The sequence below is a fragment of the Paenibacillus sp. JNU01 genome (genome assembly GCF_059130585.1).
Genome location: NZ_CP169723.1, coordinates 6,113,173 through 6,170,843 on the forward strand (window position 1 = coordinate 6,113,173; position 57,671 = coordinate 6,170,843).

At 46.6% G+C, this 57,671-nt stretch carries 56 protein-coding genes (2 of these 56 only partly in view); 39 read left to right on the plus strand and 17 right to left on the minus strand.

All coding sequences use genetic code 11. The annotated features are described in order from the left end of the window. From NLBNIHML_RS26880 to NLBNIHML_RS26910, 7 genes are all read left to right on the plus strand, one after another. Nucleotides 1-865 carry the 3' portion of an HD-GYP domain-containing protein gene (locus tag NLBNIHML_RS26880; RefSeq protein WP_339240959.1) on the plus strand. The gene continues 257 nt to the left of window position 1, outside the view, so 865 of the gene's 1,122 nt are visible here — the last part of the coding sequence; the start codon falls outside the window, past its left edge; its stop codon occupies nt 863-865. A gap of 220 nt (nt 866-1,085) precedes the next feature. Further along, nucleotides 1,086-2,222 carry a radical SAM/CxCxxxxC motif protein YfkAB gene (gene yfkAB / locus NLBNIHML_RS26885; RefSeq protein ID WP_091014610.1) on the plus strand — a complete coding sequence of 379 codons (1,137 nt, stop codon included), beginning with the start codon at nt 1,086-1,088 and terminating at the stop codon, nt 2,220-2,222. Between the two features lie 46 nt (nt 2,223-2,268). Beyond that, nucleotides 2,269-3,624 carry a hemolysin family protein gene (locus NLBNIHML_RS26890; RefSeq protein WP_339240960.1) on the plus strand — a complete coding sequence of 452 codons (1,356 nt, stop codon included), beginning with the start codon at nt 2,269-2,271 and terminating at the stop codon, nt 3,622-3,624. Between the two features lie 167 nt (nt 3,625-3,791). Beyond that, nucleotides 3,792-4,031, plus strand: coding sequence for a spore coat associated protein CotJA (locus NLBNIHML_RS26895; RefSeq protein WP_091014608.1), 240 nt, complete (start codon nt 3,792-3,794; stop codon nt 4,029-4,031). Next, entirely contained in the window at nt 4,021-4,296 is a 276-nt protein-coding gene (locus tag NLBNIHML_RS26900) for a spore coat protein CotJB (protein WP_091014607.1), read from the plus strand. Before NLBNIHML_RS26895 ends, NLBNIHML_RS26900 begins: the two co-directional genes overlap by 11 nt. A gap of 94 nt (nt 4,297-4,390) precedes the next feature. Beyond that, complete coding sequence (locus NLBNIHML_RS26905) at nt 4,391-4,960, plus strand: manganese catalase family protein (protein WP_091014606.1); 570 nt, start codon at nt 4,391-4,393, stop codon at nt 4,958-4,960. 194 nt (nt 4,961-5,154) lie between these two features. Beyond that, nucleotides 5,155-5,463 (plus strand): hypothetical protein, encoded by a 309-nt coding sequence (locus NLBNIHML_RS26910; RefSeq protein ID WP_339240964.1) that lies wholly within the window; start codon nt 5,155-5,157, stop codon nt 5,461-5,463. A 139-nt stretch (nt 5,464-5,602) separates the two neighbouring features. Here the strand turns inward: NLBNIHML_RS26910 and NLBNIHML_RS26915 are convergent, their stop codons facing one another. From NLBNIHML_RS26915 to NLBNIHML_RS26935, 5 genes are all read right to left on the minus strand, one after another. Further along, entirely contained in the window at nt 5,603-6,664 is a 1,062-nt protein-coding gene (locus NLBNIHML_RS26915; RefSeq protein ID WP_494353211.1) for a hypothetical protein, read from the minus strand. A gap of 303 nt (nt 6,665-6,967) precedes the next feature. Beyond that, complete coding sequence (locus NLBNIHML_RS26920) at nt 6,968-7,960, minus strand: 3-oxoacyl-[acyl-carrier-protein] synthase III C-terminal domain-containing protein (protein ID WP_339240968.1); 993 nt, start codon at nt 7,958-7,960, stop codon at nt 6,968-6,970. A gap of 54 nt (nt 7,961-8,014) precedes the next feature. After that, nucleotides 8,015-8,365, minus strand: a complete 351-nt coding sequence (locus NLBNIHML_RS26925) for a hypothetical protein (RefSeq protein ID WP_494353212.1) — start codon at nt 8,363-8,365, stop codon at nt 8,015-8,017. 187 nt (nt 8,366-8,552) lie between these two features. After that, complete coding sequence (locus tag NLBNIHML_RS26930) at nt 8,553-8,921, minus strand: carboxymuconolactone decarboxylase family protein (protein ID WP_278295971.1); 369 nt, start codon at nt 8,919-8,921, stop codon at nt 8,553-8,555. 12 nt (nt 8,922-8,933) lie between these two features. Continuing rightward, a complete protein-coding gene (locus NLBNIHML_RS26935; RefSeq protein WP_494354767.1) occupies nt 8,934-9,347 on the minus strand; it encodes a thiamine pyrophosphate-dependent enzyme in 414 nt (137 codons plus the stop codon). Nucleotides 9,348-9,693: 346 nt separating this feature from the next. On the opposite strand from NLBNIHML_RS26935, the gene NLBNIHML_RS26940 reads away from it, so the two are divergent. The 3 genes from NLBNIHML_RS26940 (at nt 9,694) to NLBNIHML_RS26950 (ending at nt 12,129) form a co-directional block, all read left to right on the plus strand. Continuing rightward, on the plus strand, nt 9,694-10,662 hold the full coding sequence (locus NLBNIHML_RS26940) for a Gfo/Idh/MocA family protein (RefSeq protein ID WP_494353213.1): 969 nt from the start codon (nt 9,694-9,696) through the stop codon (nt 10,660-10,662). Between the two features lie 93 nt (nt 10,663-10,755). Further along, entirely contained in the window at nt 10,756-11,655 is a 900-nt protein-coding gene (locus NLBNIHML_RS26945; protein WP_494353214.1) for a hypothetical protein, read from the plus strand. A 24-nt stretch (nt 11,656-11,679) separates the two neighbouring features. Next, nucleotides 11,680-12,129: a hypothetical protein gene (locus NLBNIHML_RS26950; protein ID WP_494353215.1), complete on the plus strand. Its 450-nt coding sequence runs from the start codon at nt 11,680-11,682 to the stop codon at nt 12,127-12,129. Between the two features lie 153 nt (nt 12,130-12,282). On the opposite strand, the gene NLBNIHML_RS26955 is transcribed toward NLBNIHML_RS26950, so the two are convergent. Beyond that, nucleotides 12,283-14,001 carry a methyl-accepting chemotaxis protein gene (locus NLBNIHML_RS26955; RefSeq protein WP_494353216.1) on the minus strand — a complete coding sequence of 573 codons (1,719 nt, stop codon included), beginning with the start codon at nt 13,999-14,001 and terminating at the stop codon, nt 12,283-12,285. A gap of 294 nt (nt 14,002-14,295) precedes the next feature. On the opposite strand from NLBNIHML_RS26955, the gene NLBNIHML_RS26960 reads away from it, so the two are divergent. Then, on the plus strand, nt 14,296-14,982 hold the full coding sequence (locus NLBNIHML_RS26960) for an HAD family hydrolase (protein WP_339240979.1): 687 nt from the start codon (nt 14,296-14,298) through the stop codon (nt 14,980-14,982). 92 nt (nt 14,983-15,074) lie between these two features. Here NLBNIHML_RS26960 and NLBNIHML_RS26965 read toward each other — a convergent pair whose 3' ends face one another. From NLBNIHML_RS26965 to NLBNIHML_RS26985, 5 genes are read right to left on the minus strand one after another with little or no spacing between them, the layout of a single operon-like run. Beyond that, nucleotides 15,075-16,253 carry a YheC/YheD family endospore coat-associated protein gene (locus NLBNIHML_RS26965; protein ID WP_339240980.1) on the minus strand — a complete coding sequence of 393 codons (1,179 nt, stop codon included), beginning with the start codon at nt 16,251-16,253 and terminating at the stop codon, nt 15,075-15,077. Between the two features lie 35 nt (nt 16,254-16,288). Beyond that, nucleotides 16,289-17,395 carry a YheC/YheD family endospore coat-associated protein gene (locus NLBNIHML_RS26970; protein WP_339240982.1) on the minus strand — a complete coding sequence of 369 codons (1,107 nt, stop codon included), beginning with the start codon at nt 17,393-17,395 and terminating at the stop codon, nt 16,289-16,291. Beyond that, the gene (locus NLBNIHML_RS26975) at nt 17,395-18,768 is read right to left on the minus strand and encodes a YheC/YheD family endospore coat-associated protein (protein ID WP_339240983.1); all 1,374 of its coding nucleotides are present in this window, start codon (nt 18,766-18,768) and stop codon (nt 17,395-17,397) included. The genes NLBNIHML_RS26970 and NLBNIHML_RS26975 overlap by 1 nt, the downstream gene beginning before the upstream one ends. A 60-nt stretch (nt 18,769-18,828) precedes the next feature. Further along, entirely contained in the window at nt 18,829-20,019 is a 1,191-nt protein-coding gene (locus NLBNIHML_RS26980; RefSeq protein ID WP_494353217.1) for a YheC/YheD family endospore coat-associated protein, read from the minus strand. 32 nt (nt 20,020-20,051) lie between these two features. Then, nucleotides 20,052-21,419, minus strand: coding sequence for a YheC/YheD family endospore coat-associated protein (locus NLBNIHML_RS26985; RefSeq protein WP_339240986.1), 1,368 nt, complete (start codon nt 21,417-21,419; stop codon nt 20,052-20,054). Between the two features lie 237 nt (nt 21,420-21,656). On the opposite strand from NLBNIHML_RS26985, the gene NLBNIHML_RS26990 reads away from it, so the two are divergent. The 3 genes from NLBNIHML_RS26990 to NLBNIHML_RS27000 all read left to right on the plus strand — a co-directional run bounded on the left by NLBNIHML_RS26990 (nt 21,657) and on the right by NLBNIHML_RS27000 (nt 23,986). Continuing rightward, entirely contained in the window at nt 21,657-22,004 is a 348-nt protein-coding gene (locus NLBNIHML_RS26990) for a YlbF/YmcA family competence regulator (RefSeq protein ID WP_036609862.1), read from the plus strand. A gap of 150 nt (nt 22,005-22,154) precedes the next feature. After that, a complete protein-coding gene (locus NLBNIHML_RS26995; protein WP_085981456.1) occupies nt 22,155-22,439 on the plus strand; it encodes a hypothetical protein in 285 nt (94 codons plus the stop codon). Between the two features lie 212 nt (nt 22,440-22,651). After that, on the plus strand, nt 22,652-23,986 hold the full coding sequence (locus NLBNIHML_RS27000) for a DRTGG domain-containing protein (protein ID WP_253433039.1): 1,335 nt from the start codon (nt 22,652-22,654) through the stop codon (nt 23,984-23,986). A 144-nt stretch (nt 23,987-24,130) separates the two neighbouring features. Here the strand turns inward: NLBNIHML_RS27000 and NLBNIHML_RS27005 are convergent, their stop codons facing one another. The 3 genes from NLBNIHML_RS27005 to NLBNIHML_RS27015 all read right to left on the minus strand — a co-directional run bounded on the left by NLBNIHML_RS27005 (nt 24,131) and on the right by NLBNIHML_RS27015 (nt 25,394). Next, nucleotides 24,131-24,472: a YtpI family protein gene (locus NLBNIHML_RS27005; protein ID WP_339260124.1), complete on the minus strand. Its 342-nt coding sequence runs from the start codon at nt 24,470-24,472 to the stop codon at nt 24,131-24,133. Between the two features lie 82 nt (nt 24,473-24,554). Continuing rightward, the gene (locus NLBNIHML_RS27010; protein WP_036609856.1) at nt 24,555-25,043 is read right to left on the minus strand and encodes a sporulation membrane protein YtrI; all 489 of its coding nucleotides are present in this window, start codon (nt 25,041-25,043) and stop codon (nt 24,555-24,557) included. A gap of 21 nt (nt 25,044-25,064) precedes the next feature. Then, on the minus strand, nt 25,065-25,394 hold the full coding sequence (locus NLBNIHML_RS27015; protein WP_026081169.1) for a YtrH family sporulation protein: 330 nt from the start codon (nt 25,392-25,394) through the stop codon (nt 25,065-25,067). A gap of 266 nt (nt 25,395-25,660) precedes the next feature. Between NLBNIHML_RS27015 and NLBNIHML_RS27020 the strand changes: the two genes are divergently transcribed. The 8 genes from NLBNIHML_RS27020 to NLBNIHML_RS27055 all read left to right on the plus strand — a co-directional run bounded on the left by NLBNIHML_RS27020 (nt 25,661) and on the right by NLBNIHML_RS27055 (nt 35,759). Continuing rightward, on the plus strand, nt 25,661-29,680 hold the full coding sequence (locus NLBNIHML_RS27020) for a DNA polymerase III subunit alpha (protein WP_494353218.1): 4,020 nt from the start codon (nt 25,661-25,663) through the stop codon (nt 29,678-29,680). A gap of 205 nt (nt 29,681-29,885) precedes the next feature. Continuing rightward, nucleotides 29,886-30,377: a phosphatidylglycerophosphatase A family protein gene (locus NLBNIHML_RS27025; protein WP_339240994.1), complete on the plus strand. Its 492-nt coding sequence runs from the start codon at nt 29,886-29,888 to the stop codon at nt 30,375-30,377. A gap of 284 nt (nt 30,378-30,661) precedes the next feature. Further along, the gene (locus NLBNIHML_RS27030) at nt 30,662-30,850 is read left to right on the plus strand and encodes a glutamate decarboxylase (protein WP_339240996.1); all 189 of its coding nucleotides are present in this window, start codon (nt 30,662-30,664) and stop codon (nt 30,848-30,850) included. Nucleotides 30,851-31,256: 406 nt separating this feature from the next. Next, a complete protein-coding gene (gene accD, locus NLBNIHML_RS27035; protein ID WP_339240998.1) occupies nt 31,257-32,150 on the plus strand; it encodes an acetyl-CoA carboxylase, carboxyltransferase subunit beta in 894 nt (297 codons plus the stop codon). Continuing rightward, the gene (locus tag NLBNIHML_RS27040) at nt 32,151-33,182 is read left to right on the plus strand and encodes an acetyl-CoA carboxylase carboxyltransferase subunit alpha (protein WP_339241000.1); all 1,032 of its coding nucleotides are present in this window, start codon (nt 32,151-32,153) and stop codon (nt 33,180-33,182) included. A gap of 105 nt (nt 33,183-33,287) precedes the next feature. Then, on the plus strand, nt 33,288-34,715 hold the full coding sequence (gene pyk / locus NLBNIHML_RS27045; protein WP_062833547.1) for a pyruvate kinase: 1,428 nt from the start codon (nt 33,288-33,290) through the stop codon (nt 34,713-34,715). A gap of 131 nt (nt 34,716-34,846) precedes the next feature. After that, complete coding sequence (locus tag NLBNIHML_RS27050) at nt 34,847-35,353, plus strand: acyl-CoA thioesterase (protein WP_494353219.1); 507 nt, start codon at nt 34,847-34,849, stop codon at nt 35,351-35,353. 7 nt (nt 35,354-35,360) lie between these two features. Next, the gene (locus NLBNIHML_RS27055; protein WP_076209101.1) at nt 35,361-35,759 is read left to right on the plus strand and encodes an FxsA family protein; all 399 of its coding nucleotides are present in this window, start codon (nt 35,361-35,363) and stop codon (nt 35,757-35,759) included. A gap of 102 nt (nt 35,760-35,861) precedes the next feature. Here the strand turns inward: NLBNIHML_RS27055 and ytvI are convergent, their stop codons facing one another. Further along, nucleotides 35,862-36,980, minus strand: a complete 1,119-nt coding sequence (gene ytvI / locus NLBNIHML_RS27060) for a sporulation integral membrane protein YtvI (RefSeq protein ID WP_339241006.1) — start codon at nt 36,978-36,980, stop codon at nt 35,862-35,864. A gap of 531 nt (nt 36,981-37,511) precedes the next feature. Here ytvI and citZ point away from each other — a divergent pair. The 4 genes from citZ to NLBNIHML_RS27080 all read left to right on the plus strand — a co-directional run bounded on the left by citZ (nt 37,512) and on the right by NLBNIHML_RS27080 (nt 41,581). Then, a complete protein-coding gene (gene citZ / locus NLBNIHML_RS27065) occupies nt 37,512-38,624 on the plus strand; it encodes a citrate synthase (RefSeq protein WP_339241009.1) in 1,113 nt (370 codons plus the stop codon). A gap of 147 nt (nt 38,625-38,771) precedes the next feature. Further along, nucleotides 38,772-40,064, plus strand: coding sequence for an NADP-dependent isocitrate dehydrogenase (gene icd, locus NLBNIHML_RS27070; RefSeq protein WP_076330335.1), 1,293 nt, complete (start codon nt 38,772-38,774; stop codon nt 40,062-40,064). A gap of 15 nt (nt 40,065-40,079) precedes the next feature. Then, entirely contained in the window at nt 40,080-41,021 is a 942-nt protein-coding gene (gene mdh, locus NLBNIHML_RS27075) for a malate dehydrogenase (protein WP_150365727.1), read from the plus strand. Between the two features lie 134 nt (nt 41,022-41,155). Beyond that, the gene (locus NLBNIHML_RS27080) at nt 41,156-41,581 is read left to right on the plus strand and encodes a hypothetical protein (RefSeq protein ID WP_124113831.1); all 426 of its coding nucleotides are present in this window, start codon (nt 41,156-41,158) and stop codon (nt 41,579-41,581) included. Nucleotides 41,582-41,842: 261 nt separating this feature from the next. On the opposite strand, the gene NLBNIHML_RS27085 is transcribed toward NLBNIHML_RS27080, so the two are convergent. After that, entirely contained in the window at nt 41,843-43,402 is a 1,560-nt protein-coding gene (locus NLBNIHML_RS27085) for a histidine kinase N-terminal 7TM domain-containing diguanylate cyclase (protein ID WP_494353220.1), read from the minus strand. A 407-nt stretch (nt 43,403-43,809) separates the two neighbouring features. Here NLBNIHML_RS27085 and NLBNIHML_RS27090 point away from each other — a divergent pair, with 407 nt between their 5' ends. From NLBNIHML_RS27090 to NLBNIHML_RS27145, 12 genes are all read left to right on the plus strand, one after another. Then, nucleotides 43,810-44,679 carry an SDR family oxidoreductase gene (locus tag NLBNIHML_RS27090; protein WP_339241014.1) on the plus strand — a complete coding sequence of 290 codons (870 nt, stop codon included), beginning with the start codon at nt 43,810-43,812 and terminating at the stop codon, nt 44,677-44,679. A gap of 254 nt (nt 44,680-44,933) precedes the next feature. After that, the gene (locus tag NLBNIHML_RS27095) at nt 44,934-45,281 is read left to right on the plus strand and encodes a cupin domain-containing protein (RefSeq protein WP_339241017.1); all 348 of its coding nucleotides are present in this window, start codon (nt 44,934-44,936) and stop codon (nt 45,279-45,281) included. A 43-nt stretch (nt 45,282-45,324) separates the two neighbouring features. After that, entirely contained in the window at nt 45,325-47,145 is a 1,821-nt protein-coding gene (gene pnpS / locus NLBNIHML_RS27100; RefSeq protein WP_494353221.1) for a two-component system histidine kinase PnpS, read from the plus strand. Between the two features lie 116 nt (nt 47,146-47,261). Then, the gene (locus tag NLBNIHML_RS27105) at nt 47,262-47,990 is read left to right on the plus strand and encodes a response regulator transcription factor (protein ID WP_339241021.1); all 729 of its coding nucleotides are present in this window, start codon (nt 47,262-47,264) and stop codon (nt 47,988-47,990) included. A gap of 152 nt (nt 47,991-48,142) precedes the next feature. Beyond that, nucleotides 48,143-49,324 (plus strand): methyl-accepting chemotaxis protein, encoded by a 1,182-nt coding sequence (locus NLBNIHML_RS27110; protein ID WP_494353222.1) that lies wholly within the window; start codon nt 48,143-48,145, stop codon nt 49,322-49,324. A gap of 234 nt (nt 49,325-49,558) precedes the next feature. After that, complete coding sequence (gene pstB, locus NLBNIHML_RS27115; RefSeq protein WP_339260134.1) at nt 49,559-50,314, plus strand: phosphate ABC transporter ATP-binding protein PstB; 756 nt, start codon at nt 49,559-49,561, stop codon at nt 50,312-50,314. 63 nt (nt 50,315-50,377) lie between these two features. Further along, a complete protein-coding gene (gene phoU / locus NLBNIHML_RS27120) occupies nt 50,378-51,037 on the plus strand; it encodes a phosphate signaling complex protein PhoU (RefSeq protein WP_017689478.1) in 660 nt (219 codons plus the stop codon). A 238-nt stretch (nt 51,038-51,275) separates the two neighbouring features. Continuing rightward, nucleotides 51,276-53,930 carry a DNA polymerase I gene (gene polA / locus NLBNIHML_RS27125; RefSeq protein ID WP_494353223.1) on the plus strand — a complete coding sequence of 885 codons (2,655 nt, stop codon included), beginning with the start codon at nt 51,276-51,278 and terminating at the stop codon, nt 53,928-53,930. 117 nt (nt 53,931-54,047) lie between these two features. Continuing rightward, nucleotides 54,048-54,884 carry a DNA-formamidopyrimidine glycosylase gene (mutM, locus tag NLBNIHML_RS27130; protein WP_494353224.1) on the plus strand — a complete coding sequence of 279 codons (837 nt, stop codon included), beginning with the start codon at nt 54,048-54,050 and terminating at the stop codon, nt 54,882-54,884. A 132-nt stretch (nt 54,885-55,016) separates the two neighbouring features. Continuing rightward, nucleotides 55,017-55,793 carry a manganese efflux pump gene (locus NLBNIHML_RS27135; protein WP_445252782.1) on the plus strand — a complete coding sequence of 259 codons (777 nt, stop codon included), beginning with the start codon at nt 55,017-55,019 and terminating at the stop codon, nt 55,791-55,793. Nucleotides 55,794-55,802: 9 nt separating this feature from the next. After that, complete coding sequence (gene coaE, locus NLBNIHML_RS27140) at nt 55,803-56,399, plus strand: dephospho-CoA kinase (protein ID WP_472478926.1); 597 nt, start codon at nt 55,803-55,805, stop codon at nt 56,397-56,399. Beyond that, complete coding sequence (locus NLBNIHML_RS27145) at nt 56,396-56,959, plus strand: lytic transglycosylase domain-containing protein (RefSeq protein ID WP_315936545.1); 564 nt, start codon at nt 56,396-56,398, stop codon at nt 56,957-56,959. Before coaE ends, NLBNIHML_RS27145 begins: the two co-directional genes overlap by 4 nt. Before the next feature lie 82 nt (nt 56,960-57,041). Here the strand turns inward: NLBNIHML_RS27145 and NLBNIHML_RS27150 are convergent, their stop codons facing one another. After that, nucleotides 57,042-57,263, minus strand: a complete 222-nt coding sequence (locus NLBNIHML_RS27150; RefSeq protein WP_017689472.1) for an alpha/beta-type small acid-soluble spore protein — start codon at nt 57,261-57,263, stop codon at nt 57,042-57,044. A gap of 116 nt (nt 57,264-57,379) precedes the next feature. Here NLBNIHML_RS27150 and nrdR point away from each other — a divergent pair, with 116 nt between their 5' ends. Further along, nucleotides 57,380-57,671 carry the 5' portion of a transcriptional regulator NrdR gene (gene nrdR, locus NLBNIHML_RS27155; RefSeq protein ID WP_036609807.1) on the plus strand. 176 nt of this gene lie beyond the right edge of the window, so 292 of the gene's 468 nt are visible here — the first part of the coding sequence; its start codon is at nt 57,380-57,382; its stop codon lies off the right edge, out of view.

The following is a 57,671-nucleotide window of genomic DNA, read 5'->3' on the forward strand; positions in this document are numbered from 1 at the left end:
AGGACTAAAAACCAAAAATCAGATTCCTCATTTCGGTAAAGCGCTTAGTGGTGTGATGAATGCCATTCTGGAAGACATCGGCAGTCAGAAGGAAGCCATGATTATGCTGATGGACATGAATTCCAGTGATTTTGACCTGTATAACCATTCTCTGAATGTATGTGTGTACACATTGGTTCTTGGTGTCGCTTCGGGTTACACACGCCAGCAATTAATGGAGATTGGTCTGGGCGCCTTGTTGCATGATATCGGCAAGACACAGATTGCACCTGAGATCCTGCACAAACCCTCCAGATTGAGTGACGAGGAATTTAAAATCATTCAGCAGCACACTACATATGGACACCGTATTCTCAAAGATGAACCAGGCATACCGCTTCTATCTGCGCATTGTGCATTGCAGCACCATGAACGAATTGATGGTAGCGGATATCCATTTGGGTTGAAAGACAAAGAAATTCACGAATATGCCAAGTGGATTGCGCTTGCTGATTCCTATGATGCCATGACGACGAATCGGGTGTACAAGCAAGCCTTATTGCCGCATCAGGCTGTCGAGGTTCTGTACACTGGTTCAGGGACCCTGTACGAACAACGGATGCTGGAGAAGTTCAGGGATTGTGTAGCCATATACCCAGTAGGTCTTTCAGTTAAGCTCAGTACGGGAGAGGTTGGGGTAGTTGCATCCATTCATTCACGTGTTCCCCAACGTCCGCTGATCCGTGTTCTAAAAGATGCGGACGGCCAGACTTTATCTTCGCCTTACGAAATTAACCTGCTGACAGCTCTGTCTGTGATGATTACAGGTGTAGAGGGTGTGGAGGATATACCATCTGCGGCCCAAAGTGAACAGGTGCAAAGCTGAACAACTAGAAAGATGATTAGCGCTCATGTCGTAATATCGGGGCCGTTTCGTGATTCGGTCCAGAGTTGCCTGAGCGTTTTTTGTCATGTAATGGACAGGGTCTACGTATGCCGGAGCATTCAAAATTGTGCTATGATAAAAGATAACTCCAAAAAGAGAAACACAAGGTATGATGTAAATAAAACTTTTTAGGTTAATAAAAGGAATAAGGTGAAGAACAATGACCATGCTAAACTCAGGATCGGTACAACCGATGCCTTTATCGCCGACCAATGATCCGTGGGATCCGATCGGCTCTCTGCGTACATATGGACGCCATGTGCTGACCAGTGTAGAAATGACTGTGACACATCTGTGCAATATGAGGTGTGAGCATTGTGCCGTGGGAGATATGCTTACGATGCGCGAAGCACCGGCTCTACCACTTCCTCTGATGCTGAAACGATTGGATGAAGTGGAGCATCTGCAGACGATTAGTCTGACGGGTGGCGAGCCAAGCTTTAGCCAGAAAACAGTGGATGAAATGATCATCCCACTGCTCAAATATGCCAAGGAACGTGGAATTCGTTCCCAGATTAATTCGAATTTGACATTGGATATCAGTCGGTATGAGCAGCTTTTACCGTATCTGGACGTTATGCATATCTCATTCAACTATCTGAATGCTGACGATTTCCATCAAGTCGGATTTGCAAATAGTGGCAGACCTGTAAAACGTGAAGTAGCGGTGAAGATGTATGAGAAAATGATTGAGAATTCCCGCAAACTGAGTGAAGCAGGCATGTTTATCTCTGCGGAGTCAATGATTAACTTCCGTACGCATGACAAGCTGGATGGTATTCATCAATTGATTCGTGAGATGGGCTGTGTTCGCCATGAAGTGCATCCGATGTATAACTCGAACTTTGCTTCGTCGCTGCCCGTGTTATCACTGGATCATATGAGAGCGGCGATTCATCGTTTGCTTGATGTGCGTGACAAGGATATGTGGATGCTCTTCGGGACATTGCCATTCTTCGCATGCAGTGCAGCTGAGCAGGATCGGGAATTGATTAACCGACTGTACAGCGAGCCAAATGTGACGGTACGTAACGATCCGGACGGACGCAACCGTGTGAACGTCAACATGTTTACAGGCAATGTGTATGTGACGGATTTTGCGGATATCCCGGCGTTTGGCAACATTCGTGATCGTAAGCTGGATGAGGTGTTCCATGAGTGGTCAGCGGAACATCCGCTCAATCAGACGGTTAACTGCCATTGTGATATCGCATCCTGTTGCGGGCCAAACCTGCTCGTAGCGGATATGTATTACAAAGGTGTGGATTTCAAATCCAGAAAGGCCATCACACGTTGATATTCCAGGTGTATTCCTGAAATAGATAGAAAAGGGGAGTTTCAACTTGGATATTCATACCGAGTTTCATCTTGGGCAGCTAGTATTTAATCTGGTCTGTGTCTTTTTGCTCGTATTTTTGAATGGCGTATTTGTTGCAGCAGAATTTTCGCTTGTGAAAGTAAGGCAGACACGCTTAACTCAATTACAGAGTGAAGGAAACCGTATGGCTGGTTACGCATTAAAGGTGAATAGTAAACTGGATTCCTATCTATCGGCGACTCAGTTCGGGATTACGCTGACATCGCTCGGACTTGGGTGGCTGGGAGAACCGGCCATTTCGGAATTGCTCGTTGAGCCACTCATGTTTAAACTTGGTGTAGGAGATGCAGGACTTATTTCGACCGTGTCGGTCATTATTGGTTTTTGTATCATTACATTTCTGCATATTGTTCTGGGTGAGCTCGCCCCTAAATCACTTGCGATTCAAAAAACAGACGGTGTGGCATTGTTCTTATCTGCACCTTTGCTGTTGTTCTACAAAATTTTCTTTCCGTTCATCTGGGTACTGAATGTATCGGCCAATGCATTGCTGCGTCTGGCAGGTATCGAACCTGCCAGTGAAGGAGAAGCTCACTCAGAAGATGAGCTTCGTATACTGATGAAGCAGAGTGCCAAAAGTGGGGTCATTGATAAGGATGAGATCAAACTGATGGATAACATCTTTGACTTCTCCGATATGCTGGCACGTGAAGTCATGCTGCCTCGTACGGATATGGATTGTTTGTATACCCACATGTCTTTGGAGGAAAATCTGGAGATTATTAATGCAACCAAACATTCCCGGTATCCTGTGGCAGTAGAAGACAAGGATGAGATTATAGGGTTTATCCATATCACAGACCTGCTGCTGGCTGACCCGGAGCAGCAACGTGATCTGGCTTCGCTTGTCCGTCCCATCTTGAACGTTCCCGAATCCATGGAGATTAGCCAGGTATTGCGGATGATGCAGAAGAAACATTCTCAGATGACCCTGGTCGTGGATGAGTATGGGGGCACAGCTGGATTGCTGACTGCGGAAGAGATTCTGGAAGAGATCGTTGGAGACTTGTATGACGAGTTTGAGGATGAGCGTCCGCATATGGAACGCACCGGCGATTCATTTTCCATTGATGGTCGATCGCTTATTGAAGAAGTTCATAAGTGGACTGGGGCCATTATTGAGGATGAGGAAGTAGATACGATTGGTGGATGGCTGTTTAAAGAGCTTGGAGGCAGTCCGGCCAAGGGGAAAATGCAGGAGCTTAATGGGTACGTTTTTGAAGTGGAAGAAGCCACTCGCTTACGAATCACCCGGGTTCGAGTGTATAAGCAATCTGTCCCACAAGACATGAATACGGAAGAAGATCAGTCAACACACTAAATTGACCTCTGAAGGAACGCCTTATGGTGGACTTTCAGAGGTTTTTTTGATGTGTCAGTTAAAAGGGGATTAACTTGCCGACCTGAAACATATGGATATAGAGACGGAAGCAATTGTTTTAAAGGTACGTTGAGTGCATATAAACATGCAGAAAGGAGAGTTATTCTGTGAAAGATCCACAGCTTCGAGCCTATGTCCCATTTGTGGGACCGTTTGATCCTTGTCCACCCGTAAAGATTCGAACGTATCTGGTTCCTCCGCAATTATTCATTCCGTTTCAACCTATGGGCTGGCCTCAGTACAGCCCGGCAGAAGCCTTAAGAATCGGAACGTTGTGGCCTGCATTATACAGCCCTTATACACCAGCGAGATCGAAAGGGAGGAAGGTGGAGTCGGATGGAGCCTGAAGTACCCAAAGCCTGTGATGCAAGGTACTACGAGCTGTTAGAGGAGCTCCAGGCACTGGACTTTGTATTAGTTGAGCTGAATCTGTATCTGGACACCCATCCGGGTGATTTTCAGAGTATTGAACAGTACAACAAATTCAGTCAGGAGCGCATGAGAGTTGCACATGAATTTCAACAATTGTATGGACCGCTGATGAACTTTGGTCATGCATTCTCCAAATATCCTTGGGAGTGGTCTCAGACACCGTGGCCATGGCAGGTGTGAAATAATCCCCTCGGGTTTCCGTGCAAATTTGTAAAGCCGGGGACTCGGGGAACATGCCAGCAATTTCGATTTTATTCAAAAAGGAGGGCTCTGCATGTGGGTGTATGAGAAAAAATTGCAGTATCCTGTTCGGGTTAGCAAATGTGATCCTCATATGGCAAAATTGCTGGCTGAACAATATGGAGGAGCGGACGGTGAGCTGGCAGCAGCTCTGCGGTACTTGAACCAGCGGTATACCATTCCGGACAAAATAATCGGGCTGCTGAACGACATAGGCACAGAGGAATTTGCTCACCTTGAGATGATTGCCACCATGATCTACAAGTTAACAAAGGACGCGTCAGTGGAGCAACTAGAGGAAGCAGGACTCGGTCCTAATTATGCTCAGCGCGATTCTGCTTTATTTTACACGAATTCCTCAGGTGTACCTTTTACTGCAGCATACATTGCTTCAAAGGGAGATCCAATCGCGGATTTGTACGAGGATATTGCAGCAGAAGAGAAAGCCCGGGCTACATATCAATGGTTAATCGATCTGACCGATGACGTGGATCTGCAGGATAGTCTGAAGTTTCTGCGGGAGCGGGAAATCGTGCATTCGTTAAGGTTCCGGGAAGCCGTGGAGATTTTGAAAGACGATCGGGACACAAAGAAAATTTTCTGAATATTTAATATCGAGGCAGAAGTCTGGCAGTCCAGTAGGGCTGCTTTTTTGTATGAAAAGATAATAAAATTAAATAAAAAATTTTTAAGATTAAATTACATATAATAATATAATTTACAAATATTGTTGTTAAACACACTGACATATTATACAATGAAATTGTAGTTAAAAACTCTATTAAGGAGATGATCATTTTGAGACTTAGTAAAGTTCTTATGTTGACTGCATGTTCCTTTATTCTGACCACTTCCATTTCAAGTGGAGGCGTGTCTGCGGCAAATGTTCAACCGATTACCAGTACAAGTGTATCAGACGTAGTATCTCCTATGCTTGAAAGTAAAACTTTTTCTGTAGTGCATTATTATCCTGTAGGTTTTGGAGTACCAAAATATCTTACGGACTATAAAACGCCAGACGGTTATGTAGGCACCTTGGTGTTGGTTAGTTATCATACGGTGGATGGAATTGTTGCTGCAAGATTCGAAGGGACCGTTTACAGATAATCAGAAATGGTAGATTAAACATAGTTCACAGGTTCTTATAACAACGCCTTTATAAAATTTTAAAAGCAGCAGTTCTCAAGATTGAATAATCTTGGAACTGCTACTTTCATTTAGAGCATCTTTTTCAGTTTAATAGATACTACAGTTGTATGCTGACGGTTTCTTCACCAGGGCTTACATAATTGACACTTACTTTATCGGATGGCACAGAGTGATATCCTCCGGTTTGTCCACTGCCCCAACTGTTATATATCAGATTGCTACCAGAATAGTAGCCTACAGTTATATCATGCCAGCGCACATTTTTAATCGATGAACCAGTGTTCATGTTCTCGGGTTTTTGACCGATGGTGGTCATTCGTTTTACTCTCATCCCTATACCGCTTTTATCCCAGCCACTTACCCCACTTCTTACAATTGTTGTTGTCAATTGTTCGCCAGTCGTTGTGATTCCTGATACTGCCAACGTACATTCATTGGGATTGGTCACATAAAATTTCATATAAATGTCTTGATTTGAACGATAGCGAGTAGTACTGGGAACCATCGCTCCATTTGCTAGCGTCGTGGGGGACCAATTATCAAAGGCTGTGCTGTATTGTAAACCTGCATCGATCCCATTTCCGTTAGATCCCCAACCTCCCAGATATACATAAGGAACATCCGTTGAAACATTTCCTTTTACGTATGGGGCACCTGGGATGGTAACATAAGTACTTAACCAGTTGTATCCATTATTTGAGAAAACTCTTCGATAAGGACCGGAACCTGCGCTTGGATTAGGTACTTCGGCAGCGGGCGAAATTTGGGTATCATCTTTAATAGCAGATGCTGAAAAATCATTCGTGGACACTCCGGGACCAACAAGTTCTTTTCCGGATGCACTTTGATAGACATTGTTCTCAACCAGATCATATACTTCTGTCGTTTCTTTGAGTTCCATCTTGTTAGAGTAAATAGCACCGTCTTCTGCGACATAGATGACATTTTCTCGATCTTCTTCGTCGAGCCGGGCCATCACGTCAGCAATCACTTCTCGCTCATTTCCTGTGATTGATGAATCGATGTTGACTTCGATCCTTTTTTTAAGCTCGTTGTTCATGGTGATCGTGTCCATATTACCATCTGCGAATACAAGATTGAATGGAGTTAATAACAAAGCTAAGGATAATAATGAAGTTAGCGATTTTCTTATCTTCAAACTCAAAACTCCCTCTCTCAAATGGAATGTGTGTAGAATAATTACCAATGAATTTTGACTACGTTTAATGCAGCAACTCAGGATAATGGTAGATATAGATCGTGCTTGAACATAAACATCTCCTTTTATGGATTTTAATTACTTCTATATGATAGTTTTTATGTAATAATATGTAAGTGACTATTTTCACAGTAAAAGGTAATAAATCTCAAATGAACGTTATAGGTAAGAAAATGGAGAAACAAAAAAACCATCTCTAGTAGTGGTACCAGAGATGGTTTTATTAAATTTTGAAGTGTATACCTAGTATTCAACCACCATGGCAACATTTTGCCACCCGGCTCCAACGGTCCAGAACAACACTTTGTCACCACGCTGAATCTGCCCGGTTGTAACCGCTCGATGCAATGCAATGAACGGACTGCTGGTTGATGTATATCCGAACTCATCTCCGATATAGACAGCAATATCATCACCGATGCCAACGTTCTCGGATACAGCGCGAATGTTGCTAATGGATAGCTGGGAGAAGCAGGCGGCTCTGATCTCGTCAGGTCCAATCTCGTTGCGTGCCAGCAAGGTACGAATGGACTCTGAAGCAGCATCCACACAGATGGAATCATCAAAAGGGATAAATTTCACATGAAAGGCACCCGCATCTACACCTGTTTTGCCCAGCTTCGCCAAGCCCTCTGCAGGAAAAAGAGAATTGCCATACACACAGGTATCCGTCTGATAGATGGAATCAATGAAACCGACAGCATGTTCATCCCGCTCTATAATTACCGCCGCTGCTGCATCACCGAAATTGGCAAAGTACACGGGATCATCGGGACTGGCGTGAGGAGCTACGTAATCCGAGCCAATGATTAAAGCCCGGCGAATCCGAGGATTGCCCAGCATCTGCCGGCTAACCTGTTCGAAAGCAGCAGTCATGCCTGCACAGTTCGCGTTACTGTCGATACAGATCGTGTGAGAAGCTCCGTTAATCAGGCGATGAATCATCAGGGAATTCGTAGGAAAGATGTATTCTGGCGTTTGGCTTGCATAAGCAATCAGATCAATATCTGCACCGGTGAGTCCGGTTTTTTCCAGTAGATTACTGGCTGCCTCGAAGGCCATGCTTAGCGAATTTTCGTCATCGTTGTCAATTTTATAACGTGTATCACGACCAAGTGCCTTTAACAATCCACGAATATCTACACCTCTTGCATCAAAATGTTCAATATAAAAATCATTGTGCACCTTGGTTGTTGGGTGATAGATATCGATATCTACAATACGAATTCCGGCCATCTTCATTCTCCTCTTGAGCGGAAGGGTGAATTCACAGCTTGTCCGCCTGGTTTATTAAGTGGTAACGGTAGATATGATTTCGAGATTGTCCAGGCCAACAGACCGACCAAGTCGGGACAATTGCATTTTTAGAATCGCGTTGTTCTCGAGGGTCAACACGATTTTTTTATATTCATCTTTTTTGAACATTTGAAGGCAGCCTTCCAAAAGAGGAACAATCTCCGGAGCAGTAACATTCAACTTTTTGCAATCGATGTTCAGGTCGAACTCCTTGGTGTTAATAGGAGCGATCGTATCCTGATAGGCCGAGATGGAACGCAAACCGTCTTCTTGAGAGAAAGAACCCTCCAGTTCAATGTTTAACACCTTGTTCGGAACGTCAGTCTTAAGAATGAAATTTCCCATGCTTGATCTCTCTCCTTTAAATGAGTTAAGGCTATCCTGCTAATGGATATACAGCTCCAATTGGACCCTGCTGAAAGCTTCTAAGATGAGAGCTGATTTGAAGGATAATTTAACCATATTATAAAGGTAGGAATGTAAAAAGATCAATAAAAAAGTCGAATCATGTATAAAAATGTAGAAAAGTGAATTACTGTATTTCGTCCAAGGTAGCAAGCAAAATATTAAATGCGCTAATAATGCGCGGGGCTCCCACACATGGTGCCAGATGTAGCAATATTCCCTTGATCTGATCCACCGTCACTCCCACACTAAGAGCCATTGTGTAGTGTACTCCCAATTGTTCATACTGCCCTTGGGTAATCAATGAAGAGATAATAGCAACTTCCTTCCATTGATCCGTAATCGTGGTGCGCTGAAAAATATCTCCGTATGCCGTCCCCATAATAAATTCAGATAACTCGGGAAAATGTTCTTTGATGGGGGCAAGGGCTTTTGCACCGTACTCCCCAGAAAGTTTAGCAAAACGGTCGAGTCCCTGAGCCACATGTTCACTCATGATATGCTCCTCCTAATTCAAAGTTACGGTGCGGTGAGCCGTGGGTGGAATTTCATCCCGATCGGTCAAAAGTTCTATAACAGTTACCCGATTCAACGTCTGGGCTGTGTTTAATGCAGATGAGAACTCAGCAAGGGTCTCTGCTCGAAACGCAACCGCACCTAGAGATTCGGCAAATTTGGCTGCATCCATAGGAACTTCATATACTGTGCCATCAATTCTGCCCGTTGTTTTTTCCATTCCTTTGAGTGCCATGTCCAGTTGTTTGTTATTAACAACAATGAAAATGACATTCAGATTGTTGCATACCGCGGTATTGATCTCTGTCCCTAGCATCATGAAACATCCATCTCCGGTGATACATACGATAGTCTCTTCAGGGGAGGCGGCCTTTGCGCCTATCGCCATACCAATCGCGTTACCCATGCATGCAAAGTATGCGTCAAACACAAAGCTGCCTGGTTATTAGGAAGAGTATCTTTTTTTGTGGTTTTTTGTCAACTTGTTTTTATGAGTCTGAATTCCTGATTCTTAAGTTGGTAACGCTCTAAGTGTTGCTGGATAAAGTAAAATTAACTGGTTATATATCCCTGCAACGAATTACCCAATCTATGTTTAGTTACAAATAATGTAAAAAGATGACTAACCATGATGAATTTCAGGTACAACCAGCGACTTGTAAGCTAGCGTTTTATTTCTTTTTCGTATCAACGCATCGCATTCGCAATTCTTTGCTTTCTGCTATACTTGAAAGGAATTTGGAGGGGATAAAATGGCAGTCATCAAGATGGCTCTGATTGGTCTGGGTAAAATGGGATTACATATGGTTCATCTAATCGAGAATACGAAGATGGATACCACGATTGAAATTGTTGCGGTATGTGATGCGAATGAGGAAGGTCTGGCGTCTTTTGCAGCTTCTCATCCCGAGGTTCGAACGTATACGGATTACAAGCAATTGATAAATGAACATCAGATTGACCTGTTGTATATTGCAGTTCCACCGAAATTTCATTATCCGGTTGTCATGGAAGCACTGGAGCGAAAAATTCATGTGTTCTGTGAGAAACCGCTTGCCAATAGTGTGGAAGAAGCCAAAGTGATGTTAGATGCAGCGGAGCTAGCAGGCGTTATTCATGCCATCCATTTCTCAATGCCGCATGAACCTTCCGTGCTGAAGTTGCAAGAGATGATCGAGCAGCGTACGGTAGGGGCGATTCGCAAAATAGATCTCATTCTGCAATTCCCGCAGTGGCCACGATCATGGCAACAGAATGCATGGATTACGAGCCGGGAACAGGGTGGATTTATTCTTGAAGTGGGGATTCACTGGATTCATATGATTCAAAAGGTGTTCGGAGCCATCCGGGTAGTGAGTACTCAGGTTCAATATCCTGAGAATGGAGAATGTGAACTTGAAGTGCAGGCTGCACTGGAACTGGAAGACGGGACTCGAATTCAGCTAAACGGCATGTCTCAATTTGCGGGAGAAGAACGAGTATCCATGGTGGTGTATGGTACGAAGGGCACGATTGCCTTGGAAAATTGGGAAGATTTGAAGACGGGCATAGTGGGCCAGCCACTTTCTCCAGTGGAAGTGCTTGAATCCGCGAGTGAATTGCCTGTACTTAAACATGTCATTGCCCGTATACAAGGACAACCAGCCAAGATATATGATTTTAACGATGGGTATCAGGCGCAGTTGGTACTTGAGGCGTTACGGAACACGGAAATAAAGTGACAAAATTTAATATTATTTGGAATAAAGTCTAATTCAAATGTTTAATTTTTCTTCGTTTGTGGTAATCAAGATATACTACAAAGGAGGTATATTATGGTAAAAGGTAAAAAACTAATAATATCTTTATGTTTATTTTTATGTGCCCCCACTCAGATTTTTGCAGATCAAGACTATCGGAGTGAAAAGGAAAAACATATTGTGCAAAGTTACGGGATTTCAACTGAATTTGCTAGTGATTTAACTGACAATGATTTGGAAAAACTTCTGGCAAAGGAACCAAGAATGAAATCTAATAAAGACGAATATTTTAAACTAGTACACCTGATAAATGAAGATAATCAAATGATGAGGTCTTTTAGCGAGGAAAATACTAATACAGTAGTCACCAAAGTGACTAGAGAAGAAGCTTTAAATGAAATAGCTAAAGAAATGCAAAATGAAATTTCAATACAGAGTGTTGGGGACAGTAAAACTACAACAACATCGTGGCTAAGACTTGAAACAAATATGACTTATTACAATACTAATGGTCAGGTTTCGGTTAGATTCCAATGGCTTAAAAATGCTTATTACAATAAAGAGGATATTTTGGCCATTGGCCTTAGTAACAATGTAGCACCTCTAAATAATACAGCTAGTTTCGTTCATAAAACCGATACTTATAATCCACTGAATATGGATTGGCGTGAGTATACAGAGAATAATGCAACATTACGTTACCATCCTGGCGGCGTCACTGCTCAGTTTAATTTGTTTTCACCTGCAATGAATTACAGGGATGAAAGAGGGTATCTTAGTTTTACTGTAAAACCTAGGGAAAGTGGTAAATGGACCTTAAACTCATTTTATGATACTTTAGGATACTATAGGCACCAAGAGAAAGTTTTCTCAATTTCGCCTAGTGTCTCTATTCCAATAGGAGGTTCTTTGTCTTTAAATCAACAAGATAAGTTTTCAGAAGTGGATAGTTTCGCTCAACTACAATATAAATAATATACTTTCAAGGGAGTGAAGCAGATGGGGGCAAAAAAATGGCCTTTCTATATCATCATCCTACTCATTCTCTCAAATTTGGCTGTAGCCTATATGCTCTGGAATTCGAACACTCAGTATGATCGACTTCAGGACAAAATGAATCAATCTTTCACAACGTATGCGGAGAATATTCAGGATCAATTGCGAAAAAATGCTGAACGGGGTTTGGAGGAGGCGATCTACCAGTATCAAGCGGCAGCTTCCAAATTAAATGCAGTAGCTACAGGAACAACTTATTACCATGAGCAGCCATTAATAAGTAATGTTTCTATGAATCTTGAACGATTTTTTAGAGATTACCCACGCTACCAACATAAGTTGACCGTGTCAGAGGTAGAAACTTTACAGGCATTGTTGGCGGAGTGGATTACGAAGCCGGCAGATACAGGCACGAATAACAAGCTTAATGATTTTCTTGTTCTGCAAAAATAAAAAATAACCAGTAGTCTCGTACAAATACACCCTTAGAGTTGAGTAACGTTCACTCTGAGGGTGTTTCTATGTACATCTGAGATAGAATGGAAAAGATGATTTCTGTAAATACAGAAATCATCTTTTCTTTCGACTTAACCTTACTAGAAGAGCTTACGCAAGCTTGAATCGCTTAACCAGCTGATCAAGTGCATCAGACATTTCATTCAACTGCTTGGACGTGTCAGACATCTCCTGCAGAGAAGCAAGTTGTTCCTCCGTCATTGCAGATACTTCTTCCGTGGCTGAAGCCGTGTCTTCCACAACGGCCGATACTTCATTAATGGACTTCATCACGTCCTCACTTCCGGAAGTTAACTCCTCGACAACCGCAGATACCTCCAGAACTTCACCACTGAGGTTGTGAATATGCTGAGTAATCGTTGAAAAGGCATTACCTGCATCCTCAATGGTTCGCAACCCTTCATTCACATGTAGAGTACTCTCATCAACGACCTGAGCCGTACTTTGAACACCTGCTACCACGGTTTCCAATATACTTGTAATCTCTTTCGCGGATGTTGCACTTTGATCTGCAAGATTACGGATTTCCGAGGCAACGACAGCGAAGCCACGTCCATTTTCCCCAGCGCGGGCTGCTTCGATTCCGGCGTTAAGTGCAAGCAGATTCGTTTGTCTCGCAATACCCGACATGGAGTCTGCAATGTTGATCACCTGATCAGACATCATCGAAATTTCATTAATGGCTTCCTGTACAGAGAGGAAGGATTGTTCAATGGAACTCATTTTGCCTACTGCATTATCAATGCGCTGTTGCCCATCCATGGCAATGGATTCGGTACGCACAGCACGTTCTGCAACGTCACTTGCCGAGGAGGCGACACGATTAAGCCCGGTGAGGGATTGCTGCATCGCGGCTACCATGGTTTGCGTAAGAGCAACCTGTTCATCAGCCCCTTCCGCGACACGTTCCATCGCAGTGGCAACCTCTTTTCCAGCAAGATGGCTATCGGCAACCCCTTTATCCAATCGATCCGAAGCTGTACTCAGAATCATGGCATTGCTCTGAACATCCAACATCATTTGCTGCAAACCAGCGAGCATTGTATTAGCTGCCTCTGCAAGTTCACGAGTTTCGTCTTTCATTGGCGTAGCGATTCTCAGTGTGAGGTCACCATTGGAAGAACCGATGTCATTCAATGCCTGCTTCACCGTACGGATGTTCTTAACAATGGCGCGTGAGAGGACCAATGCAGTGATGAACGAGATGATGGCCACAATGACAAGTGCCCCATATAGTTCCAGGTTCAGGAGTGCATTTTTTTGCTTCAGCGCTTCTGTACGGTTTTCGGTTAACGTATGTTCATTGGTTCGAAACGTATCGAGGGCAGTGCGAATCTGGTCCATGTCTCTTTTACCTGGATCATCTGCGAAGAAATCTCGAATGGCTTGCGTATTATTGGCTTGGCGAAGGGCAATCACGGGTTCTCCAGCGACTTGGACCCAGTTCTTCATATTGGTATGTATGTCTTCCAAAAGTGCTAGTTGATCCGGATTGTCCGAAATCAAAGCAGCAAGTTCGTCTCGGAGTGTAATGAGCTGCTCTTTTCCTCGGAGGTAGGGATCGAGGTAATTGTCCTGACCGGTGATGATGTAACCGCGTTGACCTGTTTCCATATCCACCATGTTTCTTTCGAGCTCATAGGTTAGCGCGTGTACTCTCATATCGTGATCGACCAGAAAATCCAGTTCCCGTTGAAGCTGACTTGTGCTGTTCTGAATCAGCAGGATGCAACCAGCCAGTACAGCAAGCACGAGTAAATATCCTAATCCAATCTTATAAAAAATCTTGAAGGTCTTACGCTTTTTCATGTTTGTTATTCCTCTCTATGGGGTATATGTAGTTGTCGAAAAAACTGGAAATGTGATGATTATGGGTCTTTAGATTAGGTGTCTAAAGAACTATTTTTTAGTATTATACGTAAAGAAAATACTTTTGTATATAGTTTGTTTAACTATAATATAAGGTTTGGTTATTTGCGTATAAGGTTTGAGGGTGACGATGTTTTACAATCGTTGGTTTACACGTGCAAACGTTATGTTTATCATGGGAAGGGAACGATTCCAATTACATATACATATCCCAATCCGAAAGGAACATTGGACATGACTAAAGAGAAGGTATTGCTCAAACCGGAAGCGATGATTTTTGACATGGATGGTACGCTATTCCAGACGGAGACCCTGTTGTTGCCGGCTTACCAGCAACTATTTGATACATTGCGTGCCGAAGGGCATTTTGAAGGAGAAACTCCACCCGAGGAACGCATGCTGGGAAGCTTGGGCATGTTGCTCGAAGATATATGGAAAGTGGTTATGCCTGATGCATCGGAAGCGGCACATCGCCGTGCAGACGAACTGCTGCTCCAACTGGAAATTGAGGGGCTTGATCAAGGAAGTTCCCAATTGTATCCGGGTGTAAAAGAAACGCTGCAAGCACTGAAACAACAAGGTGTGCGTCTTTTTGTCGCAAGTAATGGGCTAGAGGACTATGTGAAGGGTGTGGCATTTGCACACGAGATTATGCCTTTTTTTGAAGGGGTATATAGTGCTGGCCAGTACAAGACTCCCTCCAAAATTAATCTGGTGCAGATCCTGCTTGAGAAACATCGTATTCAGGACGCCTGGATGGTAGGGGATCGTTCTTCTGATGTGGAGGCTGGTAAAATGAACGGTCAGGCGGTCATCGGTTGTGCCTACGCCGGTTTCGGCCGTGATGAGGAGCTTGCGGGCTCAGATGTTCTCATCTCTGATTTTACAGAATTGTTGCGCCTGTATGATGAAGCAGAATAAGCTAATCCTCAATTGAAAATGTCAGTCATCATATGAGAGCGCCCAACCCGAGCTGAATTGCGGGTTGGGCGCTCTTGTATTTTTGCTACGGATCATCTCTTTTTGCGTGCTTTCTTCAATGCAGATGGTCTGTTGCTTGCAAGCCGGGTGGTTCTTATCGGTTTGGCTGGGCGACTGGGCTGATTGCGATACACCCACAAGGCGTACTCCAGCGGTTGAGTGATGGCTTTATAATAGATATCCCGCTCACCGATACGAGCGAATACTTCACGTGCCGGTTTGGGATTCACTTCAAGCAAGTAGATGCGTCCACTCCTGTCGATCGCCAAATCCAATGCCAACTCACAGAGGTCCCCATACGTATCTTCCAGAAATGAAGCAACTTCAATGCCAAACTTCTCTGCAGTTGTGTTAATCTCTGCTCGGAGGTCGTCATCATCGATCCATTGCTTCATGAGTCGGTTCATCGCGATTGCCTGACCGCCGCCATGCAGATTGGAGGTTACACTTTTTTCTGCACCCATGCGTCCGGCACATCCCGTAAGCTCCCATTGCCCTTCACCGTTCTTCTGAACGAGCATGCGGTAATCATGCACACGTCCATTCGGAAGCTGAAGCTGAATGCCTTTTTGTACAAGATACTTGTCTTTCATATTCCAGTGCTGGAGCAACGAGCCTAATCGTGATAAATGAACTTTACGAGGAGTGATGATACGACGTTTCTGATCCCGCCCCTGAACAAGCACTGTATTGGCCTCGCTACTGCCGCGTTCAATGCGCAGAATACCACGTCCGCCTGTTCCATTAATAGGTTTGAGGTAGACCAGAGAAGAAACTTTGAGCATCCGATTTACATCGGACATATCCTGAAATAGAGCGGTTTCCGGCAGGTGCTCTCGAAAGTTGGACTTTTGCAACAGGGTCTGGTGGATGGTCCATTTATTGCGTAGAGGTCTGTTGAGAAAGAGCAGATGGCCATACTTCTCGCGAAAAGCAAGCAGTTGCTGAAACCTGCGGTTACGCTGTATCCGGCATCGATCGAAGATCAGGTCCGGGAATGATCGCCATTCCCTGGACCAGCCTTTTCCCTCATGATAAACCATGGCTTCAATTTGTTTGCCGCCAGGGTGCACATCGGCTGGTGTGAACACATAGATATCGAGTCCCCGCTTGCGCCCTTCAAGAATCATTCTGCGATAGATGCTTCGTTCTTCAAGAGCGCGATGTTCATTTAAGTACAACGTCATAATGCCCAGAACAGGTGAGGACACAAGCAATCACCTTCTTTTTGCAGTATTCCTGTCGATCATCGTGTGGACTGACGGGCAAGATAAGCGCTGTAGTGAAATATACGTTCCAATGACCTCCGTCTGATCTGTGGTTCATCGAACTTCATGGGTTTGGCATTGGCTTCAAAGAACCAGAGTTCCCCCAGGTCATCAATGCCCAGATCCATGGACATTTCTCCGAGTGTGTAACCCGATCCCCGTTCTACCTGCCTTGCGATCATTAATGAAGTGGATTTCACACGTTTCATCAGGGTTGTTGTCAGTTCTTCCCCAAAAAGCTCGGTCAGCAGCTTCTCAGGGTCTTCTACGGTCCCGCCGCGTGGCACATGCGTTGTAATACTGCGGGAGCCAGCAAGTCTCGCACCTACACCGGTCACACTCCACTGCCCCTTGCTGTTCTTTTGTACCAGAACACGCAGATCGAAGGGGCGTTTACGAGAGGAGGCCAGTTCTATGCCTTGTTGCATGATATAAGGCGTATGTCCGGTTTCTTTGCGAATCCGTGCCCACAACTTGGCGAGTGTAGCTGCTTTATAGGTCATGCTTTTACGTGTGGTTTGTATTTTGAGTCGATAGGGGAGCCGTTCTTTTTCCTGAAATTTAAGCATCATGATCCCTTTGCCCGCTTTGCCGCTCTCAGGCTTAAGGTATAGATAGGGATAGCTCCGTAGAACGGCACCCAGAGAAGAAGCACTTCGCATCCGACGGGTATAAGGGATCAGTTGCTGAGTTGATTTGGACTTCTTAAGCCATTCGAACAGATCCCATTTGTTGAAAAAGAACGGGTTATACAGTTCGATTCCTGATTGCATGCATTCGTCAATTTTGCGCTGAACGGAAGGTTTTCCTTCGTCTTCCCGGTTGGGAATACGATTGTACAGAACATGGGGAAGGGGGAAGGGTTGTGACACCCACTTTCCGCTTCCCTTGTTGTACGTATATCCTTTCACGGTGGGACCACCCACGTTCAGATCCCGCACAGTCACAATGTACACCACGTATCCCATGCTCTCGCCTGTCTGCAGGATATCCTGAAAATTTTGATGGTTCCCCCTGAACATACGCTGATTATCATGCATGGTCAAAACAGCAATGACAGGTTTGAAATCATCATGAAGGCTCATCAAATTTCTTCCTTCTTCCGGAACTTGCTCAAATACAGGCAGTGTTCCAGAATGTGCTCCACCGATGATTTTCCCTCCACTCGGAGTGAAGGGTGACGGAAAATGGAGCGCCCGGGTTTGGCGTTCGCTTCGAACATCCATACATGTTCCTCCTGATCAATGCCCAGATCAAAGCCAATCTCACCAATCAGATGCTGGTGCTGGGTTTCAATCGCCTGGGCCAGTGTAATAGCGACGGATTTGGCATGCTGAAGAACTTCTCCCGCACGATCGCCGAAGTTGCGACTGAGCGCCTGCTCAGGAGTCATTAGGGAGCCGCCATTCTTGATGTGTGTTGTAACACTGCCACGTCCTGCCTTTTTGGCTCCAATCCCGACAACGACCCATTGATTGTTACCGTTTTTGTGCATGTGAAAACGGAAATCAATTGGACATTCATCAATCTCAATTAGACGTATTCCCTGCTGAACAACATATCCGCGAAGCTGTTTACCATGTCTTCCCTGAAGCATGCGCATCAGGCTGTTGAAGGACCCAAACCGAAGGAGTGCATTACCGCCTTTTTTGCGATAACGAGCGAAGTAACCACGTTTGGGCGAATAAGTCAGGCGATAGATCCCGTTCCCCAGACTTCCCGCGGTGGGCTTATAATAGACGAACTGATGGCGTTCCAACATTTCCTTCATCTGTTCAACGGACGGATTCGTAATGGATTCGGGAATATAACGACCTGCCACCGGTTCATTCTCCAGCAATGTATAGATATCCGACTTGTTGAAAAAGCTCCAGTTGAAGAACGGGATTTTCCGACGAACAAATCGTTCCCGTAGTTGGTTAATGGCAGGTGAAAAATCGGAACGACGGCTTGGTAACCGATTGTAGACAACATCGGGCAGAGGTACCGTTTTACGGGTAAAGCTTCCGTTTTCATTCAGAAAAAAACCGGATACCGTCTCATTCTGCCAATTGATATCCCGGGGAGTAAAGGCATAAATATAGGATTTTCGGCTGCCTTCACGGAGTAACTGTTTGATGAAACCCGTACGGGAACCGAATGGATTAGTGCTCGTCGCAGGCCCATCAGAGAGTACGCCGATCAGCGGACCTAACTGAACCTCATCATTTTGCAAATTCCGGAGATAAATACTACCCCGTTTGGGAACGTTCATCATATTACGGATACCTGAAGCGAGATACAGATGTTTACCTGCTTTTTTGATTGGTTTGATCGTTGCAGGTACCCGGTCACGCCCGAAGCGAAGGTTCACCGTTTTTTTGCCGGACAGATTGAGGCTCTTCATTAAAGCGTTGGATACATAAACCACTTTATCCGGTTGCTTGGTGAAATGCAGATTGCAAAAGGTCAAACTCATGATTTATCCTCCTATCCTGAAAAGATCCTTGGGCTCCATGGCAAGCAGGCACTGCGGGCCTCAGCCGCCGTGAATCGGGATGGGTTTCAGGCCAGCTTTGCTGGATGTATTCGACAATTTCATTGGACGAATGACGTCCGTGAGAACATGTTGTTGCAACAGATAACGGGCATAGGCAAGCGGCCGGGTATAAGTCAGGATATGCATGCGTCGGTCGCCCGCGTCTGCGAATGAGGTGCGGCCTGGTTTGGAGTTGACTTCAATTAGCCAGAGTTGGCCCTCTGCATCTGCTCCGAAATCAAGCCCCAATTCGGCTAACCTGCCGAAACGGCTCTCCAGCAGGGTGGGGATTAGCGTAGCAGTCTGCCGGATGTTCTTTAGCAGAGTTTCTGTACGGGTCGTTCCATATCGCTGGAGCAGATATGCATGGGCCGGATAGGCTCTGCCCCCACCGTGAAGATTGGATGTGAGTGAACCTTCGGGTCCTTCTCGTACCATACATCCGGTAAGCGTCCAGCGACCGTGCCCATTCTTTTGCATTAGTGCCCGTATGTCGAATGCTCTTCCTTGATGGCTAAGCTCCAGATAGGGCTGCACGATCATCTTGCGCTCAGCCTGTTGTAATGCCAGCCAGGAAGATACAGCCTGAGTATGGTTGAATGTAAGGAAAAAGGGTTCATTGTGTTCGTTACGCCCCTCCGCGATCCATGTGGATGGAGTTAATCCCCGAGACAGGCGAAAGGTATTTTTGCCATGAGTCCCGGATATCGGTTTGAAGAATAATCCTTTGGGCCAACGGTCTAGCCATGATTCCCAAGGAATATGCGATCCAATCCGGGTGGTGGGGGCAAGTTGTGGCCGCAACTCAGGATCTCGGGACAACAGACGATGTACCTCCCATTTTCCTGGAAGAGAAGCCGACCAATAACGATATTGACCTGAGTCCTCCGTTCGTATCTGTTCCTTAAGCTGTTGTCTGACGTTCCTTGGGAGAGGGCGAAGGCAACGATCCATAATAAGATCAACCGCAGGGACAGGTACCGAATTCCACTTCCCTTGATGATAGACATATCCCTTTTGAAGAGGGGGATGGGCTGCATCAACCGATATTGGAATCACAATAATCTGAAGGGCGTATCGCACACTCCCCAAGCTGAGACGACGGCAGAAAAGTTCATCCGTGAAGGGAGGTGAGCCTTCAGTTGCACGCACCAGAATGGCCATTGTTTTGATCTCAGATGATGGAAACATGTCGCTGCACCTCTCCTTTGTAGAATGACTTTTCAAAAACCCGCCAGATACGTGGAATATTCGAGCATGGCTTTGACGGATGGGCGGATCTTGCTCTCACTCAGTGGTGTATTATCATTCTTGGATGGTTTGGAGTTGACTTCGAGCAGCCATACGCGTCCAGTGGTATCAAGGGCCAGATCAATACCGAGTTCACCAAAATGAGCAGGGATGGCACTCTCAATCCCTTTGGCGATATCCAGTGCTGCGGTGTGCAATCCTGCATATGCGGAAGCTTTGGCTGATCCGGACAACTGCGTTTTGGCAACCGCCTCTTTAACGGTGCTGAGGCTTCCACCTCTTGCCAGATTGGATACATAGTGACTCCCGCCCGCAATTCGTGCAACGATGGAGGTTACACTCCATTTACCTGTACGGTTCTTCTGCACGAGCGCACGGAAATCCACGGGCCTGCCACTGTTGTCAATGAGAGTCAGCCCTTGTTGGATCTGATATCGTGTTGTTTTCATTTTCCCAGCCATACTGGCATACAGTTTATCCAGAGAAGCATACGTTTGTTTCCGGGTACCCCCAACGCCAGTCGCCAGAGTCAGGAAACTTCCGTCCGTCTGACGTGAGACCCGAATGATGCCTTTGCCCAAAGAACCGCGTACGGGCTTCAGAAATACAACCGGATGCCGGTTGCACATCGTCTTGAGCATGGTGGATGTTTTGAGCAAATGGGACTCGGGAAGAACTCGTTTAAGCGTTGAAATGGACTTGAGTGCGTCAAATACTTCGTTTTTGTCCAGAAACTTTTCATTGAAGGTTTGCGTGCCGTAGAGCGATTTTACTTCTTTCATAAAATGCTGTACGCTAGGTTTGTTCTCAAGCTTGCGGGACGTTAGCCGGTTATTGACGACGTCTGCTACAGGCAGAACAGTCTTTTTCCAGCCGTCATCATACACCCAGCCTTTCATATAACCCGTTACCGCTCCAATATCCTCCGGTGTGAAAAAGGATACATAGGCGCCTTGCTTACGGCAGGCGTTCACCAGTTCTTGACAGAACATCGTGATGGAGCCAAAGGGCCGATCGGGCTGATCGGGATAATCCTGGCTAACCAGTACACTGATGTAGGGCCCAAGGCGAAGGGTACGGCTGGCTGAACGATAGGATACCCTCAGGACCGAACGTGGAACGAGACCGGTCTTGCTGGCAACTGTCTGATTGATGCGCAGTCCATCATACCGTGGAACCGGAATGACAGTGACTTCGCGACGGAAAGAGCCAAATTGCAGCTGAAGCGGCCTTCCTGAAGGGATTTTAAGCGCCTTGAGCACCCCTTCGCCCAGCATGATGACGTCGTCCTGCAGGATGCCCGAGCCGGTAACCTGAATCGTTACTTTTTTAGTGGACATCACGGATCTCCTTCCGGGCGGCAACTTGATGTCTGATCTCGAAGTTGAACGGCATCTGAACATGGCATGTGCTTCATCATATGAGGACATATAACCCTTGGTGATTGACCCATATGGATTAAATGCATTTGATTTCGAGGCAGGATATCGACGGCCTGTTTCAGACCGCCTTTGTTTGACCGCGGAGAAAAGCGTGTATTAACACGGAAGAACAAACCAATCTGAGGAGGAATAATAGTGAACATTTATGACAAAGCCAATGATTTGGCCAAAGCACTGAGAGAAAGCAGCGAGGTGGAAGAGATTACTTCCGCGATGAAGCTGATTGAAGCTGATCCGGATGCAAAAGCAATGCTGGATAACTTTCGTGATCAACAAATGGAATTGCAACAACGTATGATGAGCGGGGATATGCCAGCTCCGGATGAGATGGAGAAAATGGAGAAACTGTTTGAAGTACTGAGTCTGAATCTGAACATCCGTCGTTTGTTTGATGCGGAGCGTCGTCTCAGTGTCATTATTGAAGACGTGAACAAAATTATTGCAGACAGCCTGGGTCATCTGTACGGTGGCGCTGAAGCGTAAAAAGGTAGTTCAAAAAGTCCACTTTTGATTACGAAGGATGAACGCGTACCAAAAGGTTGTCTTGTTTTTTTACCTGAACCTTTCATATTAGCCCCTTACCGTTCATAGACTAGAATATAGAGTCGATCACGAACGAAGGAGCTGTGAATGGTGAAGAGGTTGAAAAAAGCAAAACATGTAATCTATCTGCTTATCGCGTTGTCGATGCTGGTCATTGCACTGCCGCGGATTTCCTTTGCTGGAGGAATGGACTGGGTTAATATTTTTGGCATCGTATGGGTGCTATTCTCCTTATTAATCGTTGGTGCACACCTACATTTTATACTCGGTGTAGATGAAGAGAAGAAACGTGCACTGGAAGCCGTTCGCCGGGCGAAGCTGCGGCAGTGGGAGATGAAACTGCTGGACAAGCAGGAGCGGAGCGAGTCTGTATAAGGTACAGTAGTAGATACAACATGAGAGACCGGAATCCCTTGACTCAAGGGGTCCGGTCTTTTTTGCTACATACAGGATTAGAGGATAATTAAGCGATTAAACTCAGAGGGGGAACCTTGCCTATGAGAATGAGATGGGAGTGGGGTTATTTTCCTGAAGGCGTGTTATAATAGGTACAGAATAGTACAGATGCATCTTCGGGGGTGGTACAGTTGGACGGACAGGAAGAGAACGTCACGAAGCATGAACAGTTACTTCAACATATTGAACAACTGAAGGTTGGCAGCAAAATATCAGTGCGTGGACTTGCACGGGAACTCGGTGTAAGTGAAGGGACAGCTTACCGTGCCGTAAAAGAGGCGGAGAACTTCGGACTGGTCGTGACCAAGGAACGAATTGGAACCGTTCGGATTGAGAAGAGACCTCGGGGCATGTCGGAACAGTTGACCTTTGCTGATGTTGTGACCATTGTAGAGGGCCATGTGCTGGGTGGTAACGAAGGTCTAGCCAAACCGCTGCACAAGTATGTGATAGGTGCGATGAAAGAACAGGCGATGGCGCGTTATATTGACGCTGGGAGTCTGTTAATTGTGGGTAACCGTGAGGATGCTCACTCGCTTGCCCTTGAACAGGGAGCAGGCGTGTTGATTACGGGTGGGTTTGGAACCAGCCGTGAAGTAAGAATTATGGCTGACGAGCTTGGGCTACCGATTATTTCATCCCGGCATGATACATTCACGGTGGCTTCCATGATTAACCGTGCGATCTTTGACCGGCTGATTAAGAAAAAAATCATGCTTGTTGAGGATATCATTGGTCAGAAACCTCGCTTGCAGGTATTGAAAGTCACGAGCTCAGCCGCAGATTTTCATATGCTGGTCTCGGAGACGGGTGAACATCGCTTTCCAGTCGTGGATGAATGGAACCGGGTCATTGGCATTGTCAGTCTGAAGGATGTCAGTGAGCTGACGGCGGATCAAAGTATTGAGAAATGTGTCGTTCGCCGCCCGATTACGGCGTCGCTGCAAACCTCTCTTGCTTCCGCTGCGCAAATTATGACCTGGGAGGGCATCGATTTTCTGCCAATCGTGGATCGCAACCGCAAACTGATTGCATCCGTCACACGCAAGGAAGTGCTTCAGGCCATGCGGGATGCACAGAAGCAGCCACAACTGGGAGAGACGTTTGATCATCTGATCTGGAACGGGTTTGCCGAGGAACGCGGTGATCAGAATGAACTGTTATTTCACGGATTCATCATTCCTCAGATGGCAACCGATCTGGGTACGATCTCCGAAGGCGTTCTGTTGAATGTGATGACACAGGCTGGCCGGCGGGCAGCGTGGGATGTTACAGGGAACGACCATGTGGTGGATAATGTCACGACTTATTTTGTTCGACCGGTACAGATTGAGGATCAGATTCTGGTTCGACCTGTAATTCTGGAAACCAGTCGTCGAACGTGCAAAATGGACATTGTGGTTACACGTGAAGGCAGTGTGGTATGCAAAGCTGTAATGACATTGCAGTCCATTGACCACGCCTAGCACGTTGTATTGCCTCAGGTATAGACAAAGAGAGTACTCCCTCATGGAGAAGCTTTGCCGGGTTGCGTTGTAGCGCATTCTGGCTTCGCTTAATGAAGGGAAGTACTCTCTTTTTTGCAGACACAATCATAGCGCTTCAACAAATCATGCAGATTGTCCGGAAGTTGTACCTGATCCGTTACTGGACCGTTGTTGAATCCGCGCATAATAACTGCGGTTACGTATTCCGGCAAATACATTATACGCACCCATAATTAGAAATAGCGCTTCCACAACCACAGATAAGGTGGAACCCGTGAAGACAAACATCAGGATCAGCGCAAGAACAACAAGCATACCACCCATCCAGATATTCATCCACGAACGGTACAGACCGGCGCTGGTAGCATCCGAGCTTCTGTGTGAACGAATGCTGTTCAACGCTGCCAAAACCATGGCAACAGCAAAGATAGCGATTAGTACATATTTGAGTACATCAATGAACACAAAGACGCAGCTCCTTTTCTGGAAAGCATTTACTGCCCTTATTGTACCATGGAGAGATGCAGACAAGGGCAGTTTTTTGCTGTTACGCAGGAACATGCATGCGAATCTGTACCCAAACTTGCAGTACGCCTTCCATAACCAGCATCGTTTTGACCTGAACGGTGTATTCCTTTTCCCTGACGGAGTACACTTTCTGATTCAGCATGATTCTCGTCATTTTGCTATACTCGTCGATGTTGAATACATCTCTTCCGCGGAGCACCTCAAGTTCGTCTCCGAGCTTCTGTAACATCACTTTCAGAGAAGCCTCGTCTGGCCCCTTATCAGACTCTTCTGCACGGACCTTGATTTCCTTGATCACGGTTTGGCGTTTACTGTATTTTTTCAGCGTTTTGATATCCTCCTCATTCTGATGCAGCTGAAGCTGCAGCTCCTGATTGTTCAGCCACAACGCATTGTAACTCAGGTGAAATACCCCATTGTAGACGACGCATCCAGCGATCATTCCCAGAACAAATACAGCAGTCATTCGCATCAGCGGGCGGTAACGGGAGAATGGCGGAACTCTCATGAACGCTGTTCCTGTCTCATATTAGCTCCGGCCTCCGCCGCACACCCACTTTACCAGTTCTGTTCCCATATGTGCGCCCATAAAAGCAGAGATCAGATACAGAATTTGTTTGACCGCCGGAGACAGGTTACCATCCAGGAAATTGCTCTCGATGACACGCATGGGATCAATGGTGCCACCCACAGCAGCTGCGAGTGCCCATATCTTTATTTTCCCGGAAATATCGAGCATCGTCTGTGTTGGAGGCTGGAGAGAAATCACCGCTCCAATACCTCCGATCATCGCGCCACCCAGCACGATTCCAAACGCAATAAAGAAATCAAGAATGGCTTTGGACAAAAATGTGCTCACTGGCAACACCCCTTTCAGACCTAGCAGCACACCTCCTGTCTTCGGTCTGTCACAGGGGGAGCGGCTTGTACTTCTATTGTATGGGCGTGCCCCCGAACGTTATGATAAAATAGAATAATAAAGTCTCCTTTTAAGAGGTAGTCACGATTTTTTAAGGTGATTCCATTTTTTTATTTATTTAATTCATATATAAGAGAAAGATAGAGCGGCAAACGGATCAGAAGATCCGATGCTGTGATTATCTGCGGCGAAAGGAAGAAAAAAACATGAGTTCTTTTGTGCATTTGCACGTTCACAGCGAATACAGTTTGCTGGACGGCGCTGCGCGTATTCCGGATCTCGTGAATAAGGCTGCAGATCTCGGAATGACAACACTGGCGCTAACCGACCATGGCGTAATGTATGGTGCAATTCCTTTTTATAAAGCATGTATAGAACGGGGTATCAAGCCGATTATCGGTTGCGAGGCATACATGACAGCTGGGTCCCGCAAAGAGCGGGGAAGCCGTAAGGATCAGCCGATTCATCATTTGATTTTGCTGGCCAAAAACATGACGGGATACCGTAATCTCATGAAATTGTGCTCGATTGGACATCTCGAAGGTTTTCATTACAAACCACGTATCGATATGGAAAGTCTGGCTGCCCATCATGAGGGAATTATCTGTCTTAGCGCGTGTCTGGGGGGCGAGGTTCCTCAGCACTTATTGCATGGACGAGAGGAAGAAGCGCGGCGTGCGGCGTTGCGTTATAAAAATATCTTTGGTGAAGACTTCTATCTGGAGCTTCAGGATCATGGGCTTTCCGAGCAAAAAAGGGTGAATCCCCAGTTGATCAAACTGGCGGCCGAGCTGGAAATTCCGCTTGTAGCGACGAATGATGCCCACTATCTTTCGGAAGAAGATGCGGAGCTTCAGGATGTACTGATCTGTATCGGAACGGGCAAGACCGTGGATGATGAGAATCGGCTCCGCATTGGAACGAATCAGCTCTATCTGAAAAGTGAAGAAGAGATGGCCCGGTTGTTTCCTCATGTACCGGAAGCTCTGGCGAATACCGTCCGCATTGCGGAATCCTGTGAGTTGAAGCTGGAGTTCGGAAAATCGATTTTGCCTGAATACAGACCACTTCCCGATGGACTCAGTCCTTCGGCATATCTGCGTCAATTGTGCGAAGAAGGCATGGAGGAGCGTTACGCGCAGTCCACACGCTGGACAGACGAGGAGCTTCGATCCGAACTTGAACAACGGCTGGCCTATGAACTTGGTGTGATCGACAGTATGGGGTTCTCGGATTATTTTTTGATTGTCTGGGACTTTATCGCCTATGCGCATAAACAAGGCATTGTTACTGGCCCAGGCCGGGGCTCCTCGGCAGGAAGTCTGGTAGCCTACACGTTGCACATCACGGATGTTGATCCGATGAAATACAACCTGCTCTTCGAACGTTTTTTGAATCCCGAGCGGATCTCCATGCCGGATATTGATATTGACTTCAGCGATGAACGGCGGGATGAGGTCATTGATTATGTCGCGCATAAATATGGCAAAGCCCATGTCGCCCAGATTATTACCTTTGGAACGATGGCTGCCCGTGCTGCTGTACGTGATGTGGGACGAGCACTGAATGTGCCTTATGGCGAAGTAGACAAGGCTGCGAAGTTGATTCCGGCGCAACTCGGCATTAACATCGAGCGGGCCATGGAAGCGACACCTGAGCTGAAGGCGCTGTATGAAACCAAGCCGAAAACCCGTGAACTGCTGGATATGGCGATGAAGGTCGAAGGTATGCCACGTCATGCTTCCACGCATGCAGCGGGGGTGGTCATCTCCCGTGATCCGCTGACCGATGCGGTGCCGCTTCAGGAGGGCAGTGAAGGGACCGCGTTGACCCAGTATTCCATGGAAAACCTGGAGTCAATTGGGTTGCTTAAGATGGACTTTCTCGGTCTGCGTACCCTCTCAATCATTGAGCGGTGTGTACGCTGGATTGGGGAACATGGAGAAATTCCGGACTTCCGTCTTATTCCCGATGATGATGCTTTGACCTACGAGATGCTCGGCCGTGGTGACACGATGGGCATATTCCAACTGGAATCTGCCGGTGTACGCCGTGTGCTGAAAGATTTGAAGCCAAGTAGTTTTGAAGATGTGATCTCGGTACTTGCCTTGTATCGTCCGGGTCCGATGGAGTTCATATCCAAATACATTCAGGGTAAGCATGGACAGATCGAAGTGGATTACCCGCACGTGGATCTGGAGCCTATTCTGAAAGATACGTACGGCATCATCGTGTATCAAGAGCAGATCATGCAGATTGCCTCCCGGATGGCGGGTTTCTCGCTGGGTGAAGCAGATTTGCTTCGCAGAGCGGTCTCCAAGAAGAAACGGGAAGTGCTGGATCTGGAGCGTGGTCACTTTGTACAAGGCAGTCTGAAGCAAGGGTATAGCGAAGAAGAAGCTGACCTTGTTTATGACATGATCGTTAAGTTTGCGAACTATGGCTTCCCGCGTGCTCACGCCGCGGCTTATGGTGTGCTTGCATTCCAGACGGCTTATCTAAAGGCGCATTATCCTGTGCACTTTATGGCATCCATGCTGACAGCCGTGATGGGCAGTCATCGGAAAGTGGCAGAGTACGTGGTGGAATGTCGGCGTATGGATATGGAGGTGCTTCCGCCGGATGTGAATGAGAGCGGTATTTTGTTTACGCCTGTATTTATACCATCCGGCAGCGGAGGCACCGGGGATCAGAGCATTGTATCGCAGCAGACTGCGGGAGCCGATGCAGAGAGTGACATCGGAAGCGCGGCCGAAGAACATACCGCGAACGTTAATGGAAGTTCCTTCAGGCAAGAACACGTTCATGAGCATGAGCAGCATTCGGGACAAGCTGAATATGGTGAAGCACCTTTGCCGGATGATCCGGGTCCTGGCTCCGAAGAGGACAGTGCTGGATATGAGTGGCAGGCATCGACATCCATGCCTGAAGCATCCGACAACCGGAAGGAACCGGAATTGGCGAAGGCTACCTCAAAGGGTGCAATTCGCTTCGGTCTGGCTGCTGTGAAAAATGTCGGTACCCAGGCCATGGAAAGCATTATGATCGTAAGGCAGGAGAGACCGTTCGACAGTCTGCTCGATTTTTGTCGTCGTGTGGATCTGCGTGTATGTAACAAACGTGTGATTGAATCGCTGATCCAGGCCGGAGCTTTTGACACATTACCCGGACACCGGGCCCAATTGCTGGCGATGCTGGATGAGACCGTTGAAGCCGCGTTGAAATGGCGCAAAGAACGTGAGGATCTGCAGATTCAATTGTTCGACTTTGTGGAGACGCCAAACTGGGAGATTGAATACCCGGAAATTCCTCCTTATTCCTCTGGGCAGCAACTGGAGCTAGAGCGTGAGTTGTTAGGCTTGTATCTCTCCGGGCATCCGCTGGATGACTATGAAGATGTGCTTGAATCGAGTGGGGCTGACCGGATCATGGAGCTGACCGAGGCGGCAGATGACACGATGGCCGTCGCTGCGGGTATGGTTGTGTCTGTGAAGTCAATTACGACGAAACAGGGCAAGGCCATGGCGTTCATGGAGCTGGAAGACCAGATCGAACGCTGCGAAGTGGTTCTCTTTCCCGAGGTATGGCGGCGTAGCCAGCAGCATGTCGGGAAAGGTGAACTGCTCGTCGTGCGTGCCAAAGTGCAGCAGCAGGACGAAGGGTTCAAGCTGCTGGCTGAGGAAGTGGTGCCGTTGTCACAGGCGGCACTGGAGCAGCAGCTGCGTAGCCGTGACCGGCGCGGCAAGCCCGGCAGCGGCAGTTCTTCGCGCCCGGCGCCATCGGCTTCGCCGCGGCGGCCAGCGGGCGCAGGAGCCGAAGCGCAGCGCAGTAGCGCAGGCGGGGATGCATCCGCTGCGCGTAGCAGCGGGAGCCAAGGCTCGGCAGCGACGCGCAGCGATGCGGCGGGTATGGGCGCAGCCACGGCTGCGGCTTCCCGGCCTGGCGGTGCCGCTGAAGCGGCTGGCAGCCAGGCGCAGAGCCGAGAACCGCGGGCGGTGGAGCAGCGGGTGTTCGTGAAGATTGCCCCGCATGCGGAGAAGCCTGAGCTTCTGGCACGTCTGAAGCAGCTGCTTCAGGAGCACCCTGGACCTGTTGCGACGGTGCTCTTCTATGAGCAGCAACAGAAGCTGCTTGCACTGAGTGATGCCTACCGAATTAAACCATCACCAGCCCTGTTCTCCGACATGGAGAAGATGCTGGGTGAAGGGACGGTCAAAATTAAATAAGCGGTTATCTCGTTAGTGATCGTCTTTATTCCAACAATATGAAACCTGTTTAGCTAAATGCTGAACAGGTTTTTTGTGATCGATGTATCGCGGTCCTGATTTCACCATCCGCACATTTTATGAACATTTTAACAGGTTACTGCATACACTTGAGAACACCGAAGGACCGAGTGGTCCTCGGGGTATTGATGCGGGAGGTCGAGATATGTCATATGAAATCGTAGAAGCCATGCTGGCCCGGCGCGGGGTACAGATTGATGCAATCGCCGCAATTGTATACCGTCTGCAAAAAGGGTACCACCCCGAACTGACCTTGGACGACTGTGTTACCAGCGTGAAATCCGTTCTGCAGAAACGAGAGGTGCAATATACACTTTATACAGGTATTGCTCTCGACGAACTTGCGGAGAAGCGACTCTTGCCCCAACCGTTACAAGCTATTATGGAAGCGGATGAATCCCTGTATGGAGTGGACGAGACTCTGGCCCTCGGCATTACTCATGTGTATGGTATGATTGGTTTAACCAGCTTTGGTTATCTGGATAAAGAAAAAATAGGTGTCATTCATGATTTGAATGAACATGCAACAGCCATTCATGTCTTTTTGGATGACCTGGTTGCAGGGGTGGCCGCTGCAGCTTCTGCCCGGATTGCACACAAAAATATTAAAGCCAAAAAATACCCCTCAGACCTTTAACCCCCTGTATTTCCATGCCTGCATGCCGTGATCAATCTTATGACTTATATGAAGGTCTCCAAGGGCGGCTGACGCTGCCCTGATACGTTTAGGACTGCTTATGGAAGAAGTATCAATAAGAAGATTTCGTCAACCATATGAGTTATTTGTGGGGGACTAATGTCCCTCATGATCCCAAATTCTCCCCCAAGGTCCCGAACCCTTTCTTGCAGAAAAAAAGTGAGGTATGTTATCATTAGTCCAATATACGGGCTCTGAACATTAGCTTAGGGGGCGGACAAGGCATGTGGACGGTGATTTACATTGCGCCGACAGCAAAGGTTGCGGACAAGATTAAGACCAGGCTTTCGGAAGAAGGTTTTCTGGTACAGACCCGTCCCATCAGTTTATCCAAGCAGCAATTTGAGATTCGCGTCCCTTCTGGGGAATTGGAAGAGGTCCAGGAAGTGTTGAATTCCATTCTGCATTCCTGATTCGTTCGACATCGACGTGCCTTGGCAGAGGAAGAAGTACCATCGGTACATAAGGGACTAACCGCGTAAGCGGAGAGAGGAATCGACTTGCATGTATTGTATGCTGCTGTCCTTCCTTCTTTTTTTGTTAGGACTAGGACCGACCTGGTTGCTCCCGGAGACCCTACCTAGATAGATTCAAAACATCGGCGCAACAATCTTTCGGTTATTGCAGGTAATATCAATCGTGCTGACAGAAGCCGCTGATCCTTGCCCTGTACCGGCGGATTTTTTTGTTGTGAATGCTGGACAAGGCCCATGGCAGCGTGTGGGTCGTAAGCGGTTTACCGTAGCACGCGGATGAAGCTGTCACAAGCAGCGCACTGCAGGTTGCGGCCATCAAATCAACGGCTGGAGAGGTGTAGTTGTGTTCAAAGATATATTCCAGAAGAAACGGAAGTACGCTACCATACCTTCCGAGCGTGCACTTCCCGGCGAAGGCCAGGAAGTCCTAGAACGCCCAAAACGTGAAATACCTGAAGGGCTTATGAACAAGTGCAGCAAATGCGGCACCATTCAATATAGCAAGGAATTGGAGAAAAATCTGAAAGTATGTCCTGCCTGTGGTTACCATATGCGTCTTAACGCTATGGAGCGCATTGCTATGGTACTTGATGATCAAGGGTTTGTTGAGTTTGACGCTGATATGATATCAGTTGATCCTCTTGGCTTTCCTGGATATAGCAACAAATTGGAACAACAACGTCTAAAATCGGGCCTGAAGGAAGCGGTAATTACAGGGGAAGGTACCATTGAGGGCCTGCCTGTAGTTGTGGCTGTCATGAGCTTTGATTTCTTCACAGGCAGCATGGGTTCGGTTGTAGGGGAGAAAATTACCCGTGCCATTGAGCATGCAACAGAGAAGCGCTTGCCAATGATCATTTTCTCCACATCAGGTGGTGCCCGGATGCAGGAGAGTATTCTCAGCCTCATGCAAATGGCCAAAACAAGCGCAGCTTTATCCCGTTTGGATGAACAGGGTGGGCTGTACATTTCGGTCATCACGGACCCGACGACAGGTGGAGTCTCGGCAAGTTTTGCGAGTCTGGGCGATATTAATATTGCCGAACCTGGCGCTGTGTTTGGTTTTGCCGGCAGAATCGTTATTGAACAGACCATCCGTCAGAAGTTACCTGATGATTTTCAGACGGCTGAATTTAATATGCAGCACGGTCAGCTGGACATGGTTGTGCACCGGAAAGAACTTCGGGCCACTCTTGGCAAGCTTCTGGATATGCATAGTGAAAAAGGAGGGGTCTAAATGGCGGGTGAGTTGCCATATGAAGCGCCTCTGGTTGAGATGCGCAAAAAGATTGATGAACTCGTACAGTTTGGACAGGAAAAAGGGATCGACTTCACGGACGAGATTGCCCGCCTGGAAGAACGTTACCATAGACTTGAAGAAGAGATTTACACTGGCATAACGGCAGCACAGAAAATGCATCTGGCCCGGCACCAGCAACGCCCAACGGCGCTAGATCTGATTCAATTGATATTTACGGACTTCATTGAGCTGCACGGTGATCGCATGTTCGGAGACGATCTTGCGGTTGTTGGCGGGCTTGCCAAGTTGAATGGAAAGACAGTAACGGTAATCGGACAACAGCGGGGGAAAGATACGAAGGATAACATCGCCCGCTTTTTCGGCAGCGCTCATCCGGAAGGTTTCCGAAAAGGACTTCGTCTGATGAAACAAGCGAACAAATTTGGCCGTCCTATTATTACGTTTATTGATACTAAAGGGGCGTATCCGGGTAATACTGCAGAAGAGAGAGGTCAATCGGAAGCTATTGCTCGCAACCTGATGGAAATGGCGAAGCTTTCGGTTCCTGTTATAGTTGTGGTCATCGGCGAAGGTGGAAGCGGCGGTGCTCTCGCTATGGCTGTGGGTAATCGTGTGTTGATGCTGGAACATGCCATCTATTCTGCGATCTCTCCGAACGGGGCTGCTTCGATTCTCTGGAAGGATGCATCCAAGGCAGATCAAGCGGCTGAAGCGATGAAAATAACAGCCAAGGACCTTCTGGAGATGGAAGTTATTGAAGAGATCGTGCCTGAGCCACGCGGCGGTGCTCATCGGGATTATGAAGCGTCTGCTGCTTTCATCAGTGAAGCTTTGATCCGTCATCTCGACGAGATGAAGGGTTGGAGCGGGGATCAGCTGAAACAGGATCGGTATGAGAAATTCCGTAAAATTGGATCGGTCACGTTTGAACCTCAAGCATCCATTGAAGCTCCTCAAGAGCTTGTAGAAGTAGATGCTGCGAGTAATTTGTCGGGAAATGTTGAATAGTGTGACGAATTTCCTATACAAATGAGCAAAAGTATAGTAAATTTAATAGTTGGAAAAAGAAAAATAGATAAAGAGTAATACCTTTAAAATCGGAGGAAACCCAAAATGCGTAAAACGAAAATTGTATGTACCATTGGTCCATCCAGTGAATCTCTGGAGAACACCAAAAAATTGATTATGGCCGGTATGAATGTGGCCCGTCTGAACTTCTCCCACGGTGATTTCGATGAGCACGGCGGACGGATCATTGCGATTCGCCAAGCATGCGAAGAGTTGAACAAAACAGTAGCGATCTTGCTGGACACCAAAGGACCGGAAATTCGGACAGGTAAACTCGAAGTAGAACCGATCGAATTGGTTCAAGACGAGTACATCACTTTGACAACAGAAGAAATTCTTGGAACCAAAGAACGTCTTTCCATTACGTATACAGATCTTCCGAATGATGTTGAACCGGGATCTACAATTCTGATCGACGACGGTCTGATCGGACTGACTGTGGTGGAAGTGCAAGGCACCGAGATCAAATGCCGTATCGTTAACGGCGGATCGATCAAAAGCAAAAAAGGTGTTAACGTTCCGGGCGTTGCCATTTCTCTGCCGGGTATCACCGAAAAAGACGCTAACGATATCGTATTTGGTATTGAGCAAGGTGTTGATTTCATCGCGGCTTCTTTTGTACGTAAAGCGAGTGACGTACTTGAGATTCGTGAATTGCTTGAAAAACACAATGCTGGACATATCCAAATCATCTCCAAAATTGAAAACCAACAAGGTGTCGATAACCTCGATGAGATCCTTGAAGTATCTGACGGCCTGATGGTTGCTCGTGGAGACCTGGGTGTTGAGATTCCTGCGGAAGAAGTACCATTGGTACAAAAACGCATGATCGAAAAATGTAATGTTGCAGGTAAACCGGTAATTACAGCTACACAAATGTTGGATTCCATGCAGCGTAACCCACGTCCAACACGTGCTGAAGCGAGTGACGTGGCGAATGCGATCTTCGATGGCACGGACGCAATCATGTTGTCCGGTGAGACAGCTGCGGGTAAATACCCGGTTGAATCCGTTCTGACCATGTCCCGTATTGCTGAAAAAGCAGAATCTGCTCTGCCTTACCAAGAGCTGTATCTGAAGCAACGTGTTGCTCAACAAACAACTGTTACGGAAGCAATCAGCCAATCAGTTGCCCTTTCAGCTCAAGATTTGAACGCAAAAGCGATCATCACTTCAACTGAATCAGGACACACTGCACGCATGATTTCCAAGTATCGTCCAGAATCTCCAATCATCGCTGTAACTACGGAAGACAGAACTTCCCGTCGTTTGGCTCTGGCTTGGGGTGTAACTCCTGTCAAAGGAAGACTGGTTGATTCCACGGATGCTTTGTTCGAAAACGCAATTGAAGGCGGCGTAAAATCCGGACTGGTTAAAGAAGGAGACCTGGTTGTGATTACAGCAGGTGTACCTTTGGGTCGTTCCGGTTCTACCAACCTGATTAAAGTAAGCCAAATTCCAAACAACGCTTAATAGCGTATTGGATGGAGAAGCAACAGGAAAGAAGCAATGGGGCGTTATTGTCCCGTTGCTTTTTTTCCATCTTATTGACACTTTGCAGCGAGGTAACACGTATGAATGTTAGAACGAAGGAGGCCGATCACATGCGAGAACAGATCAATGGTAGCTGGTATGCGGCACGTCTTCGTGTACGCTATCAAGAAAGTGACCAGATGGGCGTGGTCTACCACGCGAACTATTTAAATTGGTTTGAAATCGGTCGAACTGAGATGATTCGCCAAATGGGGTATACATATCGTAAAATGGAGGAACAGGGGTTACTGCTTCCCGTAACCGGACTGGATGTGAAGTATCACAAGCCTGCCCGATATGATGATGAGATTATCATTTTCACCCGTATTGCTGCATTTAGTGGTCTGCGACTGAACTATGAGTACGACATAAGACGCATGTCTGAAGAACCTGATGAGCATATGGCGATTGGAGAACGGGTATGGTCAGCTGATGAATCGCTCCCCGGAGAACGGCTGGTTACAGGTTCTACCCAGCATGTGTGGGTAAATGGAGACTGGAAGCCAGTTCGGCTGGATAAGGCAGCCTCTGAGCTATACAGCTCGCTTGAAAAGGTGTGGCTTTCGGGAAAGGGGTAATACGTCAATGCGAAAATGGATGTGGGCTTTACTCTTAATCATTCCGGTGATTGAATTATTTGGTTTTATTCTGATGAGTGACTGGATCGGAGCCGGAAAGACATTGCTTCTCATGATTCTCACGTCCTTGATTGGTATAGCAATGTTGCAGTTTGAAGGGCGAAAGGTACTTGTAGACGCCAAATCCGAGATGGAGCGTGGCAAGGTACCTGGAAGAAAAATGGTCGATGGACTTTTTATTTTTGTCGGTGGTTTCTTGCTCTTGATTCCAGGTTTTGTAACGGATCTGATCGGGTTTACACTGATATTTCCATTAACACGTCCGGTTTATCGTCTGTTCTTCCTGGGATGGCTGGAGAAAAAAATGAAAAGTGGCAAAATTACGTTTTATCGTCGTCCGAAATGAAACACCAGTTGTTTTGCATAATGGAAAAGGCTCCGCTCAGCAGATGATTTCTGTTGAACGAAGCCTTTTTCTATTTTCCCTGCGTGCTTATAAGATGATGTCTCATCGGACACGTCCGTTGATGATATACGTTCGGAGGTCGCGTAATACGTTAGCCCGATTGAACGCATCGAGAATCACGAGACTGACAGGGCCAATAATTAAGCCCAGAACACCGAACAGTTTCAAACCCACGAACATGCCAACCAGCGTGGCGAGTGGGTCGAGCCCTACACTACTTGCAAGTACCTTCGGTTCAATAATCTGACGGGCGATTAGTAAGATCAGATAGATAACACTAATACCTATGCCCAGATACAGATCCCCGTTCATAAACAGGTATGCTGCCCAAGGTACCATGACTAGACCCACACCCAAGTAAGGTAGCAGATCCACCAGACCAATAAAGAGAGCGATAGTGAAGGCTGACTTTACTTGCAATATAAGCAGTCCAATCATGACGAATAGTGCTGTAATCGAGATCATGATCAATTGTGCTCTCACGTACCCAAACAAGGCCTTTTTCAGGTCAGTCCATATATCTGATATTGGCTTGCGAATGGAGGAGGGTACCCAGCCCGATACGGTGATGCTATGCCGAGTCCAACTTTTGCTGATGAAGAATGTAGACAGCAGAACAACAATTAATACCGCCCCCATGTTAGGTAGGGAAGTCAGGAGGCTCAGAACCATATTGAAAAATCCGGTGACCAGATCGGTCACGGCTGTACCTACCGTTTCGGTCGTTTTGCTAATATTGCTGTTGATGGTTTCCTGGTAGTTGGGATTCTCTTTGTAAAATTCATTGATCTGCCCAATCAAACTCTGAATGGTGTCATTCTGGGTCCAGCGCACAAATGTGTCCTTGATCTCATCTACATGAAGATCAAAGCTTGTCGTAAGTGAAATGACTTCTTTTACCATGCGGGTAATCGCCGCCGACAGCACCACCGCAATGGCACCAAAATAAACGATTAATGAAAGAGTCACAGCCAGCCAGCGGGGGAACCGTGCTCGATGCTGAAGCAGTTTCACTAATGGATTCATGGCATAAGCGATGATCCAGGCAATCGCAAAAGGATACAGAAGCGGGAACAGCAAGTATATGGCAACAGCGATCAGAATGGTCGCAATGATAACCCATAAGCCGCGGAGCAGACGTTTCAGTATAATTTTATCCAAGCATCAACTCTCCTTATTTCAATTAAGCCGACCTATGTATGATCTATAAAACAGTATTAAGAATAGATGGCTATCTTAATTAATATAGAGCATTTACCACGTTTTGAAACGCCGGAAGGTTACCAGAGCTTGTTCAAGAGCTAACATTTTGAGCAAGCTCCACTGGGATTCTTTCTTTTGCCTAGAGTATGCCTTAGTATTACAGAATATAGCAATATAAAGTTCTTCATACGACAGAATTGTTTAAAAAACATTAAATGTCAACCTTGTTTTTGTAAAGGCTTTCAAAAATGCTTTATCGGTCCGATAAAGAAGTTTGATGTGCGAATGAACTCTCATCATGTTCACATAAACGACAAAATCCAGTATGATGTTATAAGTAAATACCGATTGACAGATAGGAAAACCGCATTTTGAAATATTTGTTAATTTTAAAATGAAAATGTTTACAAAAAGAGGATAGGTGCACTTTGGCACTTATATGCACTCTGGAATGGTTCCTGATTTCGCTTATTAAAGGAGAGATGTAATATGACAGCTACCAAAGGTCTGGAAGGCATCGTTGCAACAACCTCTTCGATCAGTTCTATTGTAGACGGTGTGCTCACATACCGTGGTTACGATATCGACGATTTGGCTGAACATGCCAGCTTTGAAGAAGTTGCCTATTTGTTGTGGTTTGGTAAATTGCCAACAACGGATGAACTGAAATCCCTTCGTAAAAGCCTGAGCGATTACGCGCCGATTCCGAGCGAGTTGATTGCACAAATCCAATTGTATCCGAAAAACGTCAGTACCATGGCAGCACTTCGTTCCGCTGTCTCTGCACTTGCACTGTACGACGAGCAAGCTGATGAGATGACAACAGAAGCGAATGAGAACAAAGCGGTTAAGTTGCAAGCACAGTTGCCAACGATTGTGGCAGCCATCGCCCGTATCCGTCAGGGCAAAGAACCTGTGGCTCCAAAAGAAGGCGCTTCCATCGCAGAGAACTTTTTATATATGATGACTGGTGAAGAACCATCCGAGACCGCAGTGAAAGCATTGGACCAAGCCCTTGTCCTGCATGCGGATCACGAGTTGAATGCTTCGACATTTGCAGCTCGTGTAACGGTTGCTACGCTGTCGGATATCTATTCCGGTGTAACTTCCGCCATTGGCGCACTGAAGGGACCACTGCATGGTGGTGCTAACGAAGCCGTTATGAAAATGTTGAATGAGATCGGTACGCCTGATCGTCTTGAAGCGGCAATTCAGGAAAAATTGAATAATCGTGAAAAGATCATGGGCTTTGGACATCGGGTGTACAAAAACGGTGATCCACGTGCCAAGCATCTACAGAAGATGTCCAGAGAACTTGGCGAGATGAACAATGATACGCGCCTTTATGATATGTCAGTGAAGATCGAGGAACTGGTTACAGGACAAAAAGGACTGAAGCCTAACGTAGACTTCTATTCTGCTTCTGTATATACCCAACTGGAGATCGAACAGGAATTGTTCACTCCGATCTTTGCCATCAGCCGGGTGTCTGGATGGACTGCGCATATTTTGGAACAGCTTGCGGACAATCGCATCATTCGTCCACGTGCGGAGTACACTGGCCCTACAGAACAGAAATACGTTTCTATTGAACTTCGCTAATAGCCACAAAAACAGTATAATAATATGGACGAGGTGAAGGGTTGGAAAGTAGAGGCGTTACTAGCTTAAGCTCTCAGGACCCTTCTCTCCACAAGACTAGTGGTATGATGAATACTGCATATATGAAACCTAGGAGGAATTTTAACTATGAAATTAGAAAAATTTGCTCACCCAACTGAAGGCGAAAAAATTCAAATTGATAACGGTACACTTCAAGTACCTAGCAACCCAATCATTCCATTTATCGAAGGTGACGGTACAGGCCGTGATATCTGGAAAGCTTCCAAACGTGTATTGGATGCAGCTGTTGAAAAAGCCTATGATGGCAACAAAAAAATCGCATGGTATGAAGTGTTTGCTGGACAAAAAGCATTCGATACATACGGTGAGTGGTTGCCGAATGATACATTGGAAGCCATTCGTGAGTATATCGTAGCGATCAAAGGACCATTGACTACACCAATCGGTGGCGGTATCCGTTCCCTGAACGTAGCCCTGCGTCAAGAGCTTGACCTCTACACTTGCTTGCGTCCTGTTCGTTATTTCGACGGTGTACCTTCTCCGGTTAAACGTCCTGAGCTGGTAGACATGGTTATTTTCCGTGAGAATACGGAAGATATCTATGCAGGAATCGAGTATGCTGAAGGTTCTGAAGAAGTGAAAAAAGTGATCCAGTTCCTGCAACAGGAGATGGGTGCTAACAAAATTCGTTTCCCTGAAACTTCCGGTATTGGTATCAAGCCAGTTTCTTCCGAAGGTTCAAAACGTTTGGTACGTGCAGCAATTCAATACGCAATTGATCATAACCGTAAGAGTGTTACCTTGGTACACAAAGGTAATATCATGAAATTTACCGAAGGTGCCTTCAAAAACTGGGGATACGAAGTGGCTGAAGAAGAGTTCGCTGACAAAGTATTCACTTGGGCACAATATGACATCATCAAAGATAACGAAGGTACAGATGCAGCGAATGCAGCACAAAAAGCCGCTGAAGATGCTGGTAAAATCATCGTAAAAGATGCGATTGCCGATATCGCTCTGCAACAAGTACTGACTCGTCCAGGCGAATTCGATGTGATCGCAACCTTGAACCTGAACGGTGACTATCTGTCCGATGCACTTGCAGCGCAAGTTGGCGGAATTGGTATCGCTCCTGGAGCGAACATCAACTACGTAACAGGACATGCTATCTTCGAAGCAACTCACGGTACTGCACCTAAATACGCGGACAAAGATGTTGTGAACCCTGGTTCCGTTATTCTGTCCGGAGTAATGTTGCTTGAGCACTTGGGATGGCAAGAAGCAGCTAACCTGATCTACAAAGGTATGGAAACATCCATTAACAATAAAACAGTAACGTATGACTTTGCACGTCTGATGGATGGCGCTACTGAAGTGAAATGTTCTGAATTCGCGGATCAAATCATTAAAAACCTGTAAGGGGAGATGTGAATCTTGACTATTCAGCGCAAAAAAATCACAGTAGTTGGCGCCGGTTTTACCGGTGCCACGACCGCATTAATGCTTGCCCAAAAAGAACTCGGGGATGTTGTGCTGGTTGATATTCCTCAGCTGGAGAACCCGACGAAGGGGAAAGCACTCGATATGATGGAGGCAAGTCCTGTTCAAGGATTTGACAGTCATATCGTCGGTACTTCCAACTACGAAGATACTGCAGGTTCTGAGATTGTAATCATCACCGCTGGTATCGCCCGTAAACCGGGTATGAGCCGCGACGATCTGGTCAATACGAATGCGGGTATCGTGAAGTCCGTTTGTGAAAATGTGAAAAAATATTGCCCTGATTCCATCGTCATTATTCTAAGCAACCCGGTAGATGCGATGACTTATGCAGCTTATCAGACCCTTGGTTTTCCTAAAAACCGTGTTATTGGTCAGTCAGGTGTTCTGGATACAGCACGTTATTGTACCTTCATTGCGCAAGAGTTGAACGTATCTGTTGAAGATGTTCGTGGATTCGTTCTTGGTGGTCACGGGGACGATATGGTACCTCTCGTTCGTTATTCGAGCGTGGGGGGCATTCCAATCGATACCCTGATTCCGGCTGACCGGATCGAATCCATCGTGCAGCGCACCCGTGTCGGCGGTGGTGAGATTGTGAATCTGCTTGGTAACGGCAGTGCGTATTACGCACCGGCGGCTTCACTTGTTCAGATGACCGAAGCGATTTTGAAGGACAAGAAACGTATCATTCCAGTCATCGCTTATCTTGAAGGTGAATATGGCTATCATGATCTGTTCCTCGGTGTACCAACCATTCTGGGTGGTAACGGCATTGAGAAAATATTCGAGCTTGACCTGACAACGGAAGAAAAAGCAGGCTTGGATAAATCTGCTGATTCGGTTCGTAACGTCATTTCAGTAGTAAACCTGTAAGTTTGAGAACTTTTTGAACAGAAGCTAAAAGAAAACCTCCGGTAACCCGGAGGTTTTCTTTTCTTTGGATAAGATCCCCAGTATAATGGGATGTGATGTATAGCACACCGAAAATGTTGAGGAGGATGAAAATTTTGACAATGATTATGTATCTGCTCCATATTATTGGAGCACTGGCGATGGGATTTTATTTGATTCTGCCATTTGTGGTCGGTAAAATCCGTACTTTGAATGCTGCAGCACAAGAGGGAGCATTTGCATCGCTACGTTCTTTGAACAAAGTCGCGCAGTATGGACTTGTAATCCAACTTCTAACCGGCGGTTACCTGATGACAAAAGGTGAGTATTCTCATGTCTGGATGGCTGTTGTTGTTGTCCTTCTCTTGGCCATTGCCGCTATTGGAGGAATTATGGGCAAACCGCTACGACTCGCTGCAGAAGGTGTGAAAAACAAGCGTGATGTAGGTCCTGAGCAAAGCAAGATCCGTATGTTCAGTACACTTCTGGCTGTATTCTTGCTTATCATGGTGTATCTGATGGTGAATAATCAGGTCATCTAAGTGCGTAGCGGACGGTTAATCCATCCTACAACGATGTATTAGTCTCCATTGCTTAAGCGTTTGCAAACGTAATTAGGACAAGCTGAATGGGATGTAAGATAGCGTTACGGGAAACAAATGAAAAATAGACAGCCACATCGGCTGTCTATTTTTGTTATTACCAAGTTGAATCAGCATTCCTTGTTTTATTTGAGTTGGTACTACGGCAGTCTTTACCATACATATCATCGTCCATGCTCCATCAGGTAAGGTCTACATGGGTTAGGTTGCACTCATAGCATATGCACACACAGCATTTCGACCATTCCGCTTGGACTCATACAGCGCAGTATCAGCATCACGTAACAAGGATTCCAGCGAATCAATGCCTCCATTGTATTGGGAGATACCAAAGCTTGAGGTCAGCGTAATAGGATTTCCCTTAACATCTAGGGGGGAATTCAACAAGGCAACTCTCAGTTTCTCTGCAAGTTCTTTGGCTTCTTGAAGAGAGGTATCCGGAAGGGCGATAACGAATTCTTCTCCTCCATAACGGGCGAACAACATCTCAGGGCTCAAATATCGATTACATACAGAGACTACATGGATAATGGCCTGATCGCCTACATCATGTCCATAGGTATCATTGATGCGTTTAAAATAATCGATATCAAATAATATAAATGAAACAGGCTGCTCATTAAGACGAGCTTCGCTTAACATCTCCCGTCCTTTATGCAAAAAATGAGTGCGATTATAGATTTTGGTCAGACCATCGAAATAAGCCAGTTGTTTTAGCTGTTCTTGCAAGAAACGTTGTTCTGTTATATCAATGAGCATAATGAGGCTACCCACGATCTGTGCATCCTTGTTATACACATAAGATGTTCTGACTTGATAACAGACGGTTTCACCTGCTAACTGCCAGTACAGATCCGTTTGCAATCCTTCCTTCTCGTATTGAACGGGAAAAGTCTCACCGGCAAGAGTAAGCCATATCTCATCCAAGGGTTGTCCAATCATGTAGAGGTTAAGCTCTGGCAACATGTCACGAAGTGATCGATTATAATCTACCAGACGATTGGAACTATCCAGTACAATAACTCCTTCGCGCATGCTCTCGAAAATACTGTCTTTAGCAATCGGCACGATGGTCAGGAGACGAGAGGATAGAATGGCCCAGATATACATCGCAGATGTAATACACATGAGAACCGGCACGGGGTCCATCCCACCAGGTGTCAAGCCAAGCAAATACAGAAAAGCTGCGACCATAGGAATAATCTGTGAAGTAATCAGTGTAAGTAATTGTCGACGGTACATCTTCTTGGTGTGTTTCCATTGACCGATCAGAATGAGGCAGGCACACAACAGACATGAGAACGTGAATGCGCCGTGTACAACATACCATTGACCTACTGCGATATCCATCAGAGGTACGGGACTATCTTCTCTCAGCCATACTTTCTTATAAAAAAGATGATGAAAATCATTGGTTGCTACCATACATAGTGTAATGGAAGGGATTACAAACAATGCGGCAGTGACCTTTTTGGATAACGCTTTTCCTGTATATTTTATCATCAACATGAGGCCAAGAGATGCGGAGAAGGGCATGCCTATATACTCCACGGTGGTCCAAAACTTCATCTGCTCGAGCGTGTTGCTGGCCAGCTCAATTGCATATCCAAACGTGTATATGGAGAGTGCTGCTGTGTAGAGGATGAATATTTTGGAGCTGGGGATCTCGGATCTTCTGAAATAGGTATATAAACACAAAAAGACATTCAGCACGGCTGAAGTGGCTACGAGTGTTATATATGAATTAATATGCGATTCCATTGTCAGGTCTCCATGTTAGATTAGGATGATTAAACCAGTAAAAATGATAGCTAAAGCATATCTGTATACTGTACATTGTACCTCAGCCCAAGCAGCATAGGAATACACTTTGTATCATGAAACAGTCTAATTTCGAATAAATTTCGAATTCTGGCAATACAGGCTTTGAAGCAAATCGATTGTTTGATATCCAAAGAGCGTGGTAAATAACGAATAGAAGGTAGGACGCTGATAGAGACAGCACGCCGAGCCTTGAGTTGCTTTTCATCACAGAAGAATAATCTGGACTGTTCATGCCATCCTACAGAATGAGACTTTTTCAGAGAACGAAAGACAAGGAAGGTTACAGCTAAAGTCCGTGTCTTCTGTAATCCAAACATGTTCACATTTTGAGAGGAGAATGTTAGATGTCAACCACACCACAAAACGAAAAAACAATGCCAGCACAGCATCAGGATCAACGACCTGGAATCGAGTCGGAGATGCATCCTAGACCCGAATTTGAAAAGCCTGAATACAAGGCAGCAGGTAAACTGACGGGAAAGGTAGCGCTCATTACAGGGGGTGACAGTGGAATCGGACGGGCTGTAGCTGTTACATACGCCAAGGAAGGCGCAGATGTCGCCATTGTATATCTGAGCGAGCACGAAGATGCCAAGGAAACGAAGCGCCAAGTGGAACAAGAAGGACGGAAGTGTATCTTGATAGCTGGAGATATTGGTGATGATGCCTTTGCGAAGAAGTCGGTTCAGCAGACGGTGGATGAATTGGGCAAACTGGACATTGTCGTGAATAACGCTGCGGAACAGCACCCACAGCAGAATCTGGAGGATATTACACCAGAGCAACTGGAGCGAACATTCCGTACCAATATCTTCGGCATGTTCTATGTGACGCAGGCAGCTCTGCCACATCTGAAGAAAGGCAGTACGATTATTAACACCACATCCATAACAGCTTATCGCGGTAGCCCGACCTTGCTTGATTATTCATCTACCAAAGGTGCCATCACTTCGTTCACTCGTTCTCTGTCGATGAATGTGATTGAGAAGGGAATTCGTGTCAATGCCGTTGCACCAGGGCCGATCTGGACACCGCTTATTCCATCCACCTTTGATGAGAAAAAAGTAAGTGAGTTTGGCGCAACCCAGCCGATGAAACGTCCAGGGCAACCGGATGAACTGGCTCCCGCATATGTGTATCTGGCTTCGGATGATTCATCGTATGTGAGTGGACAGGTAATGCATGTAAATGGCGGTGAAGTGGTAAACGGGTAATGCTTTTAAGATGATTCGGAATCCGTATAGGATTGATTATATAGAGAGACGTATCGCATTCAGCATGGCTGAGCGGTGCGTCTTTTTTATATCAGGGAATTGTGCAAGTCTAAGATGCGGTTTAGCAGCTGTTTACAAAAGTCTGCATCTGCGTTGATACATATATGATATGGTACGAATAGCTTTGCTGATTGGAAGTTCCCTAATCTGTGATATGATAGATCGAGCAAATTATACGCGGAGGGACAAGTCATATGAAAATGAGCAAACAGAATGCAGCGCATTATATATGGGGTGCACAGTGCGATGGCTGGCACCTTGTTCAAAACGATAAATTGAGCATCATTCATGAGCGAATGCCTGCAGGAACGACTGAAACACGACATGTTCATTCGGTAAGCCGTCAGTTTTTTTTCATCCTTAGTGGTGAAGCATATATGGAACTAAACGGAGAAATGTTCGTGCTGGAAACCCATGAAGGAATAGAGATTGCACCCGGAATGCCGCATCAGATGATGAATCGTAGCAACGAAGAAGTGGAGTTTCTCGTTATTTCCAATCCCGGCACCCGTGGTGACCGAATTGAACTGGATTCAATATAGAGCCAATTATTAGATGTTAATCTGATCATAAAGGAAGAGATAGATGAGACCTTTCCGAATTCGCCTTGCCATCATTATGATGGTGCTGATCGGTATATCCGTCATTGTAGCTGGATATACGATGGGCAGAGTGTTTAAGACTACGCATATAACTGCATTGGAGCAAACCATGGTGCGCGAGATTAATTTGCTCAAAGCGACTTTTCCATTCCATGATGCAAGTGATCCAACCTCGGAAGCCACACGAAAGTATTATTCAGATCGGGCGCTGGAACTGGATCGTCTGACGGATTCCCGGGTAACCTTCATCAATAAAGACGGCACCGTCATTGGAGATTCCGAGAGTAATCCGGCAGCGATGGATAATCACTTGAACCGGGAAGAAATTCTGGGTGCGGTTGGGGATGGATACGGGCAGTCCATACGGTACAGTGAAACACTGGGACAGGACATGCTGTATGTAGCACTACCTGTCAATTCGGATCAAAGTGACATGATTGAAATGCCCAGCGGCAAATTTGATGGCTACATCCGTCTTTCAATGAGTCTGCATGCGGTTGATCAGGGTCTTCAGCGTGGTTGGATGATTATGTTTGCTGCACTTGGACTGCTGTTCTTAATTGTCGCATTTGTCAGTTATCGGGTTGCACGCGGACTAACCTCCCCGATTGAGCATATTACAAAAGTGGCTCATCGAATCACCAAGCTGGAATACGATGCGAGAGTTGATGTAACGCGTAGAGATGAGATCGGACAGTTGGGGCTTGCGATCAACGGAATGGCAGACAGCTTGCAGTCCCAGCTGAAGACGATTCGTGACAATGAAGCTTTGCTACAGAGCGTCCTCGCGAACATGACCGGAGGCATTGTCATGATCGATGCAGGGCAATCCATTGCATTGGTTAATCGGGAAGCAGAGCGTATGCTCGGTATTCAGGCAGGAAAAGTTACGGGTAAACCTTATACTGAATTGAAAAGACACTACGAATTAACACGTACCATTGAAGAGAGTGTTGCACTGAAAGATCGGATGCATGAAGAAGTGAGTGTGTTCAACCCGGAGGAAAAACTGATCCGTATTGATGGCGTACCCATGTCGGAAGATGATGGCGGGTATCGAGGCATGTTGTTCCTGTTGCAGGACGTGACGGCGATTCGCCGATTGGAGTCGATGCGCAGTGAGTTTGTCGCGAATGTCTCACATGAGCTTAAGACACCTGTTGCTGCGGTCAAGGGCTTTGCCGAAACGTTGCTCAGTGGCGGGGTACAGGATAAGGAGACGGAGCGTTCATTCCTGAAAATCATCTATGATGAAGGAGATCGACTTAACCGATTGATTGGGGATATTCTGGAATTATCCAAAATTGAATCCAAACGCGCGCCTTTGCAATGTTCACCTGTTCATGTACACTCTTTCTTCGAAATGGTGCTGGGCACCCTGTCCAAGGTGGCGGAGAAAAAGCAGATTCGTCTGGAAATGCATGTTCCGGAGGAACTGCACATTGAAGCGGATGAGGACAAGATGAAGCAGATCTTCATCAATCTGTTATCCAACGGAATCAACTATACCCCGGATGGCGGACGAGTGAAGTTACAGGTGACAATGGATAACGACGATGAAGTGGTCTTTGCGGTGTCGGATACAGGAATTGGCATACCGAAAAAAGATCTGCCGCGGATCTTCGAACGGTTCTATCGCGTTGATAAAGGCAGATCCCGTAATTCAGGGGGCACGGGCCTTGGACTTTCCATAGTGAAACATCTGGTGGAATTGCATCATGGCAAATTGTCTGTTGAGAGTGAGCTGGGCATGGGGACAACGTTCCGTGTGATCCTTCCATTCATTCAGGATGAAGAGATCTAGACATGAAGTAGGAAAATGTAAAAAGGTTGTTTTGTTTTACACCGCGTTAACAATTTAGTGCTATGATAGAAAAAGTGTTGTGGCAACAGACAACCTATGAAGAGAGAAGGGGTATCATGGCACAGCGTTTGCTAGTTATTGAGGATGAACCTACATTATCGAGATTACTCACGTATAACCTGACACAGGAAGGTTATGACGTTACGGCAGAGGATCACGGATCTGCAGGATATGATCGGGCCTTGTCTCAGGAATTTGATCTCATTTTGCTTGATCTGATGCTTCCGGGCATGAATGGTCTGGACATTCTGAATAAGTTAAGAATACAGGGTGTCAGTACACCTGTTATCATTCTGACCGCCAAGAACGGTGAAGCCGAGGTAGTACAGGGACTGAAATCGGGTGCCGATGATTATATTACCAAACCATTTGGTGTATCTGAGTTATTAGCCCGAGTGGATGCCGTATTAAGACGTTATTCCAATGGTGAAGACTTACCACAGCCTGATGACAAGGATGGTTCACGAATTATTCTGGGAGAGCTTGAGATTTATCCTCTGAAATATGAAGTGACACTGGGTGGACAATCCATCAGTCTGCGTCCGAAAGAATTCGAAGTTCTCTTATATTTGGCCAAAAAGCCGGGTGTGGTACTGACAAGGGATGATCTGATGAACGCGGTGTGGGGCTTCGATTATATCGGAGGTCAACGAACAGTGGACGTACACGTCAGCTCATTACGCAAAAAGCTGGAGCTGGACCCAGAATCGGTTCACATTGATTCCATTCGTGGTGTAGGTTATAAATTGGTTGTGAAAAGAAAAACTCCCCATCATTCAAGTTAGCAATGATCGGGGAGTTTTATTTTACATTCGTTTAACATAAAGGAGGATGTTCCTTTACGTAGAGGGAGTAGCATGGACTTATCTGGGTGATACTTTATACCTACATAATCTATCTCAAGACGGAGCTAATACGTAAAGGAGATTGCGCATTTATGCCCATGTTGCTCGAAGTGAAACCTGACCAGCCTCATGTTGTTTTACATAACGAAGAATTAACGACACCCGAACAACAGCATCATGAAGTAACGGTGGTTGCTGAAGAACCTGTAATCCATCTGCAAGACTATTACCGCCAGGTTCCTGTCGCAGGAGTCCACACGACCTGTGGAGAAGCAGCGACGATGATGAATCAGGGTCAGGAGCACCCTTGCATTGTATTATGTGATGAGCAGATGAAACCTACTGGATTGTTAATGCGAGAGACGTTATATCGGATGTTAAACGGCCGTTTTGCCGCAGATCTATTCTACCGTAAGCCGGTCATACAAGTCGTGAACACATCGCCGGTTATTGCAGATATTCATATGGAAGCGACCACAATTATCGATATCGCACTTGGACGGAATGAACAACATTTCTACGATTGTCTACTCGTTACGGATCAGGATCGACTGCTCGGTGTGCTGACGATGCGTGATGTGATGTCGCTTTCCCGCAGATTGCAACAAGCGTCTTCGGAAGAACGTGTTCGTACGGTATCGGAGAGCAGGCAGGAGATAACGAGAATTAATGAAGCAGTTACCAAGCTGGTGCTTGCAGCGAATCAGACCGTTCATGAGGCCCGGGAGATCATGGCATTGTCCAAGCGGGGCGAAGAGAGTTTGAAGCATGTCGATGCTTCCTATAACCGGGTACATCAGCATATGGAGAGTCAAGGACAACATGCGGATCACATGTTGAATTCGATCAAAACAGGCTCAGGCATGGCACATTCGATCCGATCTCTGGCAGATCAGAGTGGGCTCCTTGCCCTGAATGCTTCCATCGAAGCAGCACATGCCGGTGAATATGGACGAGGTTTTCAGATTGTTGCAGGCGAGATTCGAGCGTTGGCGAAACAGACCCGTGAAGTTGCAGGCAGCATGTCTTCATTGCTGGAGAATATTGGTGGACTGACCCTTCAGACCGTAGAACTGGTTAAGGCAAGCGGAGCGGAGATTGATGACAGTTCGGTACATGTCACTGCAGGGGGAGCCACGTTCCGGCAACTGAACAGTGCGGTGAGAGATCTGTCCCGTATAGCAGAGGAAATTGCCATGGAAGGCGGAAAAGCTGGAGAAGTCGCAGAGCATATTCGTACAAAGCTGGATGAGATGGTTTTGAATAGTGAGTAAAATATAAGGCAATCCATAAGGCTAAGGTAGACATCAGGAATCAGATTGATCCATTACGCAGATCATGAAGGTTAAGGATGTCTTTTTACATTCCGTTAACATGAAAGTGATACGGTTTTTACAATGAGAGGGTAGGATATTAAAGATGGCCGAGCAGCGATGAACGATTACCAGCATCGGTCTCAACGTAAAGGGAGTTTTCGTGTCCCTGCAGCGAAGGAGAAGTGAACATCCATGAAGGACCTCATTCACATTGATAAACTTAATTTATACTATGATACGCATCACGCGCTTAAAAATATATCGATGGATCTGCCGGAAAAAACGGTTACTGCGTTCATCGGGCCGTCAGGTTGTGGTAAATCGACATTGCTTCGCACATTGAACCGGATGAATGACATGATTCCGGGTGTTCGTGTGGAAGGACAGGTTATGTTGAATGGCTCCGATATCTACAGTAATGAGATTGAAGTGGAGACACTGCGCAAACGGGTCGGCATGGTGTTTCAACAACCGAATCCGTTCCCCAAATCCATTTATGATAACGTCGCTTATGGACCACGCTTGCATGGGGTAACCCAGAAGGCTGAACTGGATCGGTTGGTGGAACAGAGTCTTGTCCATGCGGCACTGTGGGATGAAGTGAAGGATGTATTGAAAAAGTCGGCACTGAGTCTGTCTGGCGGACAACAGCAGCGTCTCTGTATTGCACGGGCGCTGGCTGTACAGCCTGACGTTCTGCTGATGGATGAAGCAACGTCGGCACTCGACCCGATCTCCACGTTGAAAATTGAGGAGCTGGTGAAGGAATTGCATCACAAGTACACCATCGTTATGGTTACCCACAATATGCACCAGGCGGCACGGGTATCTGGACGCACGGTATTTTTCCTGAATGGTGAAGTGGTGGAGGCAGCTGATACGGAGACGTTATTCTCCACACCGCAAGATTCCCGAACCGAGGATTATATCTCTGGAAGGTTCGGTTAAGCGAGCTGAGTTGGAATGATCCCGGCATAACCGGAGACGATGGATAAGGAGGACATGAAATCTATGATTCGCAGAAAAGAATTTGATCAGGAGCTTGAAGAGCTGCGTACCTTGCTCAAGCAAATGGGTGAACATGTAGGAGCAGCACTGGATGGGGCTATTGAGAGTTTACAAACGATGAACGCGGAGAAAGCTCAGGTCATCATCAAGAATGATGCGAATCTGAATGCCCTTGAAGACAAAATTATGGAGCTTGGCTCCAAACTGATCATTACACAACAGCCGGTGGCGAAGGACCTCAGACGTATTATCGTGGCTTTCAAAATCTCCAGTGATCTGGAGCGTATGGGAGATCTTGCTCTCGACGTGGCGAAGGTGACACTCCGGATGGATGGACAGAAGCTGATTAAACCTCTGGTGGATATCCCGCAGATGGCAGAAATCGTGAAATCCATGATTGATGAATCCATCGAATCTTTCCTGAAAGAAAACACAGATCTGGCCTACAAAATGGCTCAGACGGATGATCAGGTCGATCAACTGTACAGCCACATGATCAGTGATCTCTACACGTTAATGACAGAGCATCCGAATCAGGCTTCTCAGGCTATGCTGTTAATGATGGTTGGACGTTACATTGAACGTATTGGCGACCATGCAACCAACATTGGTGAGAGCACGGTATACCTGGTCACAGGTAAACGTCCGGATCTGAATCAATAGAAGAGTATTGCTTTGGCTTTGGAATTGGGGAATCAGTGCTGATTAAGTAATGCAATCATATGAATGGAAAAGGACTTTCTCTCAGGTAGGCTGTGTACAGCTGTCTGTGGAGGAGGTTCTTTTTTGCGATTAAATGAAGTGAAAAGAGGCTATTCTTTTTGATGTGACAGGTGGGTATGGTATCATGAGAATAGATGTAATTTGAAGAGGTTGACCATATAATACGCGAGGTGCTGGAATGGACAAGTTTATTCTCATAGATGGAAATAGCATTATTTACAGGGCGTTTTTTGCAATGCCGCCTCTGACCAACTCGAAAGGTCTGCATACCAATGCCGTATATGGCTTCACCACGATGCTGCTGAGACTGCTTGAAGAGCATAAACCTACACATGTGATGGTCGCATTTGATGCAGGCAAAGTTACGTTCCGACACGAAGGATATCAGGAATACAAGGGTGGTCGGGAGAAAACACCACCAGAGTTGTCAGAGCAATTCCCATTGCTCAAAGAACTGCTGAAAGGACTTGGCATTGCCCAGTTTGAGCTGGCAGGATTTGAAGCGGATGACATTATCGGGACGTTAACCAAACGCGCAGATGAAGCGGGCAGACAGGTGCTTGTTGTATCGGGTGACAAAGATATGCTGCAGCTTGCCTCTGAACATGTACATATCGGACTGACACGTAAAGGGGTAACCGATATTGAACTGTATGATCCTGCTCAGATTAAGGAGCGTTATGGTCTGACGCCGCTGCAAATCATTGATCTCAAAGGTCTGATGGGCGATGCGTCTGATAATATTCCGGGTATTCCCGGAGTCGGAGAGAAAACAGCACTGAAGCTTTTGCACCAGTTCGGATCGGTGGAGGATGTGCTGAATGGTACAAGTGAACTGAAAGGCAAGATGAAGGAAAAGATCGAGGCCCATGCCGAAGATGCCCGGATGAGCAAGCAACTCGCGACAATTCACCGGGAAGTTCCGCTTGAGCAGACGTGGGAGGATATGCAATTCGGCGGTTTAAAAGAAGAACAGGCTGGCCCTGCACTGGCCAAGCTGGAATTCAAATCCTTGCTCGAACGTCTGTCGTTCAGCGGCAGCCTGGCTTCTGAACAGGAAGCGGTCCCTGCTGCCGAGGTAGAGTCCTCCATTGCAACAGAGGACAACATAGGCGAGCTGTTCAGTTCCCTGGGTTCCATTGATGTCCTCCACGTGGAGACACATGGGGATAACCCGCACCAAGCAAAATTGATTGGACTTGCTGTAGGTTCCGCTGGAACCTACACGTTCATATCTCCCGAATTGCTTCATTCCGATGCTGCTGCTTCAGTGCGGGAATGGCTTGGTAATTCAGAACAACCAAAGCGCGGGTATGATCTTCATCGTGTAGACCTGGCTCTACATGCACATGGAATTGAATTCGCTGGCGCATCATTCGATGTACAGCTGGCTGCTTATTTGCTTGATCCAACGGAATCCAACCAGACAATTAGTGGACTCACAACCAAGTATGGTCTGCCATCACTCGTGGAGGATGACACGGTTATGGGCAAAGGGGCCAAGTATAAGGTGCCGGAAGCAGAGATCCTGGGCGATTTCCTTTGCCGGAAAGCTGCTGCTGTGGCAGCGATTATTCCTCTCCAGGAACAGGCGCTGGAGGGCGATGAGATGAACTCACTTTTCCATGAGCTGGAGATGCCGTTGTCGCGTATTCTGGCAGATATGGAGAAGCAGGGTATTAAGGCTAATACAGCCGATTTGCAGGCGCTGGGAAGCGAGTTCGAAGAGCATATCAGCAGACTTATGGCTGAGATTTACAAGTTGTCAGGGACAGAATTCAATCTGAATTCGCCGAAGCAACTGGGGGAGATTTTGTTCGACAGACTGGGCTTGCCGGTCGTGAAGAAAACAAAAACAGGCTACTCCACAGATGCTGAAGTATTGGAGAAATTAGCGCCTTATAATGATGTGGTTAAGCATATCCTGCAATATCGTCAGCTTTCCAAGCTGCAATCTACTTATGTGGAAGGACTGCTCAAAGAGATCTCCGATCGAGATGGCAAGGTGCATACGTATTATCGTCAGACCATTGCTGCAACGGGACGACTTAGCAGTCAATTCCCGAACTTGCAGAACATTCCGATTCGGATGGAAGAAGGTCGCAAAATCCGGAAGGTATTTGTTCCTTCCGAACCCGGTTGGTCCATTTTGGCAGCAGACTATTCCCAGATTGAACTGCGTGTTCTGGCACATATTTCGGACGATGAGCGCTTGAAGGAAGCATTTGTCAATGATATGGATATTCATACGAAGACTGCTTCGGATGTATTTGGCGTGAAGCCTGAGGATGTGGATGGGGATATGCGTCGTTCCGCCAAGGCAGTTAACTTTGGTATCGTATATGGAATAAGTGATTATGGCTTATCACAGAATCTGCACATTACTCGTAAAGAGGCAGCGCAGTTTATTGATCAGTATTTTGAAGTATTCCAGGGTGTGCGCCGATATATGGATGACATTGTGAAAGAAGCTCGCCAGGATGGTTACGTTAAAACGCTGCTTGAGCGACGTCGTTACCTGCCAGAGATTAATGCCAGCAACTTCAATCTGCGCTCCTTCGCAGAGCGTACGGCGATGAACACACCTATTCAGGGAACTGCGGCAGATATCATCAAGCTGGCCATGGTACAGATGGATGAAGCGCTGCGGGAACGCAAGTTGAAGAGCCGTATGTTGCTTCAGGTGCACGATGAACTTGTGTTCGAAGTGCCTGCTGATGAATTGGAGCTGATGAAAGAACTCGTGCCTTCGGTCATGGAAAAAGCATTGGAACTTTCAGTTCCGCTGAAAGCTGAAGTCAGCTTTGGGGATAACTGGTACGAAGCGAAATAATCAAGCAGCGCGCGGTTTTTCCGGTATTTTACAATCGGGCCTTCCATGTTAGAGATATAAGAAAAGGGTCCCGCTGAGCGCCATCTTCCGTTATAATATAGGGGAGGTGAGAACATCATGCCGGAATTACCGGAAGTCGAAACAGTCAGAAGAACATTGAATCAACTTATTGTGGGCAAAACGATTGATCATGTGACCGTTAGCTTGCCGCGAATTATTCAGCGGCCGGACGACATAGATGCATTTGCAATGGAACTCGCGGGACATACCGTAATTGGCGTGGAGAGACGCGGCAAGTTTTTGCGTATTTTGCTGGACGGGCTGGTGCTTGTCTCCCATCTGCGGATGGAAGGAAGGTACGGCGTGTACGAGCAGCATGAAGATGTGGAGAAGCATACACATGTAATCTTCCATTTTAATGATGGTACGGAATTGCGTTATAAGGATGTACGCCAGTTCGGTACGATGCATCTGTTTAATGCAGGTGAGGAACTGATATCGAAACCTTTGCTGAAGCTGGGATTGGAGCCGCTTGATCCGGCCTTTACGGTAACCGCATTCCGTGAGGCGGTGGGCAAGCGAACAACCAAAATTAAAGCTGTGTTGTTAAATCAGGCATATGTGGTGGGTATCGGGAATATTTATGTGGACGAGGCTCTATTTCGCGCCGGCATCCATCCTGAGACCATCGCCAAAACTCTGACCGAGGCGCAGTTAACGGTGCTTCATGAAGCGATTGTGGCTACGTTGCAAGATGCAGTGAATGCAGGGGGTTCATCCATCAAATCCTATGTGAACGGACAGGGTGAGATGGGCATGTTCCAGCATCAACTGAAAATCTATGGACGCAAATCGGAGCCTTGTGCAACATGTGGTACGTTAATTGAAAAAACGGTGGTTGGTGGCCGTGGTACGCATTTTTGTCCGAACTGTCAGCCGCTGAACTTGAACTGAATGAACGAAATGATGAAATCATAGCACCCTTGGATTCCTCCCTCCATATACTGATATGGCAGAAATAAGCGGGCGTATACCCATACTGGCATCTTCAGTTGGCACGAGTACCGCACAGAGGAGGAGTCCGGGGTGCTGCATCATTTTATTTCATTGCTGGCGCTTGCTTTGGCGCTTAGTTTAGATGGTTTTGGAGTCGGGATTACATATGGGTTACGGAGGACGAAGATTCCCCTGTTATCTATCGCTGTTATTTCGATCTGTTCGGGATTGGTTATTGCCTTGTCGATGCAAGTTGGTGTGCTGTTGTCCCATGTCGTGTCACCGGATATCGCTTCCATTGTGGGCGCCGTTATATTGATAGGTATTGGTGCATGGTCACTGTTGCAACTTATTCGAAAGCAAGGAAAAGAACAGCTGGAAACAGGCAACGGAACGGATGAGGGAACAGAAGAAACAAACGTTAATGCGATGGGAAACGTACAAGTGACGCTGCCGGATTCCAAAGGCAGGAATCAGGTGCTTGCACTGGATCTGGAGCAATCGGCTTCGGGTGGTTCTCTCGAACGAATGGTATTTACACTGGAGCTCCGTAAGCTGGGGGTCGTCATTCAGATCCTTCGCAGCCCTTCCAAGGCGGATATGGATAACTCGGGAAGTATATCTGCTCAGGAAGCGATGTGGCTGGGGATTGCCCTGTCTCTGGATGCGTTTGGAGCAGGCCTGGGAGCGGCTCTTTTGGGATTCCCCACGCTCTGGACGGCACTCATTATTGCCCTGTTTAGTGGGGCGTTTCTGTCACTCGGCATGAAGGTTGGACTACGATTCTCAGCCCTGCGCTGGATGCGAAGACTCTCTGTATTGCCGGCACTATTGTTAATGATTATGGGAATAATGAAGCTGTTATGAGGTGAAACGATGAATATAGGCTTAACCGGCGGGATCGCGACAGGCAAAAGCAGTGTTTCCGCCTATCTCGCCAGTAAGGGAGCGTTGCTCATCGATGCAGACGTTATTGCCCGGGAAGTTATGATGCCCGGGCATCCCGTGTTGGCCGCCGCTGTTAAGCGGTTTGGACAAGCCATACTGAACGAAGATGGAACACTGGATCGGAAAAAGCTTGGAAGTATTGTTTTCCAACAACCAGAGGAACGAAAGGCATTGGAGGCTATCACACATCCGGCGATCCGTAAAGAGATGCGTGAACGGGCTGCTGCATATGCGTTGCAACATCCGGATAAACTTGTGGTATCTGATATTCCATTGCTCTACGAATCGGGTCTGGAAGACGGTTTTGAGGAAGTCATGGTTGTCTATGTACCGAGAGCGGTTCAACGAGATCGCTTGATGAGTCGGGATGGAATGACTGCAGCGCAGGCTGAGGCACGGATGGATGTACAGATGGATATTGAGCGCAAAAAGCAGTTGGCTGACATTGTCATCGATAACAGCGGTTTATGGACTGAGACGGAGCAGCAAATTGACTCATATCTACAGCGTAAGGGTTTGTTATGAGAATATTGCGCAAGAAACGAGTACTGCTGTTGATGTTTGTGTCCTTTGTATTGGTGTTATTTCTGAATACAAACTGGATGGCATGGTTCTATCCGATTCATTATAAGGAAGAGATTCGTGCCCAATCTCAGAGCTATGAGGTTGATCCGTTTCTGATTGCTTCCATTATCAAAGTGGAGACCAATTTCAAGACAAGCAAGGAATCCAAACGAGGTGCCATTGGACTCATGCAGCTGATGCCGGACACGGCCAACTGGATATTGGAACAAGCCAAAATTCCCGACACTTCACTGGAGGAATTGAAGCACGAGCCTGAACGAAATATTCAGTTAGGCACATGGTATCTGCGCAATCTGTCCGATCAATTTGGTGGCAATGAAGCGGTTATGATCGCTGCTTATAATGCGGGTCCAGGCAAAGTGAATAGTTGGCTCAGAGATGGTGTATGGGATGGTTCATTCGATACGGTAAAGGATATTCCATTTGGTGAGACGCGTCACTATGTACAAAGGGTCATTTATTATTATAATCAGTATGTAAAGATCTATAATACGTTCTAAGTATATAAGTAGAAGCACAGAGCAGGCCGGTTGTTCACCGGCCGCTCCATGCTCCTCTGTGTAGCGTATTACGATGCAGATATTATTGGTATTGACCTGCCAATTGCTGTTCTGCAATTGTTACCAGACGCTTCGTGATGTATCCACCGATCGAACCGTTCTCGTAAGAAGTCATGTTACCTTGGTATCCGTCTTGTGGGATGCTGATTCCGAGTTCTTGAGCAACTTCATATTTCATTTGCTCGAGTGCTGCGGAAGCTTTAGTTACCACCAGGTTGTTGGAGTTACCGTTGCTTTGTGCCATTGCTGTTCACCTCCTCGTGAGTTGGTAAAAGTATTATGTCTCGGCAATGCATTTTTCATTACAAAATCAAGACAGGGAATATGTGGTAAAAAGTAAAACGTGGGAAGTGATCTGATTTGAAGTGTCCTTATTGCGGTTATATGGGTACCAAAGTGCTTGATTCGCGTCCGGCCAACGAAGCGAAATCCATTCGCCGTCGCCGGGAGTGTGAGCAGTGTGCCCGAAGATTCACAACGTTTGAGATGATTGAAGAAACTCCATTGATTGTTATCAAGAAAGATGGCAGCCGGGAAGAGTTTAGCCGGGACAAGATTCTTCGCGGGCTTATTCGTGCCTGTGAGAAACGTCCAGTCTCCGTTGAGACGTTGGAGATGATGGTATCTGAAGTCGAGAAATCCCTGCGTAATA

Bases quoted from the DNA above. Each gene is read 5' to 3' on its own strand.
- yfkAB (WP_091014610.1), top strand. From the start codon at position 1,086: ATGACCATGCTAAACTCAGGATCGGTACAACCGATGCCTTTATCGCCG.
- NLBNIHML_RS26900 (WP_091014607.1), top strand. From the start codon at position 4,021: ATGGAGCCTGAAGTACCCAAAGCCTGTGATGCAAGGTACTACGAGCTG.
- NLBNIHML_RS26905 (WP_091014606.1), top strand. From the start codon at position 4,391: ATGTGGGTGTATGAGAAAAAATTGCAGTATCCTGTTCGGGTTAGCAAA.
- NLBNIHML_RS26920 (WP_339240968.1), bottom strand. From the start codon at position 7,960: ATGGCCGGAATTCGTATTGTAGATATCGATATCTATCACCCAACAACC.
- NLBNIHML_RS26925 (WP_494353212.1), bottom strand. From the start codon at position 8,365: ATGGGAAATTTCATTCTTAAGACTGACGTTCCGAACAAGGTGTTAAAC.
- NLBNIHML_RS26930 (WP_278295971.1), bottom strand. From the start codon at position 8,921: ATGAGTGAACATGTGGCTCAGGGACTCGACCGTTTTGCTAAACTTTCT.
- NLBNIHML_RS26935 (WP_494354767.1), bottom strand. From the start codon at position 9,347: ATGGGTAACGCGATTGGTATGGCGATAGGCGCAAAGGCCGCCTCCCCT.
- NLBNIHML_RS26940 (WP_494353213.1), top strand. From the start codon at position 9,694: ATGGCAGTCATCAAGATGGCTCTGATTGGTCTGGGTAAAATGGGATTA.
- NLBNIHML_RS26945 (WP_494353214.1), top strand. From the start codon at position 10,756: ATGGTAAAAGGTAAAAAACTAATAATATCTTTATGTTTATTTTTATGT.
- NLBNIHML_RS26950 (WP_494353215.1), top strand. From the start codon at position 11,680: ATGGGGGCAAAAAAATGGCCTTTCTATATCATCATCCTACTCATTCTC.
- NLBNIHML_RS26955 (WP_494353216.1), bottom strand. From the start codon at position 14,001: ATGAAAAAGCGTAAGACCTTCAAGATTTTTTATAAGATTGGATTAGGA.
- NLBNIHML_RS26960 (WP_339240979.1), top strand. From the start codon at position 14,296: ATGACTAAAGAGAAGGTATTGCTCAAACCGGAAGCGATGATTTTTGAC.
- NLBNIHML_RS26970 (WP_339240982.1), bottom strand. From the start codon at position 17,395: ATGAGCCTTCATGATGATTTCAAACCTGTCATTGCTGTTTTGACCATG.
- NLBNIHML_RS26975 (WP_339240983.1), bottom strand. From the start codon at position 18,768: ATGAGTTTGACCTTTTGCAATCTGCATTTCACCAAGCAACCGGATAAA.
- NLBNIHML_RS26980 (WP_494353217.1), bottom strand. From the start codon at position 20,019: ATGTTTCCATCATCTGAGATCAAAACAATGGCCATTCTGGTGCGTGCA.
- NLBNIHML_RS26985 (WP_339240986.1), bottom strand. From the start codon at position 21,419: ATGTCCACTAAAAAAGTAACGATTCAGGTTACCGGCTCGGGCATCCTG.
- NLBNIHML_RS27010 (WP_036609856.1), bottom strand. From the start codon at position 25,043: ATGAGAGTTCCGCCATTCTCCCGTTACCGCCCGCTGATGCGAATGACT.
- NLBNIHML_RS27020 (WP_494353218.1), top strand. From the start codon at position 25,661: ATGAGTTCTTTTGTGCATTTGCACGTTCACAGCGAATACAGTTTGCTG.
- NLBNIHML_RS27025 (WP_339240994.1), top strand. From the start codon at position 29,886: ATGTCATATGAAATCGTAGAAGCCATGCTGGCCCGGCGCGGGGTACAG.
- NLBNIHML_RS27030 (WP_339240996.1), top strand. From the start codon at position 30,662: ATGTGGACGGTGATTTACATTGCGCCGACAGCAAAGGTTGCGGACAAG.
- NLBNIHML_RS27040 (WP_339241000.1), top strand. From the start codon at position 32,151: ATGGCGGGTGAGTTGCCATATGAAGCGCCTCTGGTTGAGATGCGCAAA.
- pyk (WP_062833547.1), top strand. From the start codon at position 33,288: ATGCGTAAAACGAAAATTGTATGTACCATTGGTCCATCCAGTGAATCT.
- NLBNIHML_RS27050 (WP_494353219.1), top strand. From the start codon at position 34,847: ATGCGAGAACAGATCAATGGTAGCTGGTATGCGGCACGTCTTCGTGTA.
- NLBNIHML_RS27055 (WP_076209101.1), top strand. From the start codon at position 35,361: ATGCGAAAATGGATGTGGGCTTTACTCTTAATCATTCCGGTGATTGAA.
- citZ (WP_339241009.1), top strand. From the start codon at position 37,512: ATGACAGCTACCAAAGGTCTGGAAGGCATCGTTGCAACAACCTCTTCG.
- icd (WP_076330335.1), top strand. From the start codon at position 38,772: ATGAAATTAGAAAAATTTGCTCACCCAACTGAAGGCGAAAAAATTCAA.
- NLBNIHML_RS27085 (WP_494353220.1), bottom strand. From the start codon at position 43,402: ATGGAATCGCATATTAATTCATATATAACACTCGTAGCCACTTCAGCC.
- NLBNIHML_RS27090 (WP_339241014.1), top strand. From the start codon at position 43,810: ATGTCAACCACACCACAAAACGAAAAAACAATGCCAGCACAGCATCAG.
- NLBNIHML_RS27095 (WP_339241017.1), top strand. From the start codon at position 44,934: ATGAAAATGAGCAAACAGAATGCAGCGCATTATATATGGGGTGCACAG.
- pnpS (WP_494353221.1), top strand. From the start codon at position 45,325: ATGAGACCTTTCCGAATTCGCCTTGCCATCATTATGATGGTGCTGATC.
- NLBNIHML_RS27105 (WP_339241021.1), top strand. From the start codon at position 47,262: ATGGCACAGCGTTTGCTAGTTATTGAGGATGAACCTACATTATCGAGA.
- NLBNIHML_RS27110 (WP_494353222.1), top strand. From the start codon at position 48,143: ATGCCCATGTTGCTCGAAGTGAAACCTGACCAGCCTCATGTTGTTTTA.
- pstB (WP_339260134.1), top strand. From the start codon at position 49,559: ATGAAGGACCTCATTCACATTGATAAACTTAATTTATACTATGATACG.
- phoU (WP_017689478.1), top strand. From the start codon at position 50,378: ATGATTCGCAGAAAAGAATTTGATCAGGAGCTTGAAGAGCTGCGTACC.
- polA (WP_494353223.1), top strand. From the start codon at position 51,276: ATGGACAAGTTTATTCTCATAGATGGAAATAGCATTATTTACAGGGCG.
- mutM (WP_494353224.1), top strand. From the start codon at position 54,048: ATGCCGGAATTACCGGAAGTCGAAACAGTCAGAAGAACATTGAATCAA.
- coaE (WP_472478926.1), top strand. From the start codon at position 55,803: ATGAATATAGGCTTAACCGGCGGGATCGCGACAGGCAAAAGCAGTGTT.
- NLBNIHML_RS27145 (WP_315936545.1), top strand. From the start codon at position 56,396: ATGAGAATATTGCGCAAGAAACGAGTACTGCTGTTGATGTTTGTGTCC.
- NLBNIHML_RS27150 (WP_017689472.1), bottom strand. From the start codon at position 57,263: ATGGCACAAAGCAACGGTAACTCCAACAACCTGGTGGTAACTAAAGCT.